The 54,839-nt window shown below is 66.5% G+C and carries 57 protein-coding genes and 1 pseudogene (2 of these 58 cut by a window edge); 22 read left to right on the top strand and 36 right to left on the bottom strand.

From position 1 onward, the window contains the following. From argG to murB, 3 genes are all read right to left on the bottom strand, one after another. Positions 1-1,300, bottom strand: partial view of an argininosuccinate synthase gene (argG, locus tag TK49_RS16000; protein ID WP_045787588.1) — the 5' portion only. The gene continues 38 nt to the left of window position 1, outside the view; 1,300 of the gene's 1,338 nt are visible here — the first part of the coding sequence; its start codon is at positions 1,298-1,300; the stop codon falls past the left edge of the window. A gap of 148 nt (positions 1,301-1,448) precedes the next feature. Continuing rightward, positions 1,449-1,766: a pyrimidine/purine nucleoside phosphorylase gene (gene ppnP, locus TK49_RS15995; protein ID WP_045787587.1), complete on the bottom strand. Its 318-nt coding sequence runs from the start codon at positions 1,764-1,766 to the stop codon at positions 1,449-1,451. Between the two features lie 148 nt (positions 1,767-1,914). Then, positions 1,915-2,943 (bottom strand): UDP-N-acetylmuramate dehydrogenase, encoded by a 1,029-nt coding sequence (gene murB / locus TK49_RS15990; protein WP_045787586.1) that lies wholly within the window; start codon positions 2,941-2,943, stop codon positions 1,915-1,917. A gap of 105 nt (positions 2,944-3,048) precedes the next feature. Between murB and TK49_RS15985 the strand changes: the two genes are divergently transcribed. Further along, positions 3,049-3,534 carry a YajQ family cyclic di-GMP-binding protein gene (locus TK49_RS15985; RefSeq protein ID WP_045202696.1) on the top strand — a complete coding sequence of 162 codons (486 nt, stop codon included), beginning with the start codon at positions 3,049-3,051 and terminating at the stop codon, positions 3,532-3,534. Positions 3,535-3,627: 93 nt separating this feature from the next. On the opposite strand, the gene TK49_RS15980 is transcribed toward TK49_RS15985, so the two are convergent. The 3 genes and pseudogenes from TK49_RS15980 to TK49_RS25170 all read right to left on the bottom strand — a co-directional run. Next, positions 3,628-6,213, bottom strand: a complete 2,586-nt coding sequence (locus TK49_RS15980) for a YadA-like family protein (protein ID WP_082062856.1) — start codon at positions 6,211-6,213, stop codon at positions 3,628-3,630. Between the two features lie 314 nt (positions 6,214-6,527). Then, positions 6,528-6,779, bottom strand: coding sequence for a hypothetical protein (locus tag TK49_RS15975; RefSeq protein ID WP_045787585.1), 252 nt, complete (start codon positions 6,777-6,779; stop codon positions 6,528-6,530). A 212-nt stretch (positions 6,780-6,991) separates the two neighbouring features. Beyond that, a pseudogene (locus tag TK49_RS25170) lies at positions 6,992-7,217 on the bottom strand (penicillin acylase family protein); the annotation flags it as partial. A gap of 337 nt (positions 7,218-7,554) precedes the next feature. On the opposite strand from TK49_RS25170, the gene TK49_RS24990 reads away from it, so the two are divergent. Beyond that, positions 7,555-7,809 carry a helix-turn-helix domain-containing protein gene (locus tag TK49_RS24990; RefSeq protein ID WP_240479888.1) on the top strand — a complete coding sequence of 85 codons (255 nt, stop codon included), beginning with the start codon at positions 7,555-7,557 and terminating at the stop codon, positions 7,807-7,809. A 70-nt stretch (positions 7,810-7,879) separates the two neighbouring features. Here TK49_RS24990 and plsY read toward each other — a convergent pair whose 3' ends face one another. The 7 genes from plsY to queG form a co-directional block, all read right to left on the bottom strand. Beyond that, positions 7,880-8,503, bottom strand: coding sequence for a glycerol-3-phosphate 1-O-acyltransferase PlsY (plsY, locus tag TK49_RS15965; protein ID WP_045787584.1), 624 nt, complete (start codon positions 8,501-8,503; stop codon positions 7,880-7,882). Between the two features lie 70 nt (positions 8,504-8,573). After that, entirely contained in the window at positions 8,574-9,065 is a 492-nt protein-coding gene (gene ybaK, locus TK49_RS15960; protein WP_045787583.1) for a Cys-tRNA(Pro) deacylase, read from the bottom strand. 20 nt (positions 9,066-9,085) lie between these two features. After that, complete coding sequence (gene xerD / locus TK49_RS15955) at positions 9,086-10,021, bottom strand: site-specific tyrosine recombinase XerD (protein WP_045787582.1); 936 nt, start codon at positions 10,019-10,021, stop codon at positions 9,086-9,088. Next, on the bottom strand, positions 10,018-10,494 hold the full coding sequence (locus TK49_RS15950) for a methylated-DNA--[protein]-cysteine S-methyltransferase (RefSeq protein WP_045787581.1): 477 nt from the start codon (positions 10,492-10,494) through the stop codon (positions 10,018-10,020). Before TK49_RS15950 ends, xerD begins: the two co-directional genes overlap by 4 nt. A gap of 58 nt (positions 10,495-10,552) precedes the next feature. Further along, positions 10,553-11,530, bottom strand: coding sequence for a tripartite tricarboxylate transporter substrate binding protein BugE (locus TK49_RS15945; RefSeq protein WP_045787580.1), 978 nt, complete (start codon positions 11,528-11,530; stop codon positions 10,553-10,555). Between the two features lie 105 nt (positions 11,531-11,635). Next, positions 11,636-12,298: a chalcone isomerase family protein gene (locus tag TK49_RS15940; protein ID WP_045787579.1), complete on the bottom strand. Its 663-nt coding sequence runs from the start codon at positions 12,296-12,298 to the stop codon at positions 11,636-11,638. A gap of 252 nt (positions 12,299-12,550) precedes the next feature. Further along, positions 12,551-13,708, bottom strand: a complete 1,158-nt coding sequence (gene queG / locus TK49_RS15935; protein WP_045787578.1) for a tRNA epoxyqueuosine(34) reductase QueG — start codon at positions 13,706-13,708, stop codon at positions 12,551-12,553. Between the two features lie 16 nt (positions 13,709-13,724). On the opposite strand from queG, the gene tsaE reads away from it, so the two are divergent. The 3 genes from tsaE to TK49_RS15920 are packed head-to-tail and all read left to right on the top strand — an operon-like array spanning position 13,725 to position 16,366. Beyond that, on the top strand, positions 13,725-14,303 hold the full coding sequence (tsaE, locus tag TK49_RS15930) for a tRNA (adenosine(37)-N6)-threonylcarbamoyltransferase complex ATPase subunit type 1 TsaE (protein ID WP_045787577.1): 579 nt from the start codon (positions 13,725-13,727) through the stop codon (positions 14,301-14,303). Then, positions 14,297-15,817, top strand: a complete 1,521-nt coding sequence (locus TK49_RS15925; RefSeq protein WP_045787576.1) for an N-acetylmuramoyl-L-alanine amidase — start codon at positions 14,297-14,299, stop codon at positions 15,815-15,817. The genes tsaE and TK49_RS15925 overlap by 7 nt, the downstream gene beginning before the upstream one ends. Before the next feature lie 3 nt (positions 15,818-15,820). Next, a complete protein-coding gene (locus TK49_RS15920) occupies positions 15,821-16,366 on the top strand; it encodes a GNAT family N-acetyltransferase (protein WP_045787575.1) in 546 nt (181 codons plus the stop codon). Between the two features lie 13 nt (positions 16,367-16,379). Here the strand turns inward: TK49_RS15920 and TK49_RS15915 are convergent, their stop codons facing one another. Further along, positions 16,380-17,399 (bottom strand): bile acid:sodium symporter family protein, encoded by a 1,020-nt coding sequence (locus TK49_RS15915; RefSeq protein ID WP_045787574.1) that lies wholly within the window; start codon positions 17,397-17,399, stop codon positions 16,380-16,382. A 120-nt stretch (positions 17,400-17,519) separates the two neighbouring features. Here TK49_RS15915 and TK49_RS15910 point away from each other — a divergent pair, with 120 nt between their 5' ends. After that, on the top strand, positions 17,520-18,413 hold the full coding sequence (locus tag TK49_RS15910) for a LysR family transcriptional regulator (RefSeq protein ID WP_045787573.1): 894 nt from the start codon (positions 17,520-17,522) through the stop codon (positions 18,411-18,413). A gap of 14 nt (positions 18,414-18,427) precedes the next feature. On the opposite strand, the gene TK49_RS15905 is transcribed toward TK49_RS15910, so the two are convergent. The 7 genes from TK49_RS15905 to TK49_RS15875 all read right to left on the bottom strand — a co-directional run bounded on the left by TK49_RS15905 (position 18,428) and on the right by TK49_RS15875 (position 23,576). Then, positions 18,428-19,186, bottom strand: coding sequence for a 3-hydroxyacyl-CoA dehydrogenase (locus TK49_RS15905; RefSeq protein ID WP_045787572.1), 759 nt, complete (start codon positions 19,184-19,186; stop codon positions 18,428-18,430). A gap of 162 nt (positions 19,187-19,348) precedes the next feature. Next, complete coding sequence (gene adk / locus TK49_RS15900) at positions 19,349-20,017, bottom strand: adenylate kinase (RefSeq protein ID WP_045787571.1); 669 nt, start codon at positions 20,015-20,017, stop codon at positions 19,349-19,351. 325 nt (positions 20,018-20,342) lie between these two features. Beyond that, positions 20,343-21,149 (bottom strand): 3-deoxy-manno-octulosonate cytidylyltransferase, encoded by an 807-nt coding sequence (gene kdsB / locus TK49_RS15895; protein ID WP_045787570.1) that lies wholly within the window; start codon positions 21,147-21,149, stop codon positions 20,343-20,345. Between the two features lie 16 nt (positions 21,150-21,165). After that, the gene (locus TK49_RS15890) at positions 21,166-21,354 is read right to left on the bottom strand and encodes a Trm112 family protein (RefSeq protein WP_004631803.1); all 189 of its coding nucleotides are present in this window, start codon (positions 21,352-21,354) and stop codon (positions 21,166-21,168) included. A gap of 69 nt (positions 21,355-21,423) precedes the next feature. After that, positions 21,424-22,473 (bottom strand): tetraacyldisaccharide 4'-kinase, encoded by a 1,050-nt coding sequence (lpxK, locus tag TK49_RS15885; RefSeq protein WP_045787569.1) that lies wholly within the window; start codon positions 22,471-22,473, stop codon positions 21,424-21,426. A gap of 22 nt (positions 22,474-22,495) precedes the next feature. After that, a complete protein-coding gene (locus TK49_RS15880) occupies positions 22,496-22,927 on the bottom strand; it encodes an ExbD/TolR family protein (RefSeq protein ID WP_045787568.1) in 432 nt (143 codons plus the stop codon). Positions 22,928-22,955: 28 nt separating this feature from the next. After that, on the bottom strand, positions 22,956-23,576 hold the full coding sequence (locus TK49_RS15875) for a MotA/TolQ/ExbB proton channel family protein (protein WP_045787567.1): 621 nt from the start codon (positions 23,574-23,576) through the stop codon (positions 22,956-22,958). Positions 23,577-24,491: 915 nt separating this feature from the next. Between TK49_RS15875 and xseA the strand changes: the two genes are divergently transcribed. The 9 genes from xseA (at position 24,492) to TK49_RS15830 (ending at position 32,074) form a co-directional block, all read left to right on the top strand. Beyond that, positions 24,492-25,892 (top strand): exodeoxyribonuclease VII large subunit, encoded by a 1,401-nt coding sequence (xseA, locus tag TK49_RS15870; RefSeq protein WP_045787566.1) that lies wholly within the window; start codon positions 24,492-24,494, stop codon positions 25,890-25,892. 142 nt (positions 25,893-26,034) lie between these two features. Further along, on the top strand, positions 26,035-26,613 hold the full coding sequence (sodB, locus tag TK49_RS15865; RefSeq protein WP_045787565.1) for a superoxide dismutase [Fe]: 579 nt from the start codon (positions 26,035-26,037) through the stop codon (positions 26,611-26,613). Between the two features lie 263 nt (positions 26,614-26,876). Continuing rightward, complete coding sequence (locus TK49_RS15860; protein ID WP_045787564.1) at positions 26,877-27,383, top strand: hypothetical protein; 507 nt, start codon at positions 26,877-26,879, stop codon at positions 27,381-27,383. Between the two features lie 123 nt (positions 27,384-27,506). Continuing rightward, on the top strand, positions 27,507-28,256 hold the full coding sequence (locus TK49_RS15855) for an IclR family transcriptional regulator (RefSeq protein WP_045787563.1): 750 nt from the start codon (positions 27,507-27,509) through the stop codon (positions 28,254-28,256). Positions 28,257-28,294: 38 nt separating this feature from the next. After that, a complete protein-coding gene (locus tag TK49_RS15850) occupies positions 28,295-29,059 on the top strand; it encodes a glutamine ABC transporter substrate-binding protein (protein ID WP_045787562.1) in 765 nt (254 codons plus the stop codon). Positions 29,060-29,077: 18 nt separating this feature from the next. Next, positions 29,078-29,746, top strand: a complete 669-nt coding sequence (locus tag TK49_RS15845; RefSeq protein ID WP_045787561.1) for an amino acid ABC transporter permease — start codon at positions 29,078-29,080, stop codon at positions 29,744-29,746. Beyond that, positions 29,743-30,534, top strand: coding sequence for an amino acid ABC transporter ATP-binding protein (locus tag TK49_RS15840; RefSeq protein ID WP_045787560.1), 792 nt, complete (start codon positions 29,743-29,745; stop codon positions 30,532-30,534). The genes TK49_RS15845 and TK49_RS15840 overlap by 4 nt, the downstream gene beginning before the upstream one ends. After that, the gene (gene hutG, locus TK49_RS15835; protein ID WP_233902596.1) at positions 30,531-31,499 is read left to right on the top strand and encodes a formimidoylglutamase; all 969 of its coding nucleotides are present in this window, start codon (positions 30,531-30,533) and stop codon (positions 31,497-31,499) included. Before TK49_RS15840 ends, hutG begins: the two co-directional genes overlap by 4 nt. Further along, positions 31,496-32,074: a HutD/Ves family protein gene (locus tag TK49_RS15830; protein ID WP_045787559.1), complete on the top strand. Its 579-nt coding sequence runs from the start codon at positions 31,496-31,498 to the stop codon at positions 32,072-32,074. The genes hutG and TK49_RS15830 overlap by 4 nt, the downstream gene beginning before the upstream one ends. Before the next feature lie 81 nt (positions 32,075-32,155). Here the strand turns inward: TK49_RS15830 and TK49_RS15825 are convergent, their stop codons facing one another. Beyond that, positions 32,156-32,440 carry an HU family DNA-binding protein gene (locus tag TK49_RS15825; protein WP_045787558.1) on the bottom strand — a complete coding sequence of 95 codons (285 nt, stop codon included), beginning with the start codon at positions 32,438-32,440 and terminating at the stop codon, positions 32,156-32,158. A 298-nt stretch (positions 32,441-32,738) separates the two neighbouring features. Here TK49_RS15825 and TK49_RS15820 point away from each other — a divergent pair, with 298 nt between their 5' ends. Next, entirely contained in the window at positions 32,739-33,491 is a 753-nt protein-coding gene (locus TK49_RS15820) for an oxidoreductase (RefSeq protein WP_045787557.1), read from the top strand. A 36-nt stretch (positions 33,492-33,527) separates the two neighbouring features. Here the strand turns inward: TK49_RS15820 and TK49_RS15815 are convergent, their stop codons facing one another. Further along, on the bottom strand, positions 33,528-34,859 hold the full coding sequence (locus TK49_RS15815; RefSeq protein ID WP_045787556.1) for an MFS transporter: 1,332 nt from the start codon (positions 34,857-34,859) through the stop codon (positions 33,528-33,530). A gap of 182 nt (positions 34,860-35,041) precedes the next feature. Between TK49_RS15815 and TK49_RS15810 the strand changes: the two genes are divergently transcribed. Both TK49_RS15810 and TK49_RS15805 read left to right on the top strand, forming a co-directional pair. Next, a complete protein-coding gene (locus tag TK49_RS15810) occupies positions 35,042-35,383 on the top strand; it encodes a hypothetical protein (RefSeq protein WP_045787930.1) in 342 nt (113 codons plus the stop codon). A gap of 152 nt (positions 35,384-35,535) precedes the next feature. Continuing rightward, positions 35,536-36,936, top strand: coding sequence for a GntP family permease (locus tag TK49_RS15805; protein WP_045787555.1), 1,401 nt, complete (start codon positions 35,536-35,538; stop codon positions 36,934-36,936). Between the two features lie 69 nt (positions 36,937-37,005). On the opposite strand, the gene TK49_RS15800 is transcribed toward TK49_RS15805, so the two are convergent. The 5 genes from TK49_RS15800 to TK49_RS15780 form a co-directional block, all read right to left on the bottom strand. Further along, positions 37,006-37,443: a hypothetical protein gene (locus TK49_RS15800; protein ID WP_045787554.1), complete on the bottom strand. Its 438-nt coding sequence runs from the start codon at positions 37,441-37,443 to the stop codon at positions 37,006-37,008. Positions 37,444-37,596: 153 nt separating this feature from the next. Then, positions 37,597-38,364, bottom strand: coding sequence for a sulfite exporter TauE/SafE family protein (locus TK49_RS15795; RefSeq protein ID WP_045787553.1), 768 nt, complete (start codon positions 38,362-38,364; stop codon positions 37,597-37,599). Between the two features lie 65 nt (positions 38,365-38,429). Continuing rightward, positions 38,430-39,977 carry an ABC transporter permease/substrate-binding protein gene (locus tag TK49_RS15790; protein WP_045787552.1) on the bottom strand — a complete coding sequence of 516 codons (1,548 nt, stop codon included), beginning with the start codon at positions 39,975-39,977 and terminating at the stop codon, positions 38,430-38,432. Then, positions 39,959-41,167, bottom strand: coding sequence for an HD-GYP domain-containing protein (locus TK49_RS15785; RefSeq protein ID WP_045787551.1), 1,209 nt, complete (start codon positions 41,165-41,167; stop codon positions 39,959-39,961). Before TK49_RS15785 ends, TK49_RS15790 begins: the two co-directional genes overlap by 19 nt. A 244-nt stretch (positions 41,168-41,411) precedes the next feature. Continuing rightward, entirely contained in the window at positions 41,412-41,690 is a 279-nt protein-coding gene (locus TK49_RS15780) for a hypothetical protein (RefSeq protein WP_045787550.1), read from the bottom strand. Between the two features lie 408 nt (positions 41,691-42,098). Between TK49_RS15780 and TK49_RS15775 the strand changes: the two genes are divergently transcribed. Continuing rightward, complete coding sequence (locus tag TK49_RS15775) at positions 42,099-42,905, top strand: hypothetical protein (RefSeq protein ID WP_045787549.1); 807 nt, start codon at positions 42,099-42,101, stop codon at positions 42,903-42,905. 172 nt (positions 42,906-43,077) lie between these two features. Here TK49_RS15775 and TK49_RS15770 read toward each other — a convergent pair whose 3' ends face one another. Together TK49_RS15770 and TK49_RS15765 are read right to left on the bottom strand one after the other, a co-directional pair. Then, positions 43,078-43,884, bottom strand: coding sequence for a transporter substrate-binding domain-containing protein (locus TK49_RS15770; RefSeq protein ID WP_045787548.1), 807 nt, complete (start codon positions 43,882-43,884; stop codon positions 43,078-43,080). Between the two features lie 62 nt (positions 43,885-43,946). Next, positions 43,947-45,326 carry a M20 family metallopeptidase gene (locus tag TK49_RS15765; protein WP_045787547.1) on the bottom strand — a complete coding sequence of 460 codons (1,380 nt, stop codon included), beginning with the start codon at positions 45,324-45,326 and terminating at the stop codon, positions 43,947-43,949. A gap of 253 nt (positions 45,327-45,579) precedes the next feature. On the opposite strand from TK49_RS15765, the gene TK49_RS15760 reads away from it, so the two are divergent. Continuing rightward, positions 45,580-45,849 carry a hypothetical protein gene (locus TK49_RS15760; protein ID WP_045787546.1) on the top strand — a complete coding sequence of 90 codons (270 nt, stop codon included), beginning with the start codon at positions 45,580-45,582 and terminating at the stop codon, positions 45,847-45,849. 10 nt (positions 45,850-45,859) lie between these two features. Here the strand turns inward: TK49_RS15760 and TK49_RS15755 are convergent, their stop codons facing one another. The 5 genes from TK49_RS15755 to TK49_RS15735 all read right to left on the bottom strand — a co-directional run bounded on the left by TK49_RS15755 (position 45,860) and on the right by TK49_RS15735 (position 52,154). Next, positions 45,860-47,170, bottom strand: coding sequence for a HipA N-terminal domain-containing protein (locus TK49_RS15755; protein WP_045787545.1), 1,311 nt, complete (start codon positions 47,168-47,170; stop codon positions 45,860-45,862). Between the two features lie 424 nt (positions 47,171-47,594). Further along, positions 47,595-48,890 carry an ISL3 family transposase gene (locus TK49_RS15750; protein WP_045785873.1) on the bottom strand — a complete coding sequence of 432 codons (1,296 nt, stop codon included), beginning with the start codon at positions 48,888-48,890 and terminating at the stop codon, positions 47,595-47,597. A 240-nt stretch (positions 48,891-49,130) separates the two neighbouring features. Continuing rightward, complete coding sequence (locus TK49_RS15745) at positions 49,131-50,063, bottom strand: DMT family transporter (protein WP_045787544.1); 933 nt, start codon at positions 50,061-50,063, stop codon at positions 49,131-49,133. A 62-nt stretch (positions 50,064-50,125) separates the two neighbouring features. Continuing rightward, positions 50,126-50,674, bottom strand: coding sequence for a methylated-DNA--[protein]-cysteine S-methyltransferase (locus tag TK49_RS15740; protein WP_045787543.1), 549 nt, complete (start codon positions 50,672-50,674; stop codon positions 50,126-50,128). A 4-nt stretch (positions 50,675-50,678) separates the two neighbouring features. Further along, a complete protein-coding gene (locus tag TK49_RS15735) occupies positions 50,679-52,154 on the bottom strand; it encodes a DNA-3-methyladenine glycosylase 2 family protein (protein WP_045787542.1) in 1,476 nt (491 codons plus the stop codon). A gap of 136 nt (positions 52,155-52,290) precedes the next feature. Between TK49_RS15735 and TK49_RS15730 the strand changes: the two genes are divergently transcribed. Beyond that, a complete protein-coding gene (locus tag TK49_RS15730) occupies positions 52,291-53,037 on the top strand; it encodes an SDR family oxidoreductase (RefSeq protein ID WP_045787541.1) in 747 nt (248 codons plus the stop codon). Between the two features lie 287 nt (positions 53,038-53,324). On the opposite strand, the gene ypfJ is transcribed toward TK49_RS15730, so the two are convergent. Beyond that, positions 53,325-54,206: a KPN_02809 family neutral zinc metallopeptidase gene (gene ypfJ / locus TK49_RS15725; protein ID WP_045787540.1), complete on the bottom strand. Its 882-nt coding sequence runs from the start codon at positions 54,204-54,206 to the stop codon at positions 53,325-53,327. Positions 54,207-54,514: 308 nt separating this feature from the next. Here ypfJ and TK49_RS15720 point away from each other — a divergent pair, with 308 nt between their 5' ends. Further along, positions 54,515-54,839: the 5' portion of a hypothetical protein gene (locus TK49_RS15720; protein WP_045787539.1), read on the top strand. 251 nt of this gene lie beyond the right edge of the window; the window shows 325 of its 576 coding nt (coding positions 1-325); it begins with the start codon at positions 54,515-54,517; its stop codon lies off the right edge, out of view.

Below are 54,839 nucleotides of genomic sequence, written 5' to 3'. Positions count from 1 at the left end.
TGGTGCCGAGCGACAGCAGGCCGGCCTTCGCGTAGATGGCCAGCTTGTCGCGCGTGTCCATCAGGTCGAGGTTGCGCATGGTCAGCTGGCCGATACGGTCAGCCGGGCTGAACGGCGCGTCTTCCACCTTCTCCATCGACAGACGCTCCGGCGCGTAGGTCAGGTTGGGCGACTCGGTGTTCAGGATCGAGTAGTCGTTGCCGCGGCGCAGTTCCAGCGTGACGGTGCCGGTCACGGCGCGGGCCACCCAGCGCTGGGCGGTTTCGCGCAGCATGATCGCTTGCGGGTCGAACCAGCGGCCCTGGTACAGCAGACGGCCCAGGCGCAGGCCGTTGATGCGGTACTGCTCGATGGTGTCTTCGTTGTGGATGCCGGTCACCAGGCGCTCGTAGGCGATGTGCAGCAGCGCCATGCCCGGGGCTTCGTAGATGCCGCGGCTCTTGGCTTCGATGATGCGGTTCTCGATCTGGTCGCTCATGCCCAGGCCGTGACGGCCGCCGATGCGGTTCAGCTCGAGGAACATCTCCACCGGGTCGGCAATCTCGCGGCCGTTGACGGCGACCGGGCGGCCTTCGTCGAACGTGACCGACACTTCTTCGGCCTTGACCTCGACTTCCGGCTTCCAGAACGCCACGCCCATGATCGGGTTGACGATGCGGATGCCGCTGTTCAGGTGCTCCAGATCCTTGGCCTCGTGCGTGGCCCCCAGCATGTTGCTGTCCGTCGAGTAGGCCTTTTCGGCGCTCATCTTGTAGCCGAAACCTTCCTTCGTCATGAAGGCCGACATTTCGGCGCGGCCGCCCAACTCGTCGATGAAGGCCTGGTCTAGCCACGGCTTGTAGATCTTCAGCGCCGGGTTCGTCAGCAGGCCGTAGCGGTAGAAGCGCTCGATGTCGTTGCCCTTGAAGGTCGAGCCGTCGCCCCAGATGTTGACGTCGTCTTCCTTCATGGCCGCGACGAGCATGGTGCCGGTCACGGCGCGGCCCAGCGGCGTGGTGTTGAAGTACGTGATGCCGCCAGTGCTGATGTGGAACGCGCCGGACTGGATAGCGGCAATCCCTTCATTGGCCAGCTGCGGGCGGCAGTCGATCAGGCGGGCCTTCTCTGCACCGTACTCCATCGCCTTGCGCGGGATGGCATCGTAGTCTTCCTCGTCGGGCTGGCCGAGATTGGCGGTGTAGGCATAGGGCAGCGCGCCCTTGTTCTTCATCCAGCGCAGCGCTGCGCTGGTATCGAGACCGCCCGAGAAGGCAATGCCGACCTTCTGGCCGACGGGAACGTGTTGCAGGATGGTTTCCATGGTGTGTCTCTTCAGTCTTTCAGTTCTTTGAACCTGTTCAGAATCCGTAGCGAGCGGTTCGAGGTTGGCCTGAGAAGCGCAGCCGTACACGGGTACGGCGAGCATCACAAGGTCAAGATCGAGCCGCGCAGTAGGATCCTGGACAGGTTCAGGCGTAGTGGCAGATGTAGTGGTAGGCCTCGGTCACTCGAATGTCGAACTTCGAGTTGGCCGGAACCTGGAAGCTTTCGCCTGCGCCGGACGTCTTCCATTCATCGGTGCCGTCGAGCTTGTATTCGCACGAACCGCCCACGCATTCCATGATCTCGGCGGCGGCCGTGCTGAAGGTCAGCGTGGCCGGCAGCACCACGCCCACGGACTTCCTGGTGCCGTCGGGCAGGGTAAAGCTGTGGCTGACGCACTTTCCGTCAAAGTACACATTGGCCTTGGTGGTCAGGCGGACGCCGTCAAAGGTTTCGGTGGTCATGAAATGGAACGCGAAAAGGGAGGTCGTGGGGTCAAACCAGCCATTTTAGGCCATTGGATCGACCGCGGGTACGTCAGGCGGAGGCTGCCCGAATCCAGGCACGGGGCATGTGGCGCAAGATGCCCAGCGCGCCCATCCGCCCGCCTGTTTACACCACGACGGGTTCAGGTTCGATGCGCACGCCAAAGCGCGCATGAACCGCGTCCTGGATCTCGCGCGCCAGCGTCATCAGCTGGACCGCGCTGCCGCCGCCTCGGTGCACCAGCACCAGCGCCTGTTTTTCGTATACACCCACCGCGCCGCTCTGCCGGCCCTTGAAGCCGCACTGATCGATCAACCAGCCGGCGGCGAGCTTGTACGTGCCGTCGGGCTGCACATATCCGACCAGATTCGGGAAACGCTCGGCGAGGGCATCGCGCGTGGCGGCCTCGACGATGGGGTTCTTGAAGAAGCTGCCGGCGTTGCCGACCTCGGCTGGGTCGGGCAGCTTCCGGCGGCGGATGGCGACCACCGCATCGAAGATGTCCTGCGCCGTGGGGCTGGCGATGTTTTGCGCGGACAGCTCGCGCGCGAGTTCGGCGTAATGCGTGTCGGGCTGCCAATCGACCGGCAGGGCGAAGGTGACCTCGGTGATGACGTAGCGATCGGCGCCGGCACGCTTGAACAGACTGTCGCGATAGCCGAAGGCGCAATCGGTGGCGGTGAGGGTGACGAATTCGCCGGCGTGGCGGTCGTAGGCGCGCAGGGAATGGAACCGGTCCTTGATCTCGACACCGTATGCGCCAATGTTCTGGATGGGCGCGGCGCCCACCGTGCCGGGAATCAGCGCGAGGTTTTCCAGCCCAGGCAAGCCATGCGCCACCGTGTGGGCGACCAGGCCATGCCACGATTCGCCGGCGCCTGCGGTGACGGTGTGGACTGCGCGGCCATCGACCATGCTTCGGCCGGTGGCGATGCCCGGAATCTCCATCAGCAGCACCAGGCCTTCGAAATCGCGTGTGAGCACGACATTGCTGCCACCGCCCAGCACCAGCACCGGCAAGCCCTGCACGCGCGGGTCGGCCAGCGCGGCGGGAATGTCGTCCGGCGTGCGAACGTGGGCGGCATAGCGCGCAGTGGCCTCGAAACGGAACGTGTTGTGCTGGCCTAGGGGATAATGCGTGTCGAGCAACGCCATGGCGCCAAATCTGCTGGGAAAGCCGAGATTATAGAAGCCATGGCGCACGCGGCCCCCGCACACAGGCGCCGCAGCAACCCGATTCAAGTCTGCAAGGAGAACACGATGCCGTCGTTTGACGTGGTATGCGAAGCCAACATGGTGGAAGTGAAGAACGCCGTGGAACAGGCCAACAAAGAAATTTCGACGCGATTCGACTTCAAGGGCTCCGACTCCCGCGTCGAGCACAAGGAGCAGGAACTCACGCTGTTTGCCGACGACGATTTCAAGATCGGTCAGGTCAACGACGTGCTGATGAACAAGCTTGCCAAGCGCAACGTCGACGTGCGCTTCCTGGACTACCAGGACAAGCAAAAGATCGGCGGCGACAAGATGAAGCAGGTCGTCAAGATCAAGAAGGGCGTCTCGGGCGACCTGGCCAAGAAGATCGTCAAGACGATCAAGGACAGCAAGATCAAGGTGCAGGCGAGCATCCAGGGCGACGCGGTGCGCGTGACCGGCGCCAAGCGAGACGACCTGCAAAGCGTGATTGCCATGCTGCGCAAGGAAGTGAGCGACACCCCGCTGGATTTCAACAACTTCCGCGACTGACCGGCTCGCCGACTTCAACCAAACCAAGCAAAAACGCCCCGCACATGCCATACGGGGCGTTTTGCTTTGGACTGCGTGGAGGCTAGGGGCGGCTTACCACTGGTACGACGCACCCGCGCCCACGGTAGTGGCGGCGCTGGACATGCCCACGCCAGCCTTCACCTTGATGTTGGCGTTGATGCGCGCCTCGCCGCCCAGCGCCACGGCCTGGTAGCCTTGGTAGTTGGCCGTGCCGATGCCCAGCGACAGGGTCTTGCCCGGGTCCACGCCTGGAATCATCGACAGCGCGGTGGCTGCAGCGATACCGGCGTAGGCCGTGCGCGACACGTCGGCAATCTGGTTTTGCACGCCGCCAATCGCACGATCCATCTGACCCTTGTTCACGGCATCGGTATCGCGCACGCCTTCGGCTACGTTGCCGAGAACGCGCTCATTGCCTGCCGAGCCGAACGACACCTCGTTGTCACGCGTGGCCATCGAACCGGCACCGATGGCCACCGAGTTGTTGCCCGTTGCCGTGGACCCCTGACCCATTGCCGTGCTGTTCTTACCCGTTGCGATGGCACCCGCGCCGACAGCCGTGCTGTTGTCGCCCGAGGCCACGGAGCCCGCACCAACGACGGTCGAACCGGGGCCGCCCGTGCCCTGCGCATCCGAGCCACCACCCGTGCCGCTGCCCGAACCCACGACGGACTCCAGACCCGACACGCGGCCATCCAACGCAGCGATCTTCTCGTTGGTGGCGAACAACTGGCTGCCGTTCACGGCGTCCTTGCTGTCTGGCGTAATGGCGCCCATGCCCACGTTGTGCAGCACCGTACCGAACAGCGGGTCGCCGCCAAACGTAACGGACTTCATGTCCGCGCTGTCATAGCGCGTCGCCATCAGCGGGTCGAGCGGGTCAACCATGTTGTAGCCGATCACTGACTTCAACTGTCCGACGCTCACCGCATCGGTGTTGGCCACGCCCGCGCCCACGCCGCTGAGCACGCGCACGCCATCCGTGCCGGCAAAGTTCACCGACGTACCACCCGCGGCAGCCGCCACGTTGATGGCGTGGGTGGTCGCATCCTGCTGCACCAGGCCGATCGAGCCCGAGCCGATCTTCGTTTGCAGATCGGTGATGTTCGTCTCGCTGGCCGTCACGCGCGTGCTCAGGGCACTCACGTTGCTGTTGGTTGTGTTCAGCTGATCGCCCGTCACTGCGTCCTTGCTGCCCGGCGCCACGGTGCCGTTGGCCAGGCCCGTGAGCTTGCGGCCGGCGCCGCCCTTGCCGGTGAAATCCACCTCCGTGCCATCGGCGTCCTTACCGACCGTCAGCTTGCCGCCCCCAGCGGCTTGCTGCACCAGGCCCACCGTGCCCGAGCCCACGGCCTTCTGCAGATCGGTGATGCTGGTTTCATTGCTCGTCACACGGCCATTCAGGTTCGTCACCACAGCGCCCACGTTGTTGACCGTGGTCGTGCCGCCCTTGCCATCACCCACGGTGAAGCTCGGAGCCTCGATCGAACCGTCCGCATTGACGCTCGCACCGCCGCCCATGGCCGAAGCCACGCTGTCGGCCACGCCATACAGCTGGCCGCCGTTGATGGCATCCTTGCTGGTGGACGAGACCGTGCCGGCAGCCATGTTGACGATCTTGCGCTTGGTGGTGGCGTTACCCACCGACACGGTGTTGGCCACATCCGCCACCGAATCTGCACCCAGGGCGACGGCGCTATTGGCCGTAGCCGATGCCTGGTACCCGAGCGCCAGCGAGTTTGAGTTGGTCGCCTCGGAACGAAGTCCCATGGCAACGGCGCTCTGCCCGGACGCTACGGTGGCTGCGCCGATGGCAATGGAGCTTGCATCGCCGTTGGCTTTGGCCAATTCGCCAATGGCGACTGTGCCGCTGTTGCCCGCGGCGCCCGTCGATTCAGAACCGGCGCCAATGGCAATGTTCGTTGAGCGGCCGCTGACCGTTGCCGCGGCGGCACCGCCGATCTTGACGAGCGTGTTGTCTACCTTGGTTGCCAGCGCCGCATTCATTTGGCCGAAGTTGACGGCGTCATTGTCTTTCGTGCCGGCGGCCACATTGGTGATCTGGCGCGTCATGCCGAGGCCGGCATTACCAACAGAGACCGACAGGTCGCGATCCGTAACGGAGCCGTTGCCCAGGGCAACGGAAGCCGCGTTGTTTGCTTGAGCATCGGGCCCCAGCGCCACGCTTCCATAGTCGGCCGCAGACCTTCGCCCCATAGCGATCGAGGTGTTGGCCAGGCCCGGAATTCCTACCAATCCGCTCGTAGTTCCCGTAGGACGATCCGTGGCACTGGTGTCGCGTCCAATAGCGATGGCACCTGCAACCTGCCCGGCCGAATAATCCGTCGTCTTCGATGCTTCGCCAATAGCGACATCCGAGGTTCCTGCTGCGGCCCCCCATTCGTTTGCGACCCTGATTCCAATCATGCTGTTCGTACCAATCGAACGCGGCGCTAAGGTGCTCACCACCGGCTTGTCCTCGTCGGTCTCGTCTTCGTCATCGGCGTCAGCCGCTAACGCAGTGCCCGAGATCGACAGCATGGCGGCAGCCACCAGCGCCAGGGCAGTCTCGCCCTTCTTGCGGCCACGGGCCAGTTCCGAAGCGGCGACATACGTTCCGGTGGCGGTGTTGAAAACAGTGCGATAGGTCTTGTTCATGATCCTCGTCCTTCCCGTGAATTGATCATTGGTGACGGATTCAGCATAAGGATGGAGGGGTGTTTCCTGAATAAGAAAAGTCTTAAAGGAAATGCGTCCACAAACCAGAAAACCGCACCGTAGCGCCAATTGCGCGGCGTCAAAAACACTAAACCCCCGCACCGGGCGGGGGTCTTGCAAGCGCCGTACAGCGTTATTCCGCTTCTTGGCCGCGCGGCCGGTAAGGCGTGCCGACAACGCTTTGCGTGCCGAATCCAACGCTTCACCCTGGCCCGAGACCTAGAGCAAGGCATAGCCCTCCAGCGATGCGAGCATCAGATCGCTGCCCAGCGCAAGCTGCAAGCTGCGCATCTTTTCAACAGGCGTTCGACCCGGGGCAGGCGGGTTCGTAGGGTGTCGAAGGCCGCCAGTTGGGCGCGAAGGTGTGACCGCACTGAGCTGGCGCTGCCCGGCCTCGCGGCAAGGGTGATGGTGACGTCGTTGCTGATCACCTTATAGGCGATCTCGTTGACCACTTCCGGGATCATCGGGTTGACCTTGCCTGGCATGACAATGCGAGTGGCCATGGCTGGGTGTCTGTCTCGATAGGTTGTTGTGCGCAGAATGCACCAAAAGAAACGGCCCGCGACGAACGCGGGCCAGCTCGGGTGATACGGGAAATGCACGGTGCCTTCTGTGAACCACTGGCAAGAGTGGCTTAAGCAGGCGGAATCGTCCGGATGCGCGGCAAAGGGACGCGCCGCTGCATCGCACGGCCGCGACGCAGGCGCTGCACTACTGCGAGCTTGGTCACCTTCAGTGCCGGATCGGCGGCGATGGCGGCTTCCGAGAACGGCAGCCGGTCTCAGCGCTTGGCCGAAAGCTCGCGCATCTGGTCGAACGCATGCGGCGAGGCGGGGCGGTCGATTCACCGTAGGTAAGAAGCGCATCCGCCACCGGCCCTGATCGTCGAACGTAACCGGCTGGATGTAGCTCGTGCCGAAATACACCTGCAAGCCCTTCGGCAGGCCGCCGCGTGGCATCGCCCTTCACGGGGGTGGCGATGTTGGCCGACGTGCTGCCGCCCGGCCAGCGCCTGACCGTCATGTGGCTGATTGCCGGGTGGGTGCAGGGCAATGTCCCCAGCCTGAAGGTGGTGCCCGCACAGGCGATTGTCACCAGTGGCAACGTCATCACCGCACGGGCGATGGAGCACGGCGTGGCGCTCGCGCACCGGTTGGTCGCGCGATTGGCGGATGCGCGGCTTGCCCGCACCGTGGGCAATGCGGTACTCGATCACCCTCGTGCGGCGAGGCCATCGGCATCTGGCTGCGCAGCAAACCGGCCATCCGCGACAGCGTCGTGCTGCGGGCGCGGCGATACCTGCAGCAGCATCTGCGCGAACCGTTTGATCTGGAAGAACTTGCGGCCGCGGCCTCAACCCGCGAGCGGACGCTGCTGCGGCATTTCGCGAAAACAGTGGGGACGTCGCCGCTGCAATTGCTGCACCGGTTGCGCGTGGCGCGCGCGTGTCACCTGCTCGAAGTCAGCACGCTGAGCCTGACGGCGATTGCCAGCAGTGCGGCTATCAGGACATGTCTGCCTTTCGGCGGTTGATCCGGCGGCACACGGGGCGGCCGCCCGGAGAACATCGGCGCGCGCATTCGGTGCGCGCCGAGCTGCGGAATTAGGCCGCTTTTTTCTTCTCGCCGATGCGGCTTTCCTTGCCGGCGAGCAGCTTGGCGATATTGGCGCGGTGGCGCGCGATGAGCAGTACCGCCATCAACGCGACCGCCCCGGCAATCCAGTCGAAGCCGTTCATCAGTACGTAGAAGAACGGCGCGAACACCGCTGACACCAGCGCCGCCAACGATGAATAACGGAAGAACACGGCGATGATGAGCCACGTGGCCAGTGTGGCCAGCCCGAGCCACACGTTCAGCGCGAGCAGAATGCCTGCCGCCGTAGCCACGCCCTTGCCGCCCTCAAAGCGGTGGAACACCGGAAACAGGTGACCCAGGAACACGGCGATCACCACCAGGGCGATGCCGGTTTCGTCCACGCCAAAGCGCGCGGCCAGCCATTGCGCCAGCCACACCGCCAGCCAGCCCTTGGCCGCATCGCCGAGCAGCGTGAGGATGGCCGCCTTCTTGTTGCCCGAGCGCAGCACGTTGGTGGCGCCGGGGTTGCCCGAGCCGTAGGTGCGCGGGTCTGCCAGACCCATCGCGCGACTCACCACCACGGCAAACGAGATCGAGCCGATCAGGTAGGCGGCCACGGCAAAAATGACAGTTGCGACGACTGGGGACATAGGAAATCGGTGAAATCAGGCTGCGGGATTGTAGCGCGCCGCGTAGGGTGCCCCAGCCGCCGCGTTCGTTTCAATCGGGGTTTGCACAGTTGACGGGCTGCGCATTCAGCACGGTGGTCAGCACGCTGGGCGCGATGCTGACAAGAAAGCCGCGCCTGCCGCCGTTGATGTAGATGCGCTCCAGCTCCAGCACGCTCGCCTCCACATACACCGGCATCGCCTTGCGCACGCCAAACGGCGACGTGCCGCCCACCAGGTAACCGCTGTGCCGCTGTGCCACCTCGGGCTTGCAGGGCTGTACGTTCTTGCGCCCGGTCTGGCGCGCGAGGTTCTTGGTGGAGACCGAGCAATCCCCGTGCATCAGCACGATCAGCGGCTTGGCATGCTCGTCTTCCATCACCAGCGTCTTGACGACGTGGTGTTCATCGACGCCAAGCTGGCGCGAAGACTCGGTCGTGCCGCCCTTGTCGACATAGTCGTAGGTGTGCTCGGTAAAAGCGACGCGATGTGCCTTGAGGAACTGCGTGGCGGGGGTCTCGGAAACGTGCTTGGACTTGCTCATACGGGGCAGGGGAACGATCGCTATCCGCGCGGATGGTGCTGCGCATGCAGTGTGCGCAAACGCTCCCGCGCGACGTGGGTGTAGATCTGCGTGGTGGAAATGTCTGCGTGGCCTAGCAGCATCTGCACCACGCGCAAGTCTGCGCCGTGATTGAGCAGGTGCGTGGCAAACGCGTGCCGCAATGTGTGCGGCGACAGCGGCGCGTGAATGTCGGCCAGCAGCGCATAGCGCTTGATGAGATACCAGAACGCCTGGCGCGTCATGCCTTCGCCGCGCGCGGTGACGAACAGCGCGTCAGCGGTGCGCTCGCCGAGCAGCGCCGTGCGGCCATCGCGCAGATAACGCCGCAGCCAGTCGCCCGCTTCCGCGCCGAACGGTACGAGGCGGTCCTTGCCGCCCTTGCCGCCAACCACGCGCACCACGCCTTCATTCAGGCCGACTTCCACCGTTTTCAGCGCGACGATTTCCGACACGCGCAGCCCGCTCGCATACATCAGTTCGATCATCGCGCGGTCGCGCAGGCCGAGCGGCGTATCGACATCCGGCGCGTTGATGAGGGCCTCGACCTGCGCTTCGGACAGCGTCTTCGGGAAGCGCGGCGGCTGCTTGGCGGTGGGCAGCAAGCGCGACGGATCGGTGCTCACCACATGCTCGCGCAACGCCCATTGAAAGAAACGCTTGAACACCGTGCGGCGCCGGTTGGCGGACGATGCGCGGCTCTCGGCATGGCGTGCGGCAAAGTAATCGGCCAGGTCGCCGTCTTCGGTCTCGGCGATCGATTTGCTGCGCTCGGCGAGCCACTGCGCGTACAGCGTCAGGTCGCGCCGGTATGCATCGAGCGTGTTGCGCGCGAGGCCGTCTTCGAGCCAGAGCGCATCGCAGAAACGCTGGATGGCATCGGCGCTTTGCGGGGGTAACGCCGGGGCGCCGGCGTCCTTCAATGCAGCGTTTCTCATATCAGCATCACGCCTTCGTGGCGCAGCAGCCAGTGCTTGATGTCGAGCAGGTAGCCATCCGTGTGGTGCGAGAAGCCGCCGATGCCCGACGCGCTGACCACGCGGTGGCACGGGATGACGATCGGGAACCCGTTGTCGCCGCACGCCTGGCCCACTGCACGCGGCACGCTGCCGATCTGCCGGGCGATGGTCCCGTAGGTGATGACGCTGCCGCACGGGATGGCGCGGATGGCGTTCCAGACGCGGTGCTGGAAGCCGGTGCCGGCGGGCACAAGCGGGATGTCGAACGTGGCGCCGGGGTCGCCGTAATACGCGTCGAGCTGGCGCGCCAGCTTGCGGATCAGCGCGTCGCCGGAATCGAGGGTCGGCGTGCGCTCCGGCAGGTAGACGAGTTCACGCAACGCGCCGCCGGCCACGCGCACGCCCAGCTTGCCGAAGGGCGCGGCGAGAACGGCATCGAAGGGGGAGGGCATGACGGGGGCCGGTGCAAGACAACGATCCTGCGAATCTAGCACAGGCCCCGCGGCCGGATTACTGGTCCAGCTTGATGTTCTGCTGCTTGACCAGCGCACGCATCTTGTCGAACTCGCGCTTGATCTCGGCCGAATATTGCTGCGGGCTGTTGCCGACGGGCTCCGCCCCGGCGCCGCGGAAGCGGTCGACCAGGCCCGGATCCTTCAGCGCCTTGACCGATGCCTCGTTGAGCTTGCGGATGATGTCGTCCGGCGTGCCGGCCGGCGCGACGAGGCCGTACCACGCCGGGTCGTTCGCATCCTTCAGGCCGACTTCGGCAAAGGTGGGCACATCGGGCAGGCTCTCGATGCGCTTGTTCCACGCCACCACGATCGGGCGCAGCTTGCCGCCCTTGATGAACTGCATCGACGAGGGCAGGTTGTCGACCATGATCGGCACCTGGTTGGCCAGCACATCGTTCAGTGCCGGACCGGCGCCGCGATACGGCACGTGCACCATCTGTGTCTTGGTCAGCACCTTGAATTCTTCACCGAGCATGTGGCCGATGCCGCAGGTGCCCGATGTCGCGAACGAATACTTGCCCGGGTTGGCGGTGAGCACGGCCACGAACTCCTTGTAGTTTTTGGCCGGAAACGTCGGGTTGACGGCAATCACGTTGGCGACGGTCGCCAGGTTCGTGATCGGCTTGAAATCCTTGAGCGGGTCGTACGAGAGCTTCGGGTTGCATGCCGGGTTCACGGCATGCGTCGAGACGGTGGCGATGCCGATGGTGTAGCCGTCGGGCGCCGATTTGGCAATGGCGTCGGCGCCGATCGAACCGCCGCCGCCGCCCTTGTTCTCGACCACCACCGGCTGGCCGAGCACCTTGGCGAGCTGGTCGGCTACGCCGCGCCCCACGATGTCGGTCGTGCCGCCGGGCGGGAACGGAATGATCAGCTTCAGCGGCTTGGCCGGATAGTTGTCGGCCATCGTCGGCCCGCACAGCAGCGTTCCAACGGCGGCGATCAGACCGGCAGTCAGGCGTCCCTTCATCATTGTCATCCTCCTTGTGGTTTTCTGTGCTGTTCTTTGGAAACTGCTGAATAACACAACGGCAACCAAGAATCGGGTGACAGTGCGGGGCGCCCGGAAAGCCGATCGTCAGCTGCCGAGCAGCCCGTTTTTCAGGTCGCGGTCGACGGGGTTGTCGCCGATGAAGATGCGCAGCACGGCCTGGTACAGGTCTTCGCCCGGGATCGGCCTGCTGCGGGCCACGCCGTTGACCGTGATGGTGGTGCCGGCGTCGGGCATGTAGTCAAAGTTGATGGTGTCGCCGCGCTTGGTGGCGCCGATCTGGCGCATGGTGTCTTCGAGCTGGGTCAGGCGATCGGCCAGCCGCTGCATCTGGATCTCGGTCTGGTTGCGGTGGATGCCGTCGTTCAGCGCGCGGATGAACGTCTCGGCGCCCACATCGCGCAGCGGGTGAATCTGCAGCCGCTTCGGCCCTTTCATGCCGAGGATCACCGCGGCGTTCTTTGCGCGCTCGGGCAGGTACAGCCCGGCCACGTAGCCCTTGATCACGAACACCGAGCGCAGGCCCGTGCCGTTGAGCAGCAGTTCGCGCCCCGCCACGCGCGCGGCCTCGTCGAACGGCACGCCTTCCACGTTCACGGTAGCCCATGCCGGCACGGCACCCGCGACGCAGAGCACGACCGCCGCCACGCCGTTGCGCCACGCACGTCGCACGACATGCAGGCGGACGGACGAGCGGACACGCACGGTCATGCGCAGTGCGCGACGGAGGTCGACAGGAGCGGAGAACATCGGAATGGGCGGCCTGGGATTGAGCCGTCATTTTCCCGACGTTTTATTTCCAAACAATCGGTATCTGCCCTGATGCGCAAGCGTTTGCTGCGAGGCGGTATAAGGCCCGGCTGGCTGCCGTGTTATGGCGACATTCCTTGCCTGGTATATGCACGGCGCAGCGTGTTTCTGACGTTTTTAAAACGCGCCATTTGCAAATCGATTAAGGACATGCGGGCCTGAAGTGGCGGATCTTGCCAGCCGAGCGAGGGCTCACGTCGTCTGCGCGAGCGCCCAGGCGACGTGTTCGCGCACCAGTGCCGATGGGTCGTCGGCGCGTGCATGCAGGGCAGCGGAGAGCTGCGCGCGCGTGTCGTCGGACAGCCGCTCGCGCAACGCATTGCCGATCGCCACGGCGATATTGCGCAGCCAGCGCTCGTGCCCGATGCGGCGGATCGGACTGCCTTCCAGCCGCTGGTTGAACTCCGCTTCCGTCCAGGCGAACAGCCCGGCCAGCGTGGCGGCGTCCAGGCCGTTGCGCACGTCAAAGTCGGGCACATTGGCCGGCACGGCAAACTTGTTCCATGGGCAGATGAGCTGGCAGTCGTCGCAGCCATAGACGTGGTTGCCCATCGCCGCACGCAGCTCGACGGGAATGCTGCCCTTGTGCTCGATCGTCAGGTACGAGATGCAGCGGCGCGCGTCCACCACGTACGGCGCGACGATGGCCTGCGTGGGACACACGTCGATGCAGCGCGTGCAGTTGCCGCAGTGCGGCTCCACGGGCGGGTCTTCGGGCAGCGGCAGGTCGATCAGGATCTCGCCGAGGAAGAACATCGAGCCCGCATCGCGGTCGAGCAGCAGCGTATGTTTGCCGCGCCAGCCCAGGCCGCCGTTGCTGGCAAGCGCCACCTCCAGCACCGGTGCCGAATCGGTGAACACGCGAAAGCCGTACGGCCCGACGGCGGCGGCGATCTTTTCCGCAAGCCTTTGCAGACGCTGGCGCAAGACCTTGTGATAGTCGCGGCCGCGTGCGTACAGCGAAATGGTGGCGTCCTGCGGGCGGCGCAGGCGGTCCCATTCGATGGTGCGCCAGTCCTCGGCCGGCGCGCGCTCGCGCGTCGGATGTGGCAGATACGGCATCCGCGCGACGATGGCGCGTACCGTTCCGGCAACAAGTTCGGCGGGGCGTGCGCGGAGCATGCCATGGTTCGCCATATAATCCATGTCACCGTGAAACCCCTGCGCAAGCCACGTCTGGAGCCCTTCTTCAGCGTGCGACAGGTCGATGCTCGCAATGCGGATCGCATCGAAACCGAGTTCGGCGCCCCAGGAACGGATCTGCGCCACCAGCGCGTGCATGTCGGCTTCGTTGGCCGGCAGGCGCGCATCCAGGTTGGTTTGGAGTGAAGACGTGGGGGTGGCGGACATGCCTAAATTGTACGCAATGCCCACCGAGCTTCCCGCCGACTCGCCCTCCGGATCGACCGCCCTGCCTGCCGAGCGGGCGCTTTCGCTCGCTGACGAGGCGGCCACCTCGGCGTTTGGCGCGGCGCTCGCGCAGGCCGTGCTGGCGCTGGGCCCCCGGCCCGTGCAGGTGCAGCTCTCGGGCGATCTGGGAGCGGGCAAGACCACGCTGTCGCGCGCCATCCTGCGCGGCCTCGGGCATACCGGGCGCGTGCGCAGCCCCACCTATACGCTGGTCGAGCCGTACGAGGTGGCCGGAACCTCCGGCACGCAGAAGGTCTATCACTTCGACCTGTACCGCTTTGCCGATCCGGAAGAATGGACCGACGCAGGCTTTCGCGATTGCTTTGCCGAACCCGCGCTGTGCCTGGTCGAGTGGCCGGAGAAGGCGCAGGCGCTGCTCGGCACACCGGACCTGCATGTCATGTTGTCGGTCGATGTTGTGCACGAAACCTATGACGACGGCGTTGAGCATGCACCGCGTCTGGCGCGCCTCACCGCGCGCACGCAGACCGGTCTTCAACTCCTCCAGTCGCTTTCCATGTTGCTTCCATGCTGATCAAGCATCTGCCGACCGATCAACCGGATGATCCGCACCTGCCCAGCCAGGCCCGCCGCCAATGGCTCGCGCGCATGGCCAAGGCCGGCGCCGGCACCATCATCCTGAGCCTGGCCGGCACGCAGATCGCGCGCGGCGCGAACATCGTCGCAGTGCGCGTGTGGCCGGCCGAAGACTACACGCGCGTGACCATCGAGTCTGACGTCGCGCTCAAGGCCACGCACCAGCTCATCAAGGATCCGGACCGGCTGATGGTGGACATCGACGGGCTCGATCTGAGCCCGACGCTGCGAGAACTGGTGGCGAAGATCACGCCGAACGATCCATATATCCGCCAGGTGCGGGTGGGCCAGAACCGCCCGAGCGTAGTGCGCCTCGTGTTTGACCTGAAGGAAAGCGTCAACCCGCAGGTCTTCACGCTGCTGCCGATTGCCGGATACCGCAACCGGCTCGTCTTCGATCTGTATCCGACCAATCCGCCCGACCCGCTGATGCAGCTGGTGCAGGCCACCGAAGCCAAGCAGGAGCGCTTTGCCGCATCGGGCGGCACCCCAATGCCCGAACCGTCGGACGACGACGATCCGATCGCCGCGCTGGCTCGCCGCGACAGCAGCAGTGGCCCGACCAAGCCGCCGCTCGAAGACTCCCGCCCGGCGCTGGCCAACCGCACGCCGCCGCGCAAGACGCCGCCTGCCGCGTCGGCGAATCCGCCATCGACGCTTGCCAATGCGCCGAATACGCCGCCGCTGGACGTCGTGCCCGAGCCGCCGGTATCGCACAGCCCATCGAACGGGCCGCGCATGCGCCGGCTGCTGACCGTGGCCATCGACCCCGGCCACGGCGGTGAAGACCCCGGCGCCACCGGCGGCGCCGGCACGCACGAGAAAGACGTGGTGCTGTCGATAGCCCGGCTGCTCAAGGCCAAGATCGACGCGCAGCCCAACATGCGCGCCATGATGACGCGCGATTCCGACTACTTCGTGCCGCTGGGCGTGCGCGTGCAGAAGGCCCGCCGCGTGCAGGCCGACCTGTTCGTCTCGATTCACGCCGACGCGTTCCTGTCACCGGAAGCGCGTGGGGCGTCGGTGTTCGTGCTGTCCGATCGCGGGGCGTCGAGCGCGCAGGCAAAGTGGCTCGCCAACAAGGAGAACGCGGCCGACATGATCGGCGGTGCCAACCTCGGCTCGAAAGACGCGCAAGTCACGCGCGTGCTGCTGGACCTGTCGACCACCGCGCAGATCGCCGACAGCATGAAGGTCGGCCGCGCGGTGCTGCAGCAGATCGGCGGTATCAACCGGCTGCACAAGGGGCAGGTCGAGCAGGCCGGGTTTGCGGTGCTCAAGGCGCCCGACATTCCGTCGATCCTGGTGGAGACGGCCTTCATCTCGAACCCCGAGGAAGAGGCCAAGCTCAACGATCCGAACCACCAGAACCAGCTGGCCGAAGCGATCCTGCGCGGCATTCGCTCGTACTTTGCGAAGAACCCGCCGCTGTCGCGCAACCCCGGTGTCTGACGCATGACGACGGTCGTGCTGCGCGAGAGTGTTATGGCTGACGCCGACATCATCGCCGACATCCATACACGCAGCTGGCAAAGCGCGTATCGCGGTCTGGGCATTCTGTCCGACGCGTATCTCGATGGCCGCGCAGCGACCGACATACAGGCGAAATGGCGCGAGCGCATGGCCGCACCCACGGCCGGACAGCGCGTGTGGTGCGCCGAGCTGGACGGCCAGGTCATCGGCTTTCTGTGCGCACTGCGCGAAGACGGCACGCCGTGGGGTGTGCTTGTCGACAACCTGCACCTGCTGCCGGCCTCACGCGGCCACGGCGTCGGCAAGCGCCTGATGGGCGAGGCGGCGCGTTGGGCGATGGCCCAGTGCGTGAGCCAACTTCATCTGCTGGTGTACGAGGCCAACACCGCGGCCATCGGCTTCTACGAAACCCTGGGCGGTGTGCCGGTCAGCCGCGATCGGCTGGAGACCGCTGACGGCGGCCACGCCTGGGTGCGCACCTACCACTGGCCGGAATCGCAGCTCGCCGGTCTGACGGCGTTGGCCTGAGCGGAAAGGACCGTCAGGCCGGCCGGCTGGCCGGGGCGCTCGCCTGGGCTTCGGCGTGCGCGACGCGGTCGGCATACCTGCGCGCCAGGGCGGAGCACACGATCAGCTGCAACTGGTGGTAGATCATGGTCGGCAACACGATGAGCCCGAGCGCGGCATTGCCCGCAAACAGGATTTTCGCCATCGGGATGCCGTTGGCCAGGCTTTTCTTGGAGCCGCAGAACACGGCGGTGATCTCGTCAGCGAGCCCGAAACCGGCACGCCGCGACAGCCATGTCGTCGCCGCCAGCACCACGAACAGCAGTGCGCCACTCATGATGGCCACGGCCACGATGGTCTCCCACGGGTACTTCGACCACACGCCCGCGTGCGTCGAATCGGCAAACGAGTTGAACACGATCAGCAGGATCACCACGCGGTCGACCTTGTTGATGATCGCCTTGTACTTCGTGATCAGCCCGCCGATCACGGGGCGCAGCAGCTGTCCGAGCACGAATGGCAGCAGCAGTTGCTCGGCCACGCCCAGCAGCGCCTTGCCCACCGACAGTTCGGCGCCCGACGCGTGGATGACGAAGCTCATCAGCAGCGGCGTGGCAATCATGCCGATCAGGCCCGAGATGGTCGCGTTGAAGATCGCGGCTGGCACGTTCCCCTTGGCCATCGCCGTCATCGCCACGGACGACGACACCGTGGACGGCAGCGCGCACAGGTAGAACACACCCAGCAGCAGCTCGGCCGGAATGAACGGCTTGCACGCGAACAGGATGACCGCGCCGATCAGCGGGAACAGGATGAACGTGCAGGTCTGCACGAACAGATGCAGGCGCCAGTTGCGCGCGCCTTCGATGATCTTCTCGCGCGAGAGCGCCGCGCCGTGCAGAAAGAACACCAGCGACACGCCGACGATGGTGACGACGTCGAGGTGCAGCGGGCCATCGCTGGCGCCCAACGCGGGGAAGAACAGCGCCAGCAGCACCATGACGAGCATGGCCTGGATGAACCCGTCGATGCGAGATAACAGCGGAATCTTCATGTGCGTGCGCCATACCACGACGTGATGGCGCCCCGGGGAAGTTGCAGGGAAACCGTTATTGCACTACAGGCCTATCTAGAATACAAATGCATTGATCGAATCAATTCATACGGGGCCAGCATGAATGTGACCCTGCGCCAGTTGCGCGTCTTCCTGGCCGTGGCGCGTGCGCACAGCTTCAGTCGCGCGGGCGACACGATCGGCCTGACGCAGCCCGCGGTGAGCCGGTCGATCTCGGAGCTGGAAGGGGAGTTGGGCCTGAAGCTGCTCGACCGCACCACGCGTGAAGTGGTGCTGACCGAGGTCGGGCGTTCGCTGGCGACGGCGCTTGACCGCCTCATCGCCGATCTGGACGACACGCTGCATCAGGCGCGCCAGGTCAGTGAGCAACGGCGTGGTCGCGTGGTCGTGGCATCGAGCCCGACGGTGTCGACGCGGCTGATGCCCGTGTACGTGGCCGAGTGCGCGGCCCGCTACCCCGACATCCGCATGATCGTGCGGGACTCCGTGCAGGTCGACACGTTGCAGTTGATCCGCACCGGCGGCGCGGACTTTGGCGTGGTGGTGGAGCCGCTCGATACCGAGGGCCTGTGGACCGAGCCGCTGCTCACCGACCCGTTCTGCCTCGTCTGCCGCAAGGATCACCCGTTTGCCGAGCGCAGCAGCGTGCGCTGGAAGGACCTGCACCGCACCGCCGTCGTGCTGCTCGACCACGCGTCGGGCAGCCGCCCGCTGATCGATCGCATCTTCCTGCGCCACGGCGTGCAGCCTGACGTGGCGCAGGAGATGGGCCACAGCAGTGCGGTGTTCGGCATGGTGGAAGCGGGCATCGGCGCGGGCGTGGTGCCGTCACTGTCGTTGCCGCTGCCGTCGTCGTCGGCGCTGGTGGCGGTGCCGCTCACGCCCAAGGAAACGCGCGCCATTGTGCTGGCGCGGCGGCAGGACCGGTCGCTCTCGCCGGCGGCCGAGGCAGCGTGGCAGATGATCCGCCGCATGGCGCTGCCGACCGCCTGATCGCCGCGCGGCGCTTACTTCGGCTGCATGCGGATGGCGCCATCCAGGCGGATGGTCTCGCCGTTAAGCATCGGGTTCTCGATGATCGCGCGGGCAAGCTGCGCATATTCGGCGGGTTTGCCCAGGCGCGGCGGGAACGGCACCATCTTGCCCAGCGCGTCCTGCACGTCCTGCGGCATGCCCAGCAGCATCGGCGTCTCGAAGATGCCCGGCGCAATCGTCATCACGCGGATGCCGTCACGCGACAGGTCGCGCGCAATCGCGAGCGTCATCGCCACCACGCCGCCCTTGGACGCCGCATAGGCCGCCTGCCCGATCTGTCCATCGAACGCCGCCACCGAGGCCGTGTTGATGATCACGCCGCGCTCGCCGCCGGCGTTGGGCGCATTGCCCGCCATGGCCGTCGCAGCGAGCCGGATCATGTTGAACGTGCCGATCAGGTTGATGTTGATGACGCGTGTGAACTGGTCCAGAGGATGCGGCCCCGTCTTGCCCACTGTGCGCGAGGCGGTGGCGATGCCTGCGCAGTTCACCAGGCCGCGCAGCGTGCCCAGCGACGTGGCGGCCTCCACCACGGCCTGGCCATCCGCTTCCGACGCGACATCGCAGCGCACGAAGCGCCCGCCGAGTTCCTGCGCCAGGGTGTTGCCGGCGGCCTCGTTCAGGTCGGCAATCACCACCTTGCCGCCAGACTCGGCCAGCGCGCGCGCCGTGCCGGCACCCAGCCCCGACGCGCCCCCGGTGACGATGAATACCTGGTCGCGAATCTCCATGTCGTGTCTCCTTGATTGTGGTCGGTGAGTTACTTGACGTTTACGTTCACGTAAATTGCAGCGCCATATGGTAGCGCGAAGCGGCCTGCGATCGGGCAAAAAAAAAGCGCCTCATAGTCGAGGCGCTTTCTGCTTTCTCTTTTGGCGGATGGCCGGTGCTGCTCAGTCCCGCAGGGCACCGAACACGCGGGCCGTGATCTCGTCGACACTGCCCACGCCGCTGATCTTGCGGTACTTCGGCGGTGCGACCTTGGCGGCGCCGTTGCCGTTTGCAGCCCACTGCGAGTAGTAATCCACCAGCGGACGCGTCTGGTTTTCATACACGTCCAGGCGCTTGCGCACCGTCTCTTCCTTGTCGTCGTCGCGCTGGATCAGCGGCTCGCCGGTTTCGTCGTCCACCCCTTCGGTCTTGGGCGGGTTGTACTTGACGTGGTACGTGCGGCCCGAGGCCACGTGCACGCGGCGGCCGCTCATGCGCTCGATGATGTCTGCGAACGGCACGTCGATTTCCAGCACGTAGTCGATCGGCACACCGGCTTCCTTCATGGCTTCGGCCTGCGGGATGGTGCGCGGGAAGCCGTCGAACAGGTAGCCGTTCTTGCAGTCGGGCTGCTGCAGGCGGTCTTTCACCAGGCCGATGATGATGTCGTCCGACACCAGGCCGCCCGCATCCATCACCTTCTTGGCCTCGATACCCAGCGGGGTGCCGGCCTTGACGGCGGCGCGCAGCATGTCGCCGGTGGAGATCTGCGGAATGCCGAATTTCTCGCAGATGAATTTGGCTTGCGTACCTTTGCCGGCGCCGGGCGCGCCCAACAGAATCAACCGCATGGTGACGAGTTCCTCAAGTTTTCGAATCTTGTCGCGCTATCGAGCAGCGGTGAAGCGCGTTGGGGATCGGTCCGGCGGGCCGATTCCCAAAACGCCTTGGCGACGCAAACAGGCAGCCTAGCGGGCGAAGTTGACGCCAGCCTTACCGGGACACGGGGGTAGTGGCATCCGCCGGACGGCGGCACCGATGACTCGACTTGTCTCCCTGTTGCCGCCGCGCGGCCTTGCGTGGGCCTGCGCATGCGGCTTGTCGTCCTCGCGATTATGCCATGGCGGCGCCGGGGTTTTGGCGCCCGGGGCCGCAAACTTGCGACAAAACGCGTGCTCAGGGGCCGTCCTGCGACAACAGGGCGCTCCACGCTGCACGCGCGCGCGCGAGATCGTCGGGCGTGTCGACGCCGGCCGCCGGAGCGTCGTCGGTGGTGAGCACGGCGATGCGCTCGCCGTGCCACATCGCGCGCAATTGCTCGAGCTGCTCCGTCTGCTCGATGGGCGCGGCGGCCAATTGCGGAAAGCGCCGCAGGAAGCCGGCACGATACGCGTAGATGCCGATGTGGCGCAGCACGGGCATCGACGGCAGCGGGCGCTCCGCCACCGAACGCGCCATCACGGCGGGCGTCCAGGTGTCGCGCGCCCAGGGCAGCGGCGCACGCGAGAACAGCAATGCGCGGTCCGCCGCATCGAGCACGACCTTGACGACGTTGGGGTTGAACACGTCGGCGGGGTCGTGGATCGGGTGCGCGGCGGTTGCGATGGCGCAGTCCGGGTGGTCGCGCAGGTGGGCGGCCACGTTGTCGATCAGCGTCGGGGCGATCAGCGGTTCGTCGCCTTGCACGTTGACGACGATGGCGTCGTCGGGCAGCGCGAGCACGGTGGCGACTTCAGCGAGGCGGTCGGTGCCCGAGGCGTGGTCGGCACGGGTGAGCACCGCTTCGACGTGGTGCTGCATGCAGGCGTCGGCCACCGAGACGGCGTCGGTCGCTACCACCACGCGTGCGGCGGACGACTGGTGCGCACGTTCGGCCACGCGCACGACCATCGGTTTGCCGTCGATGTCGGCCAGCGGTTTGTTGGGCAGCCGCGTGGACGCCAGCCGCGCGGGAATGACAGCGATGAACGGCGCGTGCGACATGGGCGGAACCTTCGTATCAGGCCGGGTCGACCGGCGTGCCTTCGACGGTCTGGCGCGCCTCGTCGGCCAGCATGACCGGGATGCCATCGCGGATCGGATACGCGAGCTTGTCGACGTGGCAGATCAGTTCGTTGTTGGCGCGGTCGTGTTGCAGCGTGCCCTTGCACAACGGGCAGACGAGGATTTCCAGCAGGCGATTGTCCATGGCGGTAGAGGCTCCGTGGCGGCTGCCCCCAGGGTGGGGCAGCGCGCCGGTACAGCGGATGGGGTGGCGTTATTGTGCGCCGGCTTTGGCGGTGGCGCGATCGGCCAGGGCGCGTACGCGCTGGCAGACCTGTTCGACCAGTGCCGGGTCGACCACCGGCGTGGTCGGCACCACCCAGATGCGCGGGTCGTCGAGATGGCCGCATTTTACGGCATCCTTTTCGGTGATCAGGATCACCTCGGCATGGCTGCCGGCGAACGGGTTGTCGGCGAAATCGTGGTGGTCGGGCAGCGGCAGGGTGCTCGGCTTGAGGCCGGCGGCGCGCAGCGAGGCGAAGAAGCGCTCGGGGTTGCCGATGCCGGCGGCGGCCAGCAGCTGCCCTCCTTCGAAGCGGGCAAACTCACCGAGCGGGCGGCGCAGTGCCGCGTCGACGAGGTTGTAGGCGTCCTGCAGCTCCAGCCGCATGCCGAAGATGCCGGGCCGGTCGGGTGTGGTGCGGTAGTTGGGGTCGTTGATGAGCGTGGCGTCGCGGCGGCGGCTCATCGGCTCGCGCAGCGGGCCGGCCGGCAGCAGGAAGCCGTTGCCGCCCATGCGGGCGTCGAACACGATGATCTCGATGTCGCGGCGCAGGCGGTAGTGCTGCAGGCCGTCGTCGCAGACGATCACGTTGCAGCCCGGGTGCGAGGCCAGCAGCGTCTGCGCGCACAGCACGCGGTCGGGGAAGACCCACACGGGCAAGTCGGTGGCGCGCGCGATCAGCAGCGGTTCATCGCCCACGTCTTCCGCGCGCGAATGCTCGCGCACCGGGCGCGGGTGCTTGAGCTGCGCGCCGTAGCCGCGCGAGACGATGCCCGGGCGCAGGCCCGCTTCGGCCAGCGCGGAGGCCAGCGCAATCACGGCGGGCGTCTTGCCCGCGCCGCCCACGGTGACGTTGCCGATGACGACCACCGGCATCGGCAGCCGCACCGAACGCAGCCAGCCCATGCGATACAGCAGCCGGCGCAGTGCGCTCACGCCGCCAAACAGCCACGACAGCGGCCACATCGTCCACGCAAACCAGCCGCGCTGCTGCCATTGGCGGGTGACGAAGCTGGCGAGGCGGTGCTGGGCGACGGGCATGCAGTGCGGGAAGGGAGGTTGTTTAACGGCCTGGCTTGCCGGTCTGGGTGGCAAACGTCAGGTGCGAGAGGCCCGCCACGCGCGCGGCTTCCATGACATTGACCACCGCCTGGTGCGCGGCCTGCGCATCGGCGTTGACGATGACGATGGGCTCGCGGCCGCCGGCGCTGCCCGCGGCGCTGCGCAGCGCATCGGCCAGGCTGGTGACGTCGCGCGTGTCGAGCACCTGCTTGTCGACGGAGTAGATGCCGTTCGCGGTGACGGACACGACGATCTGGCCGGGGCGCTCGGTGGCCTTCTCGGCCTCGGCGGTCGGCAGGTTGACCTTCAGTTCGGTGTAGCGGGAATACGTGGTCGTGATCATCAGGAAGATGAGGATCACGAGCAGCACGTCGATCAGCGGGATCAGGTTGATCTCCGGCTCTTCGCGGGCGCGGCGCGGGCGGAAGCGCATGGCTGTTTCCAGTGTGGCGTTGCCCGGATCAGCCGCGCCGCGGCGGAAGGATCGCGTCGAGGTAGGTGGTGGACAGATGCTCCAGCTCCACCACGTAGTTGTCGACCACGCCACGGAAGTAGCGCCAGAAGATCAGTGTCGGGATGGCCACGACCAGGCCCAGCGCCGTGTTGTACAGCGCGACGGAGATACCGTGCGCGAGCGTCTGCGGGTTGGTGCCGGCGGCGGTCTGGCTGCCGAAGATCTCGATCATGCCGACCACGGTGCCGAACAGGCCCATCAGCGGCGCCACCGACGCGATCGTGCCGAGCGCATTCAGATAGCGCTCCAGGCGGTGGGCAACGTTCTGGCCGGCTTCTTCCACCACTTCCTTGGCGGCGTCGCGGGTGGTGTTCGGATGCAGCACCACGTGGCGCAGCGCGGTGGCCAGCACGCGGCCCAGCGGGGAGCCCTGTTCCAGCGTGTTCACCACTTCCGGCGTGGCCTTGCGCTGGTGCGCGATGCTCAGCGCCTCGTCATACACCTTGGGCGGAATGATCTTCTTGCGCTGCAGGGCGATGAACCGTTCGATGATGAGCGCGAGCGCGAGCACCGAGGCGATCAACAGCGGCCAGATCGGCCAGCCGGCGGCTTGGATGATGGAAAACACTGGACAACCCGTTTTGTCGTTGTGGAAGGAGTGGGATCCGGGCGATGGAGATGTGCCCGGTTGCAGCTCTTGCCGTCCGCGTCCCCGAACGCGGCCCGTTGCGGCAAAAACAGGCAGCACTCTAGCGCGTCGCAACTGCCTCGGCAACACGATGGCGCGGCGTTGCGACACGCGCGCCTCGCGTTCAGGCGGCCGTCACGCGAAAGCGGTGCGCACAATCCACAACGCGACGGGACAGTCTTGTGGACGGCTTGTGGACATTGCCCGGACAAGCAAGCTAAGTGCTTGATCGGAAAAGGCGTTCTCTTGGTTGCTTAAAAAACGGGCAGAGGGGCTTGCGGCCGGGATTCGAGCAAAAAAGCGGGCCGGAGCAGGGGGCGCGGGGGGATAATCCACACCGGACCGGGACAGTCTTGTGGAGCGGTTGTGGACATTGCCCGGACAAGATTCTTAAGTAACTGATTCAAAAGGATGTTCTTTGCGTTGCTTAAAGTTTGGGCAGCGGCGTGTTGCCGACGTGTCGCAGGGTGGAGCGAGGGTGTCGGGCGCATTTCCCAGGCCGATTTATCCACTGCCCGGGCACGTCACCACGGTTTTCCAGCGCGGCTGTGGATAACTTTGTGAACATCCTTGGGGCGCCTGCGCTAAATGCTTGACGCAGAACGAAATTACTTGCGTTGCTGAAATTTTGACATAGGCCGTTTTTCCATAAGAATCAATGGCTTGCGAAAAAATGCATAGAGGGCGTCACCTGGGCTCTGTCAAGCTTGACAAGGGCGCTATGCTGTGGACAGGTCTGCCGTTTCGCCCCGCTCGTCTCCCCTATTCAAGGTAGAAGTTGCCCCGAAGCCTCATCGTTTTGCGCCGTTCCCACCACTCATGACCTCGCCGCCGTCTTCACGCCGACCGTTCTGGATGGACACACCTGCCGCTGCGGCTGCCTCGCCCGCGCCGCCCGCGCCCGTACCGGTCGCACCAAATCGGGGTGCCCAGGAGGTACTGTCCGTCAGCGACGTCAACCGACGGATTGCCGGACTGCTCGAACGCAATTTCCCGCTGGGCTGGGTGCGGGGCGAAATCTCGAACTTCACGCGCGCGGCGAGCGGGCACTGGTATTTCTCGCTGAAGGACGCCGGCGCGCAGATTCGCTGCGTGATGTTCAAGGGGCGCAACCAGTACGCCGATTTCACGCCGCGCGAAGGCGAAGCCGTCGAAGTGCGGGCGCTGGTGACGCTGTACGAGGCGCGCGGCGAGCTGCAACTGAGCGTCGAGGCCATCCGGCGGGCAGGCCTGGGCAACCTCTATGAAGCGTTTCTGCGGCTGAAGGCCGCGCTGGAGGCGCAAGGCTTGTTCGATGCGGGCCGCAAGCGGCCGCTGCCCCGGCATCCGCGGGCGATCGGCGTGGTGACGTCGTTGCAGGCGGCGGCCCTGCGCGACGTGCTGACTACGCTGCGCCGACGTGCGCCGCATGTGCCGGTGGTGGTGTATCCGGTGCCGGTGCAGGGCGCCGGGGCGTCCGAGCGGATCGCCGCGATGCTCGAGCGGGTCAATGGCCGGGCAGAGGTCGATGTCGTCATCCTGTGCCGGGGCGGCGGCAGCATTGAAGACCTGTGGGCCTTCAACGAAGAGCCGGTCGCGCGCGCCGTCGCTGCGTCGGCCATCCCGATCGTGGCAGGCGTCGGGCACGAGACTGACGTGACCATCGTGGACTTTGTCGCCGACGTGCGCGCGCCCACGCCCACCGGCGCCGCCGAGCTGGTCAGCCCGGACCGCGCGCGCATGCTGCGCGACGTCGCGCGCGACTGGGATGCGCTGTCGGCGCAATTCCGCCGCCAGCTGGATCGCCGCGCGCAAACGGTGGACTGGCTCGCACGCCGGCTGCGCAGCCCGCAGGCGCAGATGCGTGAGCGGCGCGCGCAACTCGCGAACCTGCAGCGGCGCCTGCAATCTGCCCTGAGTGGCCGCGTGCAGCGGGCGGAACACGTGCGGCGTCTGCTGGCCATGCGGCTTGCCGCTGCGCGTCCGGACGCCACGCGCGAACGGGCGGCCGTCGCCCAGGCAGAAGCCGCGCTGGCACGCGCCATGCGAGAGACGTTGACCCGCGCACGGGAGCGCCTGGCGCGCCAGCACACCGGCCTTGAGCTGCTGGCGCCCCAGCGCACCCTGGAGCGCGGCTACGCGGTGCTGCTCGATAGCCGCGGCCACGCGATCCGCGACCCGAATGCGCTCCATGCCCGCGCGCACGTCGAAGCCCGCCTGGCGCAGGGCGTCGTGGACATCGAGATCGCCCAGGCACAGCCCAAGCTCGACATGTGACCGCAGCGGAACCGCCCGGTTTGGCACGATTCCGCGTGTGTTTTGCGGGTATTCCGACTATTCGGCAGGCGGTTTGCGCGGGTTTTGCAAGTCTCCTACAATCGTCGCTCCCAACCTGTACAACCCACAGAAGGCAAGAACAATGGAACACACGCTCCCCCCGCTGCCGTACGCCCAAGACGCCCTGGCGCCGCACATCTCCAAGGAAACGCTGGAGTTCCACTACGGCAAGCACCACCAGACCTACGTCACGAACCTGAACAACCTGATCAAGGGCACCGAGTTCGAGAACCTGAGCCTGGAAGACATCGTCAAGAAGTCGTCGGGCGGTGTGTTCAACAACGCCGCACAGGTCTGGAACCACACGTTCTACTGGAACTGCATGAAGCCGCAAGGCGGCGGCGCTCCGACCGGCGCGCTGGCTGACGCCATCAACGCCAAGTGGGGCAGCTTCGACAAGTTCAAGGAAGAGTTCACCAAGGTCGCCGTCACGACCTTCGGTTCGGGCTGGGCCTGGCTGGTGAAGAAGGCCGACGGCACGCTGGATCTGGTGTCGACCTCTAACGCCGCCACGCCGCTCACGACGGATGCCAAGCCGCTGCTGACCTGCGATGTGTGGGAACACGCCTACTACATCGACTACCGCAACGCCCGTCCGAAGTACGTCGAGGCGTTCTGGAATCTGGTTAACTGGGACTTCGTTGCGAAGAACTTCGCCTGAAGCGAATCACGGTTCGACATCCCGTCCGAAGCAAGGCCCTCCGCGTGAGGGCCTTGTTTTTTCCGCTCAACTCAGGCACTTGCATGCGGCAGCCCCGCACGCTGCATAGCACCGCTCACTGCAAGCCCGATTTCGTGCGCAGCGCAATGCCGTGCACATGATAGTCGGTATGACGAGCTTCCTGCGGCCGTAGCGGCCCGCATCGCACCGGCTTTTTCTAGACTGGTACGTCATCCGGCCGTCACACAAAACCAGGGGGGGCGATGGATCTGAGCCACATCCTGTCGCGCACGGAGCGCGGCACGCAGGAGCTGCAAACGCGCAGCGGACACCTCACGCACCGGCAGCGGGCGATCCTGCTGCTCGCGGGCGGTGAGCGCACGGCGGCGGAAATCCTCGCGCAGTTGAGCGGCGCCGGCCCCGTCACGGACGACCTCGCGCGCCTGCTCGCCGAGGGTTACGTCGCGAGCCGCGCGCCGGTCAACGATGCCCCCAAGCCCAAGATGCCGCCCAAGCCCGCACCGGGCAGGCAGGTGGCCGCACGGCATGAGCGGCAGGGCTCCATTGCTGATTGGCGCCTGGGCCAGGCCGGCGCATTCTCTGCGCTGCAGCGTTACATCGCAGAAGGTCCGGAGGCACCGATCGACTTCCTCAGCGGTTTGGCCGCGCCGCTGTACGCCGCGCTCGCAACATGTCGGAGTGAGGCGTCGGCGCATGCGGTCGCCGCCTTTCTCGAAACCCGTCTGCACGCCGCGCACACAGAAATGTGACGTATTCTCCCTAGGTATAAATACTGAGTTCGAGCATTTTTCTCGTTCTGTGGGAATGATGCGTTGATGGATTGAGAAATCCGTCGCATTCTCCGTCGCGACATCACATGACGGAGCCCCGCGATGACCGAGCCGATCTCAGCACCCCCCGCCGCCGGCGCGGACCGCGTGCTGATGGTGCTCGCCACCATTGCGCGCCATGGCCGGCCCGTTGCGGCACGTGAGCTCATCGAACTGACGGGGCTGCCGCAGAGCACGCTGTATCGCCAGGTGGCGCTGCTCAAGCGCTGGGGCTTCGTGCTCGAATCGGCGGGCACGTATGCGCCGGGGCCGATCAGCCTGCAGCTCGCGCTCGGCTTCGACCACGCCTCGCATCTCGTGCAGGAAGCGCGCATCGGCATGGGTAGGCTCGTGGCGGAGTCCGGTGAATCGGTCGGGCTGGTGGTGGCCGTCAAGGACCAGGCGGTCTGTCTCGAGATGGTCGAGAGCCAGCAGTCGCTGCGCTGCTCGTTCGAGAAGGGGCGCGGCGTGCCGCTGCTGGCCGGCGCCTCGGCCAAGTCGCTGCTTGCCTTCATGCCGGCCGCCGCGTCGCGCGCCATCCTCGCAGACCTGCTGGCCGGCCAGCCGGAGCAGCAGGCCCAATTGCAGACCGAACTCGCCGAGATCCGCGCGGCGGGCTATGCGCTGTCCGAAGGTGAAGTCGACCCCGGCGTCTGGGGCGTGAGCGTGCCGGTGTTCCGGCTGCCCGGCCAGGCGCTCGGCTCGATCACGTTGATGGCACCTGCCACGCGCGTGCGCGGCAAGGAGCAGCGCCTGATCGATATGACCGTTGCTGCGGCTGCGTCCATTTCAGCGCGGCTGCAGGACACCTGATTTTTCACCCCCACATGCACCACACAAGGAGACCACTCATGGGGAATCGCCGTCAGTTCATGCATTCGATGCTGGCTTGTGCCGTGGCGCTGTCTGCTGCGGTGTCTTTCGCCACCGCTGCGCACGCCGCCGCCGAGCCGCTGCGCGTGGCCACCGATGCCACATTCGCGCCGATGGAGTTCGTTGAAAACGGCAAGCGCACCGGTTTCGATATCGACCTGATCGAAGCCCTGGCCCGCACCATGGGCCGCCCGGTCGAATGGACCGACATCGACTTCAAGGGCCTTGTGCCGGGCCTGGTGTCGCGCCGCTTCGACGTGGCCATCTCGGGCATCTACATCACGCCCGAGCGCAAGAAGGTGGTCGACTTTACCGAACCGTACTACCACGGCGGCCTGGTGGCGATGGTCAAGCAGGGCAACACCGCCATCAAGACGCCGGCCGACCTCGCCGGCAAGAAGGTGAGCGTGCAGGTGGGCACCAAGTCGGTCAACTTCCTGAAGGAGAACTACCCGAAGGTCGAGCGCGTGGAAGTCGAGAAGAACGAGCAGATGTTCAATCTCGTCGAAATCGGCCGTGCCGATGCGGCGGTCACGGGCCGTCCCGCCGCCGCGTACTACGTGAAGATGCGCCCAGGCCTGCGCCTGGTCGAGCCGGCGCTGACGACGGAGGAATACGGCATCGCCGTGCGCCGCGATCAGCCTGAACTGACCAAGGCGCTGAACGCCGCACTGGAGAAGATCAAGGCCGACGGCACGTACGACCAGATCGTCAAGAAATGGTTTGGCGCGGCCGCCAAGTAACCACCGACGGACACGCTGATGGAACTGGATTTTTCTCCCGTCTGGGCGGGGTGGGCCGACATCCTGCACGGCGCGCTCGTCACCGTGGAGGTGACGGCCGCCGCGCTGGTGCTCGGCTGCGTGCTCGGGCTGCTGGTCGGCATCGGCCGGTTGAACCCGCGCCGGCGCTTTGTCTACGGCATCTGCACGGTGTACGTGACCTTCATCCGCGGGACGCCGCTGCTCGTGCAGCTCTTCCTGCTGTTCTTCGGTCTGCCGCAGTTCGACATCCTGCTGCCGGCGTTTGTGTGCGGCGTGCTGGGGCTGGGCGTGTATTCGGGCGCCTATGTGTCGGAAATCGTCCGCGGCGCGATCCAGTCGGTCGACCGCGGGCAGATGGAGGCGGCGCGTTCGATCGGCATGTCGTCGGGGCAGGCGATGCGCGCCATCATCCTGCCGCAGGCCGTGGTGCGGATGATCCCGCCGCTGGGCAACGAGTTCATCGCGCTCATCAAGAACTCGGCGCTGGTGTCGCTGCTGACGATTCACGACCTGATGCACGAGGGGCAGAAGATCATCAGCGTGTCGTACCGCTCGCTGGAGGTGTACCTGGCGATTGCGCTGGTGTACCTCGTGCTCACGAGCGCCGCGAGCTATCTGCTGCATCGGATTGAACGCAACATCCGTGCAGGAGGCATGGTGCAATGAACACGAATTCTGCAACGCTGAAATCGGCGACGGACGTACCGATGATCCGGATCCGCGGCCTGACGAAATCGTACGGCGATCACCCCGTGCTCAAGGGCATCGATTTCGAGGTCGACGCTTCGCAGGTGGTCGTCGTGATCGGCCCGAGCGGCTCGGGCAAGAGCACGTTCCTGCGCTGCTGCAACGGGCTGGAAGTGCCCGAAGGCGGCACCATCGACATCTGCGGCAAGCGTCTGATCGACAACGGCACGATGCTGCCCGATGGCGAACTGAACCACCTGCGCCAGCAGGTCGGCATGGTGTTCCAGTCGTTCAATCTGTTCCCGCATCTTTCGGTGCTGCACAACGTCACCATCGGCCCGCGCATGCTGCGCGGCAAGTCGAAGAGCGAAGCGGAAGCCGAAGCGCGTGAACTGCTGCAGAAAGTGGGCCTGGCACACAAGGCCGATGCGATGCCCGCGAGCCTCTCCGGTGGGCAGAAGCAGCGCGTGGCGATCGCGCGCGCACTGGCGATGCAGCCCAAGGTGATGCTGTTCGACGAGCCGACATCTGCGCTGGACCCCGAACTCGTGGGCGAGGTGCTGCAGGTCATGAAGCTGCTTGCCAAGGAAGGCATGACGATGCTGGTCGTCACGCACGAGATGGGTTTCGCGCGCGAGGTGGCCGACGTGGTGGTGGTGATGGATGGCGGCGGCATCGTCGAGGCCGGACCGCCGTCGGTCATCTTTGGGGAGCCCAAGGAAGCGCGCACGCGGTCGTTCCTGCAAGCGGTGCTGACACGCGCATGACGATGACCGCAGCTGCAACGTTCGATGCCTCCGTCTGGCAGGGCCGCAACGACACCGGCGAGCGTGGCGACGTCACGCGCCTGTTCCAGATCGTGCAGCGCGCCGATGCGGTAAAGCTCTCGGGCACGCCTGCCGTACTCGGGTTTGCATGCGACGCGGGCGTGGTGCGCAACCACGGCCGCGCCGGTGCCGCGCAAGGCCCGCGCGAAATTCGCCGGGCGCTGGCCAATGTGCCAGCACACGGACTCGCGCACCTGGCCGATGCCGGCGACGTGGCCTGCGACGACGGCGATCTGGAACGTGCGCAGGCGGCGCTCGGTGATGCCGTCTTCCATCTGCTCGATGCGGGCGCGCGCCCGGTGGTGCTCGGCGGCGGGCATGAAGTTGCGTTCGGCACCTACCAGGGCTTGCGCAGGCATTGGCAGAAGCAAGGCGGGCGCGGCCGCCTCGCCATCGTCAATTTCGACGCGCATTTCGACTTGCGCACGAGCCGGCCCGGCAACTCCGGCACGCCGTTCGACCAGATCGCCGAGGACTGCGCCGCGCACGGCATCGACCTGACGTACTGCTGCCTCGGGGTGAGCCGCCTGTCCAATACGCCCGCGCTGTTCGATCGCGCCGATGCGCTGCACGCGCGCTACGTGGAAGACACCGACGTGCAGGAGCGCCACCTCGATGCGCGCATGGCCGATCTCGATGCGTGGCTGGCCGATGCCGACCATGTCTACCTGACCATCGACATGGACGTGCTGGCTGCCGCGGTCGCGCCCGGTGTGTCCGCGCCCGCCGCGTACGGCATCACGCTGCCGGTGCTCGAAGCGCTGGTGCAGCACGTCTGCGGCACGGGCAAGGTGCGCGTGGCGGACATCGCTGAAACCAATCCCGAATACGACCAGGACCGCCGCACCGTGCGCGTGGCCGCGCGTCTGGCGTATCACCTTTTGCGTCGCCCGTCTCGCCCATGAAGCTGATTTCTGCCGATGCCATGCGCCGCATGCCGTGGAAGAACGGCGGCGGCGTTACGACCGAAATCGCCATCGCACCGGCAGGTGCGACGCTGGACGGCTTCGACTGGCGCATCAGTACCGCGCAGGTCGATGTGGCCGGACCGTTCTCGCGCTTTGTCGGCATCGACCGCTCGCTGGCGGTGATCGCGGGCGGGCGCCTGACGATGCATCGCGCAGATGGCGAGACGGTTTCGCTAAAGCCGGGCGATGCACCCGTGCGGTTCGCCGGGGAGATCGATATCCATGCCACGCTTGACGCGCCGCTGTCGGATTTCAACGTGATGACCAGGCGCGGCGCCTGGGCGCATCACGTCGAGGTCATCACGATGGAGGCAGGCGCACGCCGCGCATTGCCGGTCGCGCATCCGGGTGCGCAGTGGCTGGTGTACTGCGTGGAGGGGGCGCTGTCGGTGGGCACCATCGAGGTGCGGCCGCATGCCGCTGCCTGGCTGGATGCCCCGAGCGGCAGCGATGCGCTCATTGCGCGCATGGCCTCGGCGGGCTATCTGGTCAGCCTATGGCCAGCAACGTGAGCTTGCCGCGCGCCAAAAGAAAAAGGACCCCGCAGGGTCCCTTGCAAGTCTCCCGGCCCCGCGGGGCACGGTGGAAGACGCTTACTTCTTCTTGTTCACGGCGTCCTTGAAGCCCTTGCCAGCCGTGAACTTCACGGTCTTGGTTGCCGGGATCTTGATGGCTTCGCCAGTGCGCGGGTTGCGGCCGGTGCGTGCTGCGCGCTTGCCCGACGAGAACGAACCGAAGCCAACCAGCGTGATGGTGCCGCCCTTGGCGACGGTCTTCTTGATGTTTTCCAGCGCGGAGTTCAGTGCGCGCTCAGCGGCGGCGATGCTCAGTTCTGCGTCTTTGGCAATGGCGGCTACGAGTTCGGCTTTGGTCGTCATGTCATTTCCCCACTTCAGGTTTGTTGGACAGCGTTGTACTGCGACCCGTTTTATATCATCGTTGCGAAGGGTTGCACATCCCCTAACTGCAAGGCTTTGCGGGCCGTTGCTTGCAGCCGACACTTGTCCTGTCTACGTTTGCGGGCCGGCATCCGGGAAAAACCTGATATCGACAGGGTTTGTTTGCATTTCAGACAGCCTTTCTCGCCCCGGAACCGCACAGGGGGAACGCGGCAGACACGCCCTCGAACTGTCGGGCGCCGCATCGTTGTCGAGGTAGAAGCTCATGGAGAACATCATGTCGCGTTCGCAAACACTTGTTGCGCAAGGCTTGGCAGCCGATGGCCATGTCGGCGGGCAAACGCGCGGACCGTCGGTGCTGGTCGCCGGCGCAAGCGGGCTGGTGGGCCGCGCCGTGGTGCGTCGGCTCGCCGCGCAATCGTGGCCCGGCCGTGTCACCGCGCTCGTACGCCGCGCCGGAACCTTGACACCCGAGCACGCGATGCCGGGCCGGCTGCACGAATGCGTCGTCGACTTTGAGCGGCTGGACGCGCCCGAAGCGCAGCCGGCCCTCGCTGCCGACATCGTCATCTGCGCGCTCGGCACGACTCTTCGCCAGGCTGGTTCGGAGGCGGCATTCCGGCGCGTGGATGTCGAGTATCCGGCGGAGCTGGCACGCCGCGCGTTTGCGGCTGGCGCCCATCATTTCCTGCTGGTGAGCGCGCTGGGCGCCGATGCGCGATCCAGGGTGTTCTACAACCGCTGCAAGGGGGAAGCCGAGGCGGAAATCCTGTCGGTCGGCTTTGCGTCGGTCACGGTGGTGCGGCCTTCGCTGCTGCTCGGCAAGCGGGCTGAATTGCGCCGTGGTGAACGCATTGCGCAATCGCTGTCGGGCGCGATCGGCTGGATGGTGCCCAGGCCCTGGCGGCCCGTGCCGGCGGAGTCGGTGGCGGCGGCGCTCGTGAGCGCAGCGCGCGTGGATGCGCCCGGTGTGCGCCTGCTCGAAAACGCGGCATTGCTCGCCGCCAAAGACGAACGGCCGGTGGGGTAAGCCACCGGCCGTTGCGCACAGCTGGATCTGCGAGCGTTACTTCTCGATCGGCTTGCCCGTGCGGTCGTGCATCAGCGCCAGTGCACAGACGCTGATGATGCCAGCGGCCATCACGTAATACGACGGTGCCAGCTTGCTGCCGGTCGTTGCGATCAACCACGTCACGATCAGCGGGGCAAAGCCGCCGAAGATCGTTACCGCCAGGTTGTACGAAATCGACAGGCCGGTCGAGCGCACGGCGGTCGGGAACTGTTCGGCCAGCACCGCCGGCGCCGGACCCGTGAACGCCGCCAGCAGCACGCCCAGGATCACCTGCACCTGCAGCAGCGTCTGCACGGTCGGGTTGACGTTCAGCCAGTGGAAGAGCGGATAGGCCGCCACCGCAATGGCCAGCGCCACTGTGCCCAGCATGCGCTTGCGGCCCACGCGATCGGACAGCGTGCCCATGAGCGGGCACAGCACGAAGATGATCGCGCCGCACAGCGCCGTCGACTGGAACGTCGCGCCCAGCGGCAGGCCGAGCTGCTGCTTCGCGTATGTCGGCATGTAGAACACCAGCGTGTACGTGCAGACCGTCCAGAGAATCGTCACGCCGAGGCCGCCGAGCACTTCGCGCGGATGGTCGCGCAGCACCTGCGACAGCGGCGCCAGACGCGACTCCTTGGCGGCCTTCGCCTTCTGCGCCTCGAAGGCGGGCGGCTCGTGCAGATGCGAGCGGATGTACATGCCGACCGGCCCGATCAGCAGCCCGAACAGGAACGGAATGCGCCAGCCCCAAGCGTCGATCTGCTCGGGCGACAGGCCATTCGTGACGATCGCGCCCATTGCCGCACCGAGGATGAACGAGATGCCCTGGCTCGCCTGCTGCCAGCTCGCGAAGTAGCCGCGCTTCTCGTCCGGCGCATATTCGATGAGGAACGCCGTGGCGCCGCCCACTTCACCGCCGGCCGAGAAGCCCTGGATGAGCCGCGCGATCACGATGAGGATCGGCGCGCCGATGCCGATCTGCGCGTACGTCGGCGCAAGCCCGATGATGGCCGTGCCCAGCGCCATCAGCATGATGGTGAGCGTGAGCGCAGCCTTGCGGCCCACGCGGTCGGCATAGATGCCGAGCACCACCGCGCCGACTGGCCGCATGAAGAAGCCGACGCCAAACGTGGCGACGGTCAGCATGAACGAGGTGAAGTCATTGCCCGTGGGGAAGAACAGCTTGGCAATGATGACCGCAAAGAAGCTGTAGACCGTAAAGTCGAACCATTCAAGACCGTTGCCGATGGTGGCGGCAATGATGGCCTTGCGTCGAGTGGCTGCCGAGATGGCCGGGGCCGTTGCACGATCGCCCGGGTTGGGCGTTGCCGTGGCTTGCATGGATGTGTCCTCCAGTGTGTGTGGGGCATCGCCGGCCGCGCTCTCTCTCCCCCGTGCGGACGGCGAAGCGGTCATGGTAAGTGATCCGGCCGCAATTGGCAGCGCCCGGCGGTGAAGTCCTCGGAATTGAAAGCGTTCAACGCGGTCGAACACATATGCATAGGCATTCAATGGAGCACATCATGATCCCGACGCTGCAACGCGGCCGTCGCCTTGCCGCCTTCCTGCCGGGGGCGCTCGTTGCGGGCGCCGCCGCGTTGCTGACCGGCTGCGTGGCTGCGCCGTACTACGACGCCTACGGGAACCCGGTGTCGCCGGCCGTCGTCGCGCCCGTGGCGGCGTATCCCGTGTACGACCCATATCCGTATTACGGGCCGGTCGTCTACCCGGCGCCCGTCTACGGCAGCGTGTGGATCGGCAGCGGCGGGTGCTGGAACTGCCGTCGCGGCTGGGGAGGGCGAGGCTGGGGCGGCCACGGCTGGGGGCATGGCAACTGGGGACACGGCGGCTGGCACCATCGCTGAGCTGTCACGCCGGCGTCACGCAGACGCACGGCGGCGCGGCCGAACGCCAGTTCTGCGGCCAGTTCAATACGCGTGATTGCGTAACGGCATCTGTTGCATCGCGACATACAATCCTTCGCTCTTAAAAAGAAAAGCATGCGAGGAGATTGTCGATGTCCGTCATCATCGTGCTGGCTGCGCTGGCATTTCTGATGTTCGCCGCGTATCGCGGCTACAGCGTCATCCTGTTTGCACCACTGGCCGCCCTCGGCGCGGTGCTGCTGACCGACCCATCGGCCGTGGCGCCCGTGTTCTCCGGCATCTTCATGGAGAAGATGGTCGGCTTCGTCAAACTGTATTTCCCTGTGTTCCTGCTGGGCGCCGTGTTCGGCAAGGTGATCGAGCTGTCGGGTTTTTCGCGCTCGATCGTCGCGTCGGTCATCCGTGTGGTGGGGGCCAAGCGGGCGATGCTTTCCATCGTGCTGGTGTGTGCGCTGCTGACGTACGGCGGTGTGTCGCTCTTCGTGGTGGTGTTTGCGGTGTACCCGTTCGCGGCGGAGATGTTCCGCCAGGGCAACATCCCCAAGCGCCTCATCCCGGGCACGATCGCGCTGGGCGCGTTTTCGTTCACGATGGACTCGCTGCCGGGCACGCCGCAGATCCAGAACATCATCCCGACCACGTTCTTCCACACCACGTCGTGGGCGGCGCCCTGGCTGGGCACCATCGGCGCGCTGTTCATCATTGTGGTGGGCATGGCGTATCTCGAATGGCGCCGCCGCGTCGCGCTGCGCAATGGTCACGGTTATGACCACGGCCTCGCCAAGCTGGTGAACGAGCCGGAGACGGCCGAGACCGGCGCGCTCGCGCATCCGCTCGTCGCGCTGTCGCCGCTGGTGCTTGTGGGTGTGATGAACCTGCTGTTCACGCGCTGGATTCCGACGTGGTACGGCAAGGTCGTCACGGTGGCACTGCCGGGCCTGCCCAAGCCGCTGACGGTCGAGGCCGACAAGCTGACCGCCATCTGGGCCGTGGAGGCTGCGCTGCTGATCGGCATCATCGTGGTGGTCGTGTTCGGCTTTCGCGCCGTGAAGGATCGCTTTGCCGAAGGCAGCAAGTCCGCGGTCTCGGGCGCGCTGCTCGCGGCGATGAACACCGCCTCGGAATACGGCTTCGGCGGCGTCATCGCCGCGCTGCCGGGGTTCCTGGTGCTGGCCCAGGGGCTGCGTGCGATTCCGAATCCGCTCGTCAATGAAGCCGTGACGGTCAGCACGCTCGCGGGCATCACCGGCTCTGCGTCGGGCGGCATGAGCATTGCGCTGGCGGCAATGGCCGACCAGTTCATCCAGGCCGCACAGGCGACGGGCATTCCGATGGAGGTGCTGCACCGCGTGGCGTCGATGGCCTCGGGCGGCATGGACACCCTCCCGCACAACGGCGCCGTCATCACGCTGCTGGCCGTGACGGGCCTCACCCATCGCGAGGCGTATCGCGACGTATTCTGCGTCACGCTGATCAAGACGCTGGCCGTGTTCTTCGTGATCGCTGTGTTCTACGGCACGGGCATCGTCTGACGTCGCGACGGCCGCAACGAAAAAAGCCACCGATAGCCGGTGGCTTTTTCTTATAGCCGCGCGCGGGCGTTATCGGCCGTTGACCGCTTCCGGCTGCCGCTCACGGCAGACGCGCTGCGCTTCGCCGACGAGCGAATCGCACTGGTTGGCACGGCGCGACCAGAACGCGCGGTCCGACGACGATTCGGCCGTCGCCTTGCCGTGGCGGTGCGTGACGTGCTTGTCGACCCACTTGTCGGTCTTCACATGCGCACGGTGGACCTTCTGCCTCAGGGTGCCGGGCGTGGCTTGGGGCTGCGCGCCGGACATGGCCTTGTTGTGATAGCCGGGGTTCTCGGCGGCGTCGGCGTTGCGCTGCATCTGCGTGCGCGGGCCTTCCATCGGGCTGTCGACGCCGGTGACAGCGCTGTGATCTTTCTGCTGGGCCTGCGCGGGCGCCGCGCCGATCCACGCGCAGGTGGCCACCACGATGGCCGCGGCCAGGCTCGACATCTTGCGTGCTTGCATGCTCGTTCTCCTTGTTGTGAAACGGGGCGGACTCAACGACACGCACGCAGCGTGCCATTCACGGGGGCCCCGAACGTCACAATAGAAAAGCGGCAAACCGGTGGGCAGTAGGGCTTTGGCTGAACCCGGTGTCAGACAACGCCGATCGGCGGCTCAGGCCCGTACGAACAGCCAGACCGTCAGGACCGCCCCCACGACAACCACAAAGCCGCGCAGCACCTTTTCGGGCAGCCGGTGCAGCAGCCACGCCCCGGCAAAACCGCCCGCGATGCCGCCAATGGCGAGCGCCAACACCGCCGCCCAGTCGACCCGCGGCGAGAACGCAAACACCGCCACCGCGGATGCATTCATCGTCATGGCAAGCACGTTCTTGGTAGCGCCCGCCGTGCGCACTTGCTGGCCCGCCACGGTGAGCGCCGCCAGCATGAGAAAGCCGATGCCGCCGCCGAAGTAGCCGCCGTAGATCGCAATCGCAAACTGGATGGCCGCCAGCGTCGTGGTCGACATGCCCGCCGTCGCGTGCAACGGCTTGCGGCGGAAGCTGCCCCACGCAAACACGGTCGTCGCAAACAGCACCAGGTAGGGCACCAGCTTGGCGAAGAACGACGGCGGTGTCGCCAGCAGCAACAGCGCGCCGAGCACGCCGCCGATCAGGCTGATGACGATGAGTTGCTTGAGCGAGAGATGATGCGCGCCGGCATCGACGCCGCCGGCCAGCTTGCGTCCGGCAATCGATGAGGTGATCTGGCTCGGGAACAGCGCAATCGTCGACGTCATGTTGGCCGCCAGCGGGTTGAGCCCCGCCAGCAGCAGCGCGGGAAACGTGATGAACGACCCACCGCCGGCCAGCGCATTCTGCGCGCCGGCATAGACGCCGGCCGCCGCGACGAGCAGGGCGGTGGAAAACGAAAGCGTGGTCATGGGCGAGAGGTCCGGCGCGGCTGAGGTCAGGCCGCATGGTAATGGAACGCCCGCGCCCGCGCTTGTTACCGGAGTGGGGTGTCGCCGTGCCGCCGCAACCACCATTCGGCGAGTTCGAACGCGCCTTGCACCGCCAGTGCCAGCACTGCGGCGGGGATGGCGCCTGCCAGCAGCGTTGCGCTGTCGTTCAGGGCGAGCCCGGTGGCGATGCGCTCGCCGTAGCCGCCAGCGCCGATGAACGCAGCGATGGTCGCCGTGCCCACGCTGATGACGGCCGCTGTCTTGACGCCCGCCAGGATGACGGGCAGCGCCAGCGGCAGATCGACCACGCGCGTGCGCTGGGATGGCGTGAAGCCCAGCGCCAGGGCGGCATCGCGCAGGCCTGCGGGCACCTGCTCCAGTCCGACGATGGTGTTGCGCACGATCGGCAGCAGCGCGTACACGGCCAACGTAATCAGCGCCGGCACCACGCCGATCGACCCGACGACCGGGATCAGCATCGCCAGCAGCGCCAGCGACGGAATTGTCTGCAGCACGCCCACCATGGCCAGGATCGGCTGCTTGATCGGCCGCCGCGCCGCCATGAGCCCGAGCGGCACGCCAAGCAGGACGGCCACGCCCGTGGAAATGCCCACCAGCGCCAGGTGGCGCTGGGTGAGGCGCCACAGGTCATCGGTCAGCTGCGTGAAGAACCCTCGTGTGGGTGTGGCCGCAGGTACATCGCCATGGCCGGCCAGAAACTGCCGCGCGACTTGCGAGAACGACTTGCCCTCGAGCTCTACCGCCGCGTTCATGGCAATCATGTCGTCGCGCTGGATGCGGCGGGCCAGCGCGCCAATCGCCTGCCATTGCGCAGCGTGCCGTCGCGCAACGTCGGCGCGATAGAGCAGCACGGCGTCGTAGCGCGGGAAAATGTGCGCGGGATCGTCGAGCACGCGCAACTGTTCGCCGCGGATCCTGGCGTCGGTCGAGTAGATGTCGATCACGTCGACCTGGCTGGCGCGCAGCGCGTCGTAAGCGACGCCGTGATCGAGGCCGGTCGGACGCTGCGGCAGCTTGTAATGTGCGGCGATCGCCGGCCAGCCGTCCGCGCGGCCGAGGAATTCATGCGACAAGCCGAGGCGCAGCGCCGGGTGCGTGGCCAGATCGGCCAACGTGCGGATGTGTGCGCGTTCGGCGTCGGCCTCGCGCATGGCCAGCGCGTAGGTGTCTTCAAAGCCCAGCGGCACGCCGGCGGCGAGCCCCAACGGTGCAAGCGCACGATTGACGTCGGCCAGCAGCGCAGCCTGATCCGGATTGGCGGCTTGCGCAGCCGGCAGATGCAGGACTTCAGCGGCGATGGTGCCGAGGTAATCGGGGTAGACGTCGATGCTGCCGTTCTTGAGCGCGGCGAAGACGATGGCGGTGTTGCCGAGGCCCGGCACGTGTTGGGCAGGGCCATGCGGGGCGGCCGTCTGCGAGAGGATTTCCCCCAGCACGTACGACTCGGTAAAGCGTTTGGAACCGATGCGCAGCGGCTCCTGCGCCAATGCAGATGTGCTCAGCGCCAGCCACGCCATCCACATGAGGCAGCGCCGGAAGCGCAAACTACGGATCAGTCGCCGTGCATCCAAAGTGCGTCGAGGTCGGTCAGGCCCCAGTCCCGGGGTTCTTCTCTTGAGACAATCTGGTCGCCCGTCTGCGCCAGGTCGATCACCTCGGGCGCAATCCGCGTACCCGACGATATGGAGAAGAATACCTTGACCGTGGGCGTGAGCAACGCGCCGGGCGCATGCTGCATGACCACCGCCAGCCGCCCCGAGCGCAGCCGCACCAGCGAGCCCACCGGGTAGATGCCCACGCTTTTCACGAAGGCGTTGAAGACCACCGGGTCGAAATGGTTGCCGCGCCATTCGACCATGCGCTGCACCGCGTAGGCGGCCCCCCAGGCTTTCTTGTACGGGCGGTCCGACGTGATCGCGTCATACACATCGCAGATCGCTCCCATGCGCGCGAACAGCGAGATGCCGTCCCCGGCCAGCTTGTGCGGGTAGCCCGTCCCGTCCATGCGTTCGTGATGGTGCAGGCAGACGTCGAGGGCAACTTCGCACATGTTGCTGTCGCCGACGAGGATGTCGTAGCCGGCTTGCGGGTGCGTGGTCACGCTGCGGAATTCTTCTGCCGTGAGCGCCCCCGGCTTGTTCAGCACCTCGGGCGGAATGGCAATCTTGCCGATGTCATGCAGCAAGCCCGCCAGCCCAGCGTCGCGTACCTCGTCATCGGACAGCCCGAGCTGCCGGCCGAGCGCCACCATGAGCGCGCAAACCGCCACGGAGTGCAAGAAGGTATAGCGGTCCTTGGTTTTCAGGCGCACCAGGCTCGTGAGGGCGCCGGGGTGGCGGTCGACCGAGCTTGAAATCGCTTCCACCAGCGGCAATGCGTCGCGCGCTTCGACTGTGCGGCCCATGCGCGCGTCGGCAAACATCGCCTGCACGGCCGCTTCAGCCTTGCTGATGAGGCGGGCAGCGTGGCGCATTTCCTCTGCGCGCGTGAGCGCGCGGGGTGCGATGGTGGCGCCTGCCAGTGTTGCCGGCGGGGTGGGCGGCGCCATTGCCGTGGGCACGGCACGTGCGGCTGCCACATCGGTGCCGCGGGCGGTGTCGATCCAGACCTCCCGCACGCCGCTGGTGCGCAGGCGTTGCAGCTGGGCGGCGTCTTCCACGCGAAAGCGCGCTCGCCAGAACGGGTGGTCGAGCCACGAGCCGACGAATTCGTCGAGGTACATGCCAACCCGCAGGTCTTCGATGGCAATGCGCTTGCGCATAGAGTGGTGTCGAGCGTCGAGACAGGGCGGTTCGCGCAAAGGAACGCCGCCTGCCAATGGAATACACCACTGTTATCGGACGTGCGTCACCGGGCTTGAGAGGGGGGAAATCCGGACTTGCCATATAGAAGCCCGCGGGCGGAGGCCTCAAAAAAAAGCGGCCAGAAGGCCGCTTCGGTAAGCCGGTACCGGCGCCCACTCGGGCGCGCGGCATCGGGGAGGGAGAGACGTCAGGACGAACCGCTTATTGGCCGTCGGTGAACGGGTCAGCCTTGCCGACCAGGGCGCCATCGGTGTACGGATCGGCCTTGCGCAGTTGGCTGTCGGTGTAGGGGTCGGCCTTGCGCAGAGCGCCGTCCGTGTACGGATCAGCCTTGCTCACGCGGGCGCCGTCGGTGTACGGGTCGGCCTTGGTGACGGCCTGGCCGTTGGTGTACGGGTCTTGGCTTTGCACGCCGGCAGCAAAGGCGGGAACGGCGGCAACAGCGATCAGCGAGGCGAGGATCAGGTTCTTGGTCTTCATGATGAGCTCCACAGTCTGGGGGGAAGCGCTTGCGCACGAGCAGGTTTGCTGCAGTGCGGTAACGCGATGGCATAAGCTTAGTCGTTGCTCGAACGGGAAAAAAGCAGTTCTCTTAAACTCTTTGTTCAAAAAACAAGAACAATTGTGCTGCTCCAGGCACCTGCATCTGCGTCTAAGTCATTGATTTGACACACAAATATGCGATGCGGGATAACCCTTAATGCGGAAGTCTGACTACGCAGCAGTACGAAAATTCCCGGCGCACACGCCCCGCTTTGTTGCATTGCATTTCACACATGGGGATTCCCCTCCCCACGGTGGGGCGGTTTGCCGCTAAACCTTCCGGGCGGATGGTCGTTGATGCAGGTACGGGCGACGTTTCGCGCCCACTGCAGTCAGGAAGGTCCCATGTCCATTACCTCTGGTTCCATTGCCCGTTTCGAAATCGACGGCGTCGCCTACCAGGCGAGACTGTTTGCGCTGCCGTTTCACGTGCCGGAGAACGGCCGCGTGCGCGCGCACGCGATCGGGCGCCCGGACATGCCGTTCAGCGGTGTGCATGTGCTGGGCAAGTGGCTGGAAGCGCGCGCGTTGCCGCAGGGGGTGGGCCTCGTCATGGCGGACCGCCTGTTCTCGCACGGCGCGGTGGAGCAGTGGTCCGGCGCGGACGGCGCACGCGCGGCCAAGGTGCTGTCGCAGGTGGCGCTGGGCGCCAGGTCCAGTCATCGCCTGTGGCGCAACACCGTGGCAGGCGGCTTTCGCGATGAAACCGCGTTCTTCCTCGGCGCAGCGTTTGTACAGAGCGATGCCGCCGTGGACGATGTCCGCCTGCTGGGCGATCTGATTCCGGCAGCCGAGTGGGCGAATGTGGCCGGCGCCGCTTCGACCATGATGGGGCTGCACCTGTATCGGCCGGACGAACCGGAAGCGCTGGTCAACTGTGCGCTACTGGCGCCGGCGTGGACGGAAGCCGCCGTGGAACGCGCTGACGGCTATCGTGCGCTCACGCTGCTGCATTCCTTTACCGAAGGCGACGAGGATATCCACGTCGACATCGAACTGCTGCCGCCCGGCCAGGTGGTGCTGCAGGTGGAATCGTGCTCCACGCGGTTCTCGGCGCGCTTCGACCCGGCGCTGCTGGGCCGCGACATGACCGATGCGCTGCTGCGCGACGCGCTCGCGTTGCAGCACGGCGATCGGACGCGCCTGCACTGACAGCGTGGACGCGTGGCGAGCCCGTGCTGCGTGCCACGCCGCGTGCGGATGCGCACGTCCTCGCGATTTTTCGCTCTCGTGGCCCGGTTGCCGGCCAGGGCCGCGGCGCTTTTGCATGCGGGCCCTTGCCGCGAAGGCGCGGCTGCCGCGCACCGCCCTGTCTTAGCCGCGCTTACCTGGCGGCCGCGGTCCACGGATACGCGAGCCACGCATCGAAGCGCTTGGCAAATTCGCCGCTCTCGATCGTCTGGCGCAGCCACTGGTCGACGAAGTTCTTGAACACGACGTCGCGCGGCAGCAGGTAGGCCTTCTCCGAGAAATCGAACGGCGCCTCCGGGTGCACCGCGCACAGTTCCGGATGCAGCTTCTGCTGCAGCTTGGTTTCGACCGCGTCGGTCATCATCAGGTCGGCGCGGCCTGCCACGATCTCGTTGAAGATCGTCACGTTGTCCGGATACACCCGGATCTGCGCCTGCTTCAGGTTCGCGCGTGCAAACTTCTCGTTGGTGCCGCCCGGGTTGACGATGGCGCGCACGTTCGGCTGGTCGATCTGCGCCAGCGTCTGGAACTTCGCCTGGTTCTCGCAGCGGGTGATCGGCGTCTTGCCATCGCGCTGATACGGAATCGAATAGAACGCCTTCTTCTGCCGATCGAGCGTGACAGACACCCCGCTCATGGCGATGTCATAACGGTCCGCCGCAAAGTCCTGCATCAGCGTGGACCACGTGGTCGGCACGACTTCCAGCTTCACGCCCAGCGCCTTGGCCAGGCTTTCGCCCATCTCCACGTCCAGGCCGATGAAGCGGCCGTCTGCAGGGTTCTTGTAGCTGAAGGGCTTGTAGTCGCCAGTGGTGCCGACGCGCAGCGTGCCGCGCGCGATGATCTCGTCGAGGCGATTGGTCTGGGTGTGGGCCACGGCAGGTGCGGCCAGGGCGGCGCAGAACAGCAGGGCACCCGTGCGGATGAAGCGGTTCAACATGAGACTCCTCCTGTGCAACAAAAAAGCGCGACGCCGCGGCGCCGCGCCCCCTCAATGCCGGCTTACTGGCCGGACGTCTTGTTCCACTGCAGCGCGTTGAGCACGGCCAGCGACATCGCCGTCACGCCCGTCTTGATGGACGGCTCCGGCACCGGCGCAAACAGCGGCGAATGATTGGTCGGCAGCGGCTTGGCGCCCGGCTTGAGCGACGCAAGGAACGTCTGCGGATCATTTACGCCGATGAAGAAGAACATCGACGGGATGCCCGCGTCAACAAACGCCGAGAAATCTTCGCTGGCCGTGATGGGCGGCACGCGCAGCACGCGGTCGTTGCCGAAGGCGGTCTTGAACATCGCCTCGGTGCGCGCGACCACGGCCGGGTCGTTGTTGACGGCCTTGCCGCCCTCAGTGATCTTGATGTCGGCTTCGGGCGCGCCGGACATCTCCGTGACGGCCTTGGCGGTGCGGCGGATGCCGTCGAGCATCTTCTGACGCACGGCCGGCTTGTACGAACGGATCGTGCCACGCAGCAGCACGCTGTCGGGGATGATGTTCTCGGCGCTGCCGCCCTGGATGGCGCCGATGCTGACCACACCGAATTCCTGCGGATCCTTCTCGCGGCTGATCACGCTTTGCAGGTCGACCACGAAGCGCGCGGCCATCATCACCGGGTCGATCGTCTTGTCGGGCGCGGAGCCGTGGCCGCCGCGGCCCTTGAAGGTGATCTCCAGCCCGTCGGAGTTGGACGTGACGGGGCCGCTGTTGAACACGATCGAACCATACGGCCCCGGGCCCGTATGCAGCGCAAACGCATAGTCAGGTTTCGGGAAGCGCTTGAAGAAGCCGTCGTCGATCATGCTCTGCGCGCCCGATACGGTTTCTTCCGCCGGCTGGGCCACGAACACCAGCGTGCCGTGCCAGCGGTCCTTCAGCGACACCAGCGTCTTGGCCGTACCGACCCACGATGCCATGTGCAGATCGTGCCCGCAGCTATGTGCGACGCCCACGTCCTCCCCCTTCCATTTCGTCCGCACGTGGCTGGCATAGGGCAGGCCGGTCTTCTCTTCCATCGGCAGCGCGTCGAGTTCGGTACGCACCAGGATCGTCGGGCCGGTCCCGTTGCGGTACACCGCCACCACGCCCGTCCTGCCGACGTGCTCCGTCACGTCAAAGCCGATCTTGCGCATCTGCTCGGCCAGCTTGGCGGCGGTGCGCGTTTCCTGGAAGGCCAGTTCCGGATGCGCGTGGATGTCCTTGTAGAGCGCATCGAGCTGGCCGTATTCGGCATTGACCGCTGCGTCGACGGCCGGCTTGATCTGCGCGACGTCGATGCCGCCCGCGGCTGGCGCGGCGGACGGGGTTTGAGCGAAGGCGGGAAGCGCAACCCCGGCAATCAGCCAGGCGAGCGCGGTGCGCTTGAAGCGGGTCGAGCGAAGGGTCATGGGGTCTCCTTGCGTGGCACGGGTTTGATGCAATATCGTTGCTTCGTCAAACGTCCTGATTATGCAATTGCGTGCAGCCGTGCGCACCCCGGGGCAGCCCGGATAGACCAGGGCGTTTGTCGCCCAACACGGACGTCAATCGGATTCAGCTCCGCCGTCATCGATGCGGATTCTGAAGCGGCGCAGGTTGGCACCGGCCGCGGGCTTGCCTAGACTGGCTCGGGTGTGCGGTCTACTGGAAATCGCAAACGGAATGACGCCGATGTGCCTGCAGCTCTCGTTTAGCGATGCCCCGCCAGCCGATTCAGCGATTGGCGCGGCGCTGGAGGCCGCCCAGCGCGTGCTGCAGCACACCGGTGTGTCGCCGCGCGAGGCATTCGCGGCGTATCAGGCGTTTGCCAGCGGCAGCCGCGGGCCGGATGCCCTGGCCCTGGCCTTTGCACGGGCCGAAGCCGAGGCCATGGATACCCTGGCCGCGCACGGGTATCCGCACTATGGCTCGGTGAGTCTCGCGGCGCTCTAGCGTGGGCGCTTCAGACTTCGGCGGCCTTCCCGCCCAGCCGCCGGGCCGTTTCCGAAACGTGGCGATGGATGCGCGCGAGGAAGTCGACCTCCGCGGCCCGTGTCGGCGAATGGCCCAGCGCCTGCGACAGATGCGTCGCCACGAACGACGACTGCGGTGCCAGCATGCTGATCAGGCGCAACAGTTCGCGGCGTGCCTGGCTGGCGTCGTAGCCGAGGTGGTCGGCCAGCGCTAGCAGGGCGTCCTGATCGATGGCGTCGTAACGGGCTTGTGCCGTGGGTGACAGCGTCTGGGCATCCCACTCGTTCGCATAGACGGCGGCACAAAAGAGGTGATCGTGCGCGGCCAGCCGGATGCCGTCGGCGCCGATATGGAAATGCAGCGTGCCGGCCGAAGCGTTGCGTCCGCCGATCAGCAGGCAGAACACCATCCAGCGGAACAGCGATGCCGTGGCCGCTACCGGGTCGGCGCACAGGCGCGCGCATTGAGACACCTGCTCCACCGTGATCGGCAAGAACCGATGCTCCGGCGAAAGGCCCAGCAGCTGCACCGCCGACACCACATAGCGCGCCTGGACGAGCGCCGTATCGTCGCTCTTGCAGCGCAGGGTGCGATCGAGCCGCTGCACCACGGCGGCGGTTTCCGGAAACTGTCGCAGGCCGATGAACGGCGTTTCCAGCCCGATGCTGCGCCCGAGCAGCGTGGCCCAGCAGTGATTGATGGTCGCATAGGGCAAGGGGGCGCCTTCGCCAAGATCGAGCCGGACGAAGTGGCTCGACTGCGCAGCATTGGCCGGTGCCGAAAACCGGCCGAGCCACATCGAGACCGGCAGTCCGTTCGAGGCGAGGAACGGCAGGCGGATCGCTTCGGCCTCGCGCTCGACGTCGCTGCCGTAGCGCGCACGCGTTTCCGCCACGCGCAGGGAGGTGGCGCGCTGCGGCCGGCCGATGGTCTGCCGGAACTGCAAGACCACGTCGCGCTCCGAAAGCCCATCGGCGTGGCCATGAGAAGGCTTGGCTCCGACGGGCACGACCGTCAACGGGCCGTCGAGATGCGGTGCTGCCTGCGCAAAATGATCGAGCGCCGCAGCCGCGGCCTTGGGCGCTTCGCGTGCGGGTGCAGGCAGCAGGTATTCAAAGAAGTGGCGCACCGGCTGCGCTTTTGCCGTATCGGCGATCGTGCCGGCGCTGCGGCGCAGGTGCGGGCTCATGTCGAAGCCCTGCGCAGAAGCCTGCCAGCGAGCATCGTATTCGAACGCCCAACCGCTGCGGCCGCACGACAGTTGACCGATCAGGTGCTTGTTCAGGTAGACGTCCAGCATGCGCGTATCCAACGTGTTTGATGGAGCGTGCGTGGTCGGCCCGTGCAGCGGACAATCCGCCGGCAAGCGGGAATGCAATGCCTGGCACCATTCCCTTGCGCGCCCCTTATCGACCGTGGCCGAGCATAACGCAGAAAATCCGGTTAATCGCTGCGAAATCCGGTTTTGGTGATGCGGATTACTGAACGGCGATTATCGGATCGTTAATATCGCGTGCGATGCCGGCGATGTCTTTGGCGCTTGGTTCTACGTTTAAAGGCCTTAAGTCGACGCGCCACCGCAGCCAATGAGGCCGTTTGCAGATTTTTCAGCATGTGCCTGTGCGTGCGGTATTTATTGCAATGCGATTCACCATTCAGTTTGCAATCGGGCGATTGGATGTCTTAATAGGGCTCCATGTCGTTTCGTGTGGAAAGCAACACTGTCACTGGGGCATCGCCGGCGCGAACGGGCTGGCCGGCAGGTGCTTGAGCTTGGACATGCGCAGGTAGGCGATGGCGATGAAGTTCTGGCTCGTCCTGAAGCCGCGCGCGGCGCGCTTGGCCTGCTGCAGCAGCCCGTTCATCGCCTCGACGAAGGCGTTGCTGCGGTGATCGACCATGCCGCGCACCACCGCGTCGAACCGCTCCTTGAGCGTGGCGGCCAGCTTCTTGAACGGCTCGAGCCGACAGCGCCGCGCCCAGCTCAGCCAGGCCCTGAGGTCGGATGCGGCCTGTTCGATGCTGTTGTGCGCTGTGGCCCGTGCGTACACCTCGCGCAGCGCCATCTTCAGCCGCCACGCCCGCGCGCTCTTGAGCGTCGAGCGCTGCAGCCAGTGCATCGCCTGGAGCTGGCGGGCGCTCCAGGTGCTGGGGTTGCGCCGCATGCCCCACAGCAGCTGCCTGAGCGTCTTGCGGCCGCCAGCGCCCAGCGCGGCTCGCACCGCCTGCGCGTCGGTGGCCATCTCCGCGCGGCGCACCTGGTCCATCGCATCGATGGCCATCGAGACGACGTGAAAGCGGTCGTAGCTGATCTGCGCCTCGGGCAGCGCCAGCGCCACGCCCTTGGCGTAGGCCGCGCTCATGTCCATGCACACGTGCCGCACCTGGGCGGGATCGCCGCCATGGGCCTTCAGATCCTCGGCGAACTCCACCACCGTGCGGTGCTCGCGCCCCTCGGTGGCGAACAGCAGCCGCTTGCGATCCAGGTCGTGCACGACGGTGATGTAGTGCTGCCCGCGCCGCAGGCTGGTCTCGTCGATGCCCACCGTGCGCACGCCGGAGAAGTCTTCCAGCGCACGCGCCTGCTCGACGTAGAACTCGATGCGCCGCCACAGCCGCTTGTCCTTGCAGCGCAGCAACTCGGCGGCCTGGCGCACCGGCAGGTCCAGGCACAAGGTCAGCGCCAGCGCTTCGAACGCCGCGGTGAAGCCCGAGCCCGGACGCGCCCAGGGCACGGCCACCTGCGTGGTCTTGCCGCAGGCACCGCAGGCCACGCGCGGCACGTCGCAGTGCAGCCAGGCCTCGAACTGGAAGAAGTCCAGGTGCCGCCAGGATCGGCGCAGCCGGTCGTGCACCGGTTGCGTGGCCGCACCGCATGCCGGGCAGGCGAGCCTGCTGGTGTGGCAGCCGATCTCGAAGTCGATACGCCGCTTGGCCGTGTCGAGCCTGACGTCATCGACGACCCACGGCGGCTGCAAGCCCAGCGCGCTGGTGAACAGAGCTTCTACGGCAATGCCCATGGACTCATCCTCCTGCTCAAACCCGCCCGGTGGACATGTGCACAGGCCGACCAGCGGCCTGCACACATGCCCACCGGGCTCGACGACCAGGAGTCATTGTGAGTGTTGTGTTCCACACGAAATGACGAAGGACCCTTAATAGGCGCCTTGGATTTGAAATCTCCGGCGTTGCCGACAAATCAGCGTATTCCGGCATAGGGCCCGGTGCCGCCGGCGCGGCCAGCGGCGGCCGGGCCGCGCTCAGCGGCCGGAGCGCAGCAGATGGTCCTTGGCGTCGGCCGATTCCGTGCCGTTCGGCTTCGCCTGTTTGCCAAAGGACAGCACGCCCGTGGACAGCGACGTGCCCAGCAGGATGACGGCGCAGCCGATCACCATGTTCAGCGTCAACTGCTCGCCGAGGAACAGGATGCCCCACAGCACGCCGAACACCGGGATCAGGAAGGTGACCGACACGGCGCGCGTCGGGCCCACATGCGCAACCAGGCGGAAGAACAGGATGTACGCGACGCCCGTGCAGGCGATGCCCAGCCCGATCACATGCAGCCACACGCTGCCGGTGGGCGTTTGCGCAGGCCATAGCCAGTAGGCGAGCGGGGCCAGCACGATGGTGGCGCCCAGTTGGCTCCCGGTGGCCACCGCAAGGGCGGGCACGCCCGTCAGGAAACGCTTGGTGTAGCTGCTGGCCACGCCGTAGAGCACCGTGGCCGACAGCGCCGCCGCCACCGCCATGCCGCCCTCCTTGGCATCGATGACCGAGGAGCCGCCCACCAACACGATCACGCCGACGAACCCGATGGCGAGCCCCAGCATCCGCAGCGACGACATCCGCTCGCCCAGCCACGCAAACGCGACGATGGCCGCGAACAGCGGCGCGGCGGCGTTCAGCACCGAGGTGAAGCCCGCCGTCAGCGTGAGTTCGGCATAGGCGAACAGCGAGAACGGAATGGCCGAGTTGAGCACGCCCACGGCCAGCATGTGCGGCCAGTGCGCGCGCAGCGCCCCCAGCCCGCCGCGCCATGTCAGCACCGGCAGCAGGAAGCACGAGGCAATGGTCACGCGCAGCGCGATCAGGGGAACCGGCCCGAACGGCGGTGCCGCCACACGCATGAACAGAAAGGAACCGCCCCACAGGGCGGCGAGCGTGAGCAGTTCCAGCACATCGGAGCGGCGCATGAGGGTCTCGTTATGGTTGTGTTGTGTGAAGGGCGGTGTGCATTGTCCGCTCGATTCGCTTTTCATGCAGGCGCGAATGCCAGCGCGCCCTGGCGGGCATCGGCGGGCACGGGCAGGCGTTCGCCGACCTGCGCCGGATGGCCTTCGAGCCGCAGCAGCGCCGCCTTGCGCGGCAGGCCGCCGGCATAGCCCGTGAGCGCGCCGTCGGCACCCACCACGCGATGGCACGGGATGGCGATCGAGATCGGGTTGCGGCCCACTGCGGTACCGACCGCGCGCGCATGTTCGCGCGGCACGCCAAGACGCGCCGTGATCTGGCCGTAGGTCGTGCGATCGCCGAAGGCGATTTCGCACAGCTGCCGCCATACCGCCTGCTGGAACGGCGTGCCCTCGGGCGCCATCGGCAGATCGAACGCACGCAGCCGGCCCGCGAAGTAAGCCACGAACTGCGCCCGCGCCTCGCGCACGATCGGCACATCGGCGCCGTCGTGCATGCGACCGGCGTGCGCGGGAATCGTCTTCTGGCCGGGGAAGAACGCGCCGGTCAGGTGCGTGTCGGTGGCAATCAGCAGCAGGTCGCCGACCGGACAGCGGAAGGTATGGCGGTACATGGATTCAACCCGGAGCGGTCTCGGCGAGGGTGTCCTCGCGGTGCCAGAGGTGCATGGCGGCATAGGCGCGCCACGGCGCCCACGGTTCTGCGCGTTCGACCATGGCGCGGCGCGTGGGCAAGGCGCCATGGGCATCGGCCAGGCGCTTGCGAAGCACGTAATCGCCCAGCGGAAACGCGTTGGGCCAGCCCAGTGCCCGCATGGCAACGTATTGCGCCGTCCATTCGCCGACACCGGGCAGCGCCTGCAGTGCGGCCAGCGTCGGGGCGAGCGGCACCAGCGGCTCCAGGCGCAAGTCGCCGGCGTCGATGGCGCGCGCGAGCTGCACCACGGCAGCGGCGCGACTCGCCTGCAGACCGGTCTGCGTGGACAGCGCCTGCGGCGCGACTTGCGCCAGCGTTGCCGCAGACGGAAACACCGTCGACACGCCTTCGCGGGGCTGCGCGAGCGGTGTGCCATAGGCGGCCGTCAGCCGCCCGAGCATGCGGCGCGCTTGCGCCAACGAAACGACCTGCCCGGCGATGGCGCGCACGGCAATCTCGAAGCCGTCCACGGCACCAGGCACGCGCAGCCCTGGCGTGCTGGCAGCGAGCGCACCCAGATGCCCATCGACCAGGTCGGGCCGGCAGTCGAGGTCGAACAGGCGCCGCACGCGGGCCAGCACGGGCGGTATCGCGTGCAGCAGGCTCGGCGACAGCGTGAGCGCCACCGCGTGACGCTGCGGCACATTGCGCGCATGCAGCCAGCCGGTGTGGCGCATGCCGGCGTAGTCCACGGTGATGGTGCGGGCATAGCTGTCGGCGTCGACCTGCTCGACGCCCTCGACGGCGCGTGCGCCCAGGAAGGCCAGCAGCGCATGCCACGCAAACGGCGGCCGGTAGCCGAGCATGAGCGTCGGCCCGTCTTCCGAGCGCGCAGCGGCCGCGCGGGCCCGCAAGCGGGTCGGCGCAAATCCGTACTGTTCGGTAAAGCCACTGTTCAGCCGCCGCACGCTGCCAAAGCCCGCCGCAAAGGCCACTTCGCCGACCGGCAGGGCGGTGTCCGTCAGCAGCCGCTTGGCCAGCAGCAGGCGCTGCGTCTGCGCATAGTCGATGGGCGACACGTCGAACTCGGCGCGGAAGATGCGGCGCAGGTGTCGATCCGTCACGCCCACCGCGGCGGCCAGTGCGGCGAGGTCGTGTTCCTGCAGAAAGCCTTCGTCGATCATGCGGGCCGCCGCGCGCGCCAGGTCCGACGACATCTCGGCCAGGCTGTGCCCGGGCGCCAGTTCCGGCCGGCAGCGCAGGCACGGGCGAAAGCCCGCGCGCTCGGCGGCGGCGGCCGTGGCGAAGAAGCGGCAGTTCTTCTGTTGCGGCGTGCGCACCGCGCAGACGGGCCGGCAATATACGCCGGTCGACGTCACACCCACGAAGAACCAGCCGTCGAAGCGCCGGTCGCGCGATCGCACGGCGTGGTAGCAGGCGTTGTGGTCGAGGTGCATGGCGGTGATGGGGTGAACTGGCACCTAGTCTAGCCCTGTCACGGGGAGGGGGTTCGCCGGATTCGGACATCTCCCTGGGTGCCGAAATGCCGGGGGGCCGGCACAATGCCAGCACAACAACACATCGGAGATCGGCATGTCGAAGACCATCGTCATTACCGGCGGCAGCCGCGGCATCGGCCGCGCCACGGCGGTACTTTGCGCACAACGCGGCTGGTCGGTCGCGTTGCAATACCGCGGCAACCGGGCGGCGGCCGAAGAGACGGTGGGCCTCATCGAGCAGGCCGGCGCGCAGGCGCTGGCCGTGCAGGGCGACGTGTCGAGCGACGAAGACGTGATCGCGCTGTTCGAAGCGGCGGCCGGGCGGTTTGGCGCGCTGCACGGCGTGGTGAACAACGCCGGCATCGTCGCCGAGGCGCAGGACGTGGCCGACATGACCACGCATCGCCTGCGCACGATGTTCGAGACGAACGTGCTGGGCGCCTTCCTGGTGGCGCGCGAGGCGGCGCGGCGCCTGTCGACTTCGCGCGGCGGCGTGGGCGGGTCGGTGGTGAACGTGTCGTCGGCGGCGTCGCGGCTGGGCTCGCCGCACGAGTACGTGGATTACGCTGCATCCAAGGGCGCCGTCGACACCATGACGCTGGGCCTGGCGCGCGAGCTGGCCCGCGACGGCGTGCGCGTCAACGCCGTGCGCCCCGGCCTGATCGAGACCGACATCCACGCCTCCGGCGGCCAGCCCGATCGGGCGCGGCGCCTGGGTGCCACGACGCCGATCGGCCGGCCCGGCACGCCGGAGGAGGTCGCGGAAACGATCGTCTGGCTGCTCTCCGATGCCGCGTCGTACGTGACGGGCGCGCTGCTCGATTGCAGCGGCGGTCGCTGAGCCGGTTTTTCCCCCAGCGCACTTGGTGGTGTCATCCCCCAATTTGTGGATGCGGCGCCCGGTGTGCGTTTCTACGATCGCAGCATGACGTTGCAGCCGCCCGGCATGGGCGAATGCGGCGTCCCTGCATCTGTACAACGTTCAGTCGGCCGTTGTACGGACGGCGACTGCGGATCGCCGGTGGGCGTGTCTTCCAGGAAGGCGCGCCTTTTTTTTCCGGGGGCGAATCGCGCGACGGGAAAGCGCTTTGCAGGGCATGCGTGACAGCATGCCCGCCTCGTCTGCGCTCAGGCGTCCGCGCCAGTGCGGAATGTGTCGCACTGGCGGAGGTCGCCGCCATCGAAGCCCTGGCGGAACCAGTGCATGCGCTGCTCGGAGGTGCCGTGCGTGAACGCATCGGGCGTGACGCTGCGGCCCGCGTTGCGCTGGAGCGTGTCGTCGCCGATGGCGTGCGCCGCGGTGAGCGCCTGCTCCAGATCGCCGCGTTCGAGCAGGCCACGCTGCTGCGCGTAGTGGCCCCACACACCGGCCAGGCAGTCGGCCTGCAGTTCGAGCTTGACCGACAGCGCATTGGCGACGCGCTCCGGCTTGCCCGCCTGCGCGCGGCTGACCTTCTCCGACACGCCGAGCAGGTTCTGCACGTGGTGTCCGACTTCGTGCGCGACCACGTAGGCGGCGGCAAAGTCGCCGGGGGCGCCGAAGCGGCGGCGGAGTTCATCGAAGAAGCCGAGATCGAGGTACACCTTCGTATCCGCCGGGCAATAGAACGGGCCGACCGCCGACGTGGCGTCTCCGCAACCCGACCGGATGCCCTGGCGGAACAGCACCAGCTTGGGCGGCTGATACGCGCGCCCGGCCTGCTTGAAGAGCTGCGACCAGGTGTCTTCGGTATCGCCGAGCACGTGGCTGACCAGCGCCTTGCTGCGGTCGTTGTCGGTTTCGCCGGTGGGGCGCGCAGGGCCCGGCGCGGATTGCACCGGTGCATTCTGCGACACCTGCATCACCATGCCGAGAATCTCAAGCGGGTTCTTCCCCATCAGCAGACCGACGATGGCCACCACCGCGATGCCGCCGATGCCCAAGCGGATACCGCCGCCGCCAAAGCCGCCCCCCGAGGACGCGCGTTCGTCCTCGACGTTGTTGCTCTCGCGCATGTCATCCCAACGCACGTTGTTCTCCTTGAGGGCTAGGGGTCGGTGGCAGGTTCCGGTGTCACACCCGGTAAACTTTGCAAAGTCTACCCGCTGTATGCGCGCACGGACATTCCGTTGGGCGGCCCAATCGTCTGTTCCTGGACGTTTTTCCCGGTGCAACAAGGGTTTGCAGACGATTGCGGCAACGCACAAAGTCCGGCAGGAAACTTGCTATGCAAAGCTGCTCATCGCCCGCCGGCCCTGTCATGTTGCCGACACACGGCGGTTTCCGAATCACGATCGGCGCAGATGAGGTTGCCGATCCATGACTTCGAGTGTTCACCATGCGTTTGCCTGCTTCCATCACTGCTCAGCCACCGGACGCCGCGGATCCGTCGCATCTGGCCGCCACGCACGTCGACCCCACCGAGGTGTCGGACGTGGAGCAGACCGATGCCGAGCGCAAGCCCTTCTGGGGGCGCGTTTCCGCCGCGGTGTTTGATGGCGCGTTCGGCAGCGTCGCGGCTGCGTTCATCGCAGTCACGGGCGCGATCTACGTGGGGATGTACCACGCGCCCTGGGTGAAGAGTCTCGCCAGCCACACGCCCACGGCGGCCCAGGCGGGCAACGCGATGAGCGTGGCCGTGGCCGCCACTCCGGCCAATGCTT

Origin of the sequence: Ralstonia mannitolilytica (assembly GCF_000954135.1) — a bacterium.
Classification (GTDB): domain Bacteria; phylum Pseudomonadota; class Gammaproteobacteria; order Burkholderiales; family Burkholderiaceae; genus Ralstonia; species Ralstonia mannitolilytica.
Note: the sequence above shows the minus strand (reverse complement) of the source record. Positions and strands in the feature narration are given on the sequence as shown.

Bases quoted from the DNA above. Each gene is read 5' to 3' on its own strand.
- ppnP (WP_045787587.1), bottom strand. From the start codon at position 1,766: ATGACCACCGAAACCTTTGACGGCGTCCGCCTGACCACCAAGGCCAAT.
- murB (WP_045787586.1), bottom strand. From the start codon at position 2,943: ATGGCGTTGCTCGACACGCATTATCCCCTAGGCCAGCACAACACGTTC.
- TK49_RS15985 (WP_045202696.1), top strand. From the start codon at position 3,049: ATGCCGTCGTTTGACGTGGTATGCGAAGCCAACATGGTGGAAGTGAAG.
- TK49_RS15980 (WP_082062856.1), bottom strand. From the start codon at position 6,213: ATGAACAAGACCTATCGCACTGTTTTCAACACCGCCACCGGAACGTAT.
- TK49_RS15975 (WP_045787585.1), bottom strand. From the start codon at position 6,779: ATGGCCACTCGCATTGTCATGCCAGGCAAGGTCAACCCGATGATCCCG.
- plsY (WP_045787584.1), bottom strand. From the start codon at position 8,503: ATGTCCCCAGTCGTCGCAACTGTCATTTTTGCCGTGGCCGCCTACCTG.
- ybaK (WP_045787583.1), bottom strand. From the start codon at position 9,065: ATGAGCAAGTCCAAGCACGTTTCCGAGACCCCCGCCACGCAGTTCCTC.
- xerD (WP_045787582.1), bottom strand. From the start codon at position 10,021: ATGAGAAACGCTGCATTGAAGGACGCCGGCGCCCCGGCGTTACCCCCG.
- TK49_RS15950 (WP_045787581.1), bottom strand. From the start codon at position 10,494: ATGCCCTCCCCCTTCGATGCCGTTCTCGCCGCGCCCTTCGGCAAGCTG.
- TK49_RS15945 (WP_045787580.1), bottom strand. From the start codon at position 11,530: ATGATGAAGGGACGCCTGACTGCCGGTCTGATCGCCGCCGTTGGAACG.
- TK49_RS15940 (WP_045787579.1), bottom strand. From the start codon at position 12,298: ATGTTCTCCGCTCCTGTCGACCTCCGTCGCGCACTGCGCATGACCGTG.
- queG (WP_045787578.1), bottom strand. From the start codon at position 13,708: ATGTCCGCCACCCCCACGTCTTCACTCCAAACCAACCTGGATGCGCGC.
- tsaE (WP_045787577.1), top strand. From the start codon at position 13,725: ATGCCCACCGAGCTTCCCGCCGACTCGCCCTCCGGATCGACCGCCCTG.
- TK49_RS15925 (WP_045787576.1), top strand. From the start codon at position 14,297: ATGCTGATCAAGCATCTGCCGACCGATCAACCGGATGATCCGCACCTG.
- TK49_RS15920 (WP_045787575.1), top strand. From the start codon at position 15,821: ATGACGACGGTCGTGCTGCGCGAGAGTGTTATGGCTGACGCCGACATC.
- TK49_RS15915 (WP_045787574.1), bottom strand. From the start codon at position 17,399: ATGAAGATTCCGCTGTTATCTCGCATCGACGGGTTCATCCAGGCCATG.
- TK49_RS15910 (WP_045787573.1), top strand. From the start codon at position 17,520: ATGAATGTGACCCTGCGCCAGTTGCGCGTCTTCCTGGCCGTGGCGCGT.
- TK49_RS15905 (WP_045787572.1), bottom strand. From the start codon at position 19,186: ATGGAGATTCGCGACCAGGTATTCATCGTCACCGGGGGCGCGTCGGGG.
- adk (WP_045787571.1), bottom strand. From the start codon at position 20,017: ATGCGGTTGATTCTGTTGGGCGCGCCCGGCGCCGGCAAAGGTACGCAA.
- kdsB (WP_045787570.1), bottom strand. From the start codon at position 21,149: ATGTCGCACGCGCCGTTCATCGCTGTCATTCCCGCGCGGCTGGCGTCC.
- TK49_RS15890 (WP_004631803.1), bottom strand. From the start codon at position 21,354: ATGGACAATCGCCTGCTGGAAATCCTCGTCTGCCCGTTGTGCAAGGGC.
- lpxK (WP_045787569.1), bottom strand. From the start codon at position 22,473: ATGCCCGTCGCCCAGCACCGCCTCGCCAGCTTCGTCACCCGCCAATGG.
- TK49_RS15880 (WP_045787568.1), bottom strand. From the start codon at position 22,927: ATGCGCTTCCGCCCGCGCCGCGCCCGCGAAGAGCCGGAGATCAACCTG.
- xseA (WP_045787566.1), top strand. From the start codon at position 24,492: ATGGACACACCTGCCGCTGCGGCTGCCTCGCCCGCGCCGCCCGCGCCC.
- sodB (WP_045787565.1), top strand. From the start codon at position 26,035: ATGGAACACACGCTCCCCCCGCTGCCGTACGCCCAAGACGCCCTGGCG.
- TK49_RS15860 (WP_045787564.1), top strand. From the start codon at position 26,877: ATGGATCTGAGCCACATCCTGTCGCGCACGGAGCGCGGCACGCAGGAG.
- TK49_RS15855 (WP_045787563.1), top strand. From the start codon at position 27,507: ATGACCGAGCCGATCTCAGCACCCCCCGCCGCCGGCGCGGACCGCGTG.
- TK49_RS15850 (WP_045787562.1), top strand. From the start codon at position 28,295: ATGGGGAATCGCCGTCAGTTCATGCATTCGATGCTGGCTTGTGCCGTG.
- TK49_RS15845 (WP_045787561.1), top strand. From the start codon at position 29,078: ATGGAACTGGATTTTTCTCCCGTCTGGGCGGGGTGGGCCGACATCCTG.
- TK49_RS15840 (WP_045787560.1), top strand. From the start codon at position 29,743: ATGAACACGAATTCTGCAACGCTGAAATCGGCGACGGACGTACCGATG.
- hutG (WP_233902596.1), top strand. From the start codon at position 30,531: ATGACGATGACCGCAGCTGCAACGTTCGATGCCTCCGTCTGGCAGGGC.
- TK49_RS15830 (WP_045787559.1), top strand. From the start codon at position 31,496: ATGAAGCTGATTTCTGCCGATGCCATGCGCCGCATGCCGTGGAAGAAC.
- TK49_RS15825 (WP_045787558.1), bottom strand. From the start codon at position 32,440: ATGACGACCAAAGCCGAACTCGTAGCCGCCATTGCCAAAGACGCAGAA.
- TK49_RS15820 (WP_045787557.1), top strand. From the start codon at position 32,739: ATGTCGCGTTCGCAAACACTTGTTGCGCAAGGCTTGGCAGCCGATGGC.
- TK49_RS15815 (WP_045787556.1), bottom strand. From the start codon at position 34,859: ATGCAAGCCACGGCAACGCCCAACCCGGGCGATCGTGCAACGGCCCCG.
- TK49_RS15810 (WP_045787930.1), top strand. From the start codon at position 35,042: ATGATCCCGACGCTGCAACGCGGCCGTCGCCTTGCCGCCTTCCTGCCG.
- TK49_RS15805 (WP_045787555.1), top strand. From the start codon at position 35,536: ATGTCCGTCATCATCGTGCTGGCTGCGCTGGCATTTCTGATGTTCGCC.
- TK49_RS15800 (WP_045787554.1), bottom strand. From the start codon at position 37,443: ATGCAAGCACGCAAGATGTCGAGCCTGGCCGCGGCCATCGTGGTGGCC.
- TK49_RS15795 (WP_045787553.1), bottom strand. From the start codon at position 38,364: ATGACCACGCTTTCGTTTTCCACCGCCCTGCTCGTCGCGGCGGCCGGC.
- TK49_RS15785 (WP_045787551.1), bottom strand. From the start codon at position 41,167: ATGCGCAAGCGCATTGCCATCGAAGACCTGCGGGTTGGCATGTACCTC.
- TK49_RS15780 (WP_045787550.1), bottom strand. From the start codon at position 41,690: ATGAAGACCAAGAACCTGATCCTCGCCTCGCTGATCGCTGTTGCCGCC.
- TK49_RS15775 (WP_045787549.1), top strand. From the start codon at position 42,099: ATGTCCATTACCTCTGGTTCCATTGCCCGTTTCGAAATCGACGGCGTC.
- TK49_RS15770 (WP_045787548.1), bottom strand. From the start codon at position 43,884: ATGTTGAACCGCTTCATCCGCACGGGTGCCCTGCTGTTCTGCGCCGCC.
- TK49_RS15765 (WP_045787547.1), bottom strand. From the start codon at position 45,326: ATGACCCTTCGCTCGACCCGCTTCAAGCGCACCGCGCTCGCCTGGCTG.
- TK49_RS15760 (WP_045787546.1), top strand. From the start codon at position 45,580: ATGACGCCGATGTGCCTGCAGCTCTCGTTTAGCGATGCCCCGCCAGCC.
- TK49_RS15755 (WP_045787545.1), bottom strand. From the start codon at position 47,170: ATGCTGGACGTCTACCTGAACAAGCACCTGATCGGTCAACTGTCGTGC.
- TK49_RS15750 (WP_045785873.1), bottom strand. From the start codon at position 48,890: ATGGGCATTGCCGTAGAAGCTCTGTTCACCAGCGCGCTGGGCTTGCAG.
- TK49_RS15745 (WP_045787544.1), bottom strand. From the start codon at position 50,063: ATGCGCCGCTCCGATGTGCTGGAACTGCTCACGCTCGCCGCCCTGTGG.
- TK49_RS15740 (WP_045787543.1), bottom strand. From the start codon at position 50,674: ATGTACCGCCATACCTTCCGCTGTCCGGTCGGCGACCTGCTGCTGATT.
- TK49_RS15735 (WP_045787542.1), bottom strand. From the start codon at position 52,154: ATGCACCTCGACCACAACGCCTGCTACCACGCCGTGCGATCGCGCGAC.
- TK49_RS15730 (WP_045787541.1), top strand. From the start codon at position 52,291: ATGTCGAAGACCATCGTCATTACCGGCGGCAGCCGCGGCATCGGCCGC.